This is a genomic window from Nitratidesulfovibrio sp. HK-II (assembly GCF_003402415.2).
Lineage (GTDB): Bacteria > Desulfobacterota > Desulfovibrionia > Desulfovibrionales > Desulfovibrionaceae > Cupidesulfovibrio.
In genome coordinates, this window is record NZ_AP036014.1 from 2674926 (window position 1) to 2732596 (window position 57671).

A 57671-nucleotide genomic window follows, 5' to 3' on the forward strand; every position below is an offset into this window, starting at 1 on the left:
CCCGGCAACGAGGCGGCGGCCATCCCCGCCACCCCGGTCAGCGAGGCGCGCAGAAATCCGCGCCGCCCCTCGTCCTGCAACTGACGCATGAACACCTCCGCGTGTAATGTGTAGTGGCGCCCACCCTATACGCCGCGCGGAATGCTCACAAAGACAAATTATCAATGGATTTAGTGCAATACCATAGACAAACCGGATAGCGGCGCCTCTTGCCCACCCTCGCCTACACCCCGTACCGCGCCATTGCGCCAATAGAAAACCGGCTCCCCTCGCGGGAAGCCGGTTCGTTATTGCGGATGCATTGCAACGCGCAGTCAGGCAGACACGACACTTGTCTTTCGGCTACCGTTGTCACTGCGAGGATTTTTGTTCCCTGCCAAGGAAGAAGAGTTTTTTATGGAAGGAACGTACTCTTCTCGTACTTGACTGGAATAAGAAACTCTTCTGACGCAGGCAGGGGGCAAAAGGACCGCAGTGGCAACGGCAGCCGCCCCCTAATCGCCCATGGACTCCTTCGGGAGTATCCACACCATCAGCATCTGCTGTTCCGCCTTGGTCAGGTCGATCTGCGACATGCGGCACAGGTCGTAGGCATTGCGCAGAAAGGCCTTGCCCACCTCGCGCAGGTTCACGCCGTCCTGCTCGTTGAGGGGGTAGCCCCCGCGCGCTATGCCCACCAGCACGAAGTTCACGTGGCCCCGCGCGATGGGCAGGCCCGCCTCCACGCACCGGTCGCGCACGTTGCGCGAGGTGGTGGTCATGAAGAACCCGTTGGCGTTGACCTCTTCCACGATGATGCCCAGCAGTTGCCGGAAATGGTCGGGCCGCAGCAGGGGCATGTCGGTCAGGCGGTGCACCTTCAGGGCGAAGTCGTACAGGTCGGGGTAGCGCGAGCGGAAGTCGTCGTGGGCGTCGCGTTCCTCGGGCTGCTCGTGGCGTTCGGGATCGTACACGAAGCCGGGCGGCACGGGCGAGAATTCCAGCCCCTTCAGGTCCAGCGCATCCAGCAGATCGCGCAGGCGGCCGTAGCCGAACCAGTCCGCGCCGGGGTCCACCTCTCGCTGCAGCATCTGGGCCAGCGAGGCGAAGCCCACGGGGGCCGGGGCATCGGCCACGATGCGGCGCACCACCTCGGCCACGCGGGCCAGCCGTTCACCGTTGCCGCGCGGGACGAACGGGGCGGGTGCGGGCGCGGCCTCCACCGGGCGTTCATCTTCCAGGGCCTGCTGCACGAACCAGTCTTCACGGATGCGCCACGAGGCGGCGGCGGTGTACGCGGGCGAGGTGTAGCCCACGGAAAGCACCAGCGGGCGGCGGGCATGTTCCTGCAAGCGGATGAGCAGCGGCGTGAAGTCCGCGTCGCCGGAAAGAATGATGAACTCATCGAAGCGGGTGGAGTGGTTCAGCGCGTCCATGCAGTCCATGACCAGGTGGATGTCGGCGCTGGTCTTGCCCTGGTTGGTCAGCGGCGGGCAATCCACCACCTGGAAGGCGGCACGGATGAAAAACGGGCGGAACTCGTGAAAACACTGCGGATTCATGTAGCAGATGCGCTTCAAGATGCGGCGGCGCACGCCGTCTCCGTACAGCATGCGCAGGGCATGCCCTTCGATCCACTTCACCCATCGCTGGGGGTTGGTGGCAAAGGTGCGGGCCACATCTTCGTCCTGTTCACGCAGGCGTGAATAGATGTTGTCGAAATCCACATACAGCGCGGCATATACTTCATCGAAGCCGGTAAATCGGCCCATGTGCATCTCCTGTGGGGGAAAACGTACGGTCAATTCGCTGGGGATATTACACCCATGCGCTGAATGCGGCAACGGAAACGTCGGCGGCGCGGAGTATGCGCTTACCACGCCGCGAGGGCGCACGGTACACGGCCTGACATTTCTTCACACGCGCCCGGCCCGCGCCGCACAGAACGGCGTGGAACAATCCGTGTGCGCACGCGGCCATGACGGGCGGCAACGCGCACGCCGCCCCTCGGGCGCATGCGCACGGGAGCGGCGTACTTCTCGGGAAAGGCCGGACAGCCGTGGGGAACGGAGGCGGCCCCCCTTCCCCACGCACCGGCGCGCCGGTCATGCCTGGGGGTTCTTGCGGGGCCTGCCGCGCTTGCGCGGCGCGTCCGCAGAGGCGGCGGCACTGGCGACCGAGGCTGCGCCGTCCGTCTTGCCGGGCTTGCAGGGCTTGCCGGGCTTGTCTGCCGCACCGGTCTTGGACTTTCGCCCCGGCCTGGCGGAGGCCGCCGTGGCCCCCGTGTTGCCCGCGCCATCCACATGATCCGGGTCGGGGCTGTCGACGTCCGCGCCCCCCGTATCCGCCGTGTCTCCCGCATCACCCGCATCCCGCATGTCCACGCCGGGAATCTGGATGGGCGCGGGCGCGGCGGCCACCGGCACGCGGGGCATGGGCACGCCGGGGTGGCGGGTGGCGTGTTCCTGCACCAGAAAGGTGCCGGTGACCGAATGGGGGTCGTCCATGATCTCTTCCGGCGTGCCCGCCGAAACGATGCGCCCGCCGTTCTCGCCGCCGCCGGGCCCCAGGTCCACCACGTGGTCCGAGGCCAGGATGACGTCGGTGTTGTGCTCGATCACCGTCACCGTGGCCCCCCGGTCCACCAGCTGGTTCAGCACGGTGATCAGCTTGCCCACCTCGTGCATGTGCAGGCCGGTGGTGGGTTCGTCCAGGATGTACATGGTGCCGGGCAGGCTGCGCTTGCCCAGTTCGCGCGATATCTTGATGCGTTGCGCCTCGCCGCCGGACAGCGTGGTGGCGGGCTGGCCAAGGCGCAGGTATTCCAGCCCCACGTCCTCCAGCACGCCAAGGCGGCGTTCCAGCACCGGGTAGTTCTCGAAGAACTGGCGCGCCTGCCGCACGGTAAGGTCCAGCACTTCCGCGATGTTCAGGCCCTTGTAGCGCACTTCCAGCGTCTCGTGGTTGTAGCGGCGGCCCTTGCACACGTCGCAGGTCACGTAGACGTCGGGCAGAAAGTGCATCTCCACGCGGATCTGCCCGTCGCCGCCGCAGGCCTCGCACCGGCCGCCGCGCACGTTGAAGCTGAACCGGCCCGGCTTGTAGCCGCGCTTGCGGGCGTCGGGCGTCATGGCGAAGATGCCGCGTATCTCATCGAATATCTTGGTGTAGGTGGCCGGGTTGGAGCGCGGGGTGCGGCCGATGGGCGTCTGGTCGATGGACACGATGCGCTCGATGGTCTCCGCGCCCTCGATGCCCTCGATGGTGCCCGGCTGGTCCACCCGGATGCCCTGCGCCAGCGCCAGGTGCTTGTACAGGGTGTCCATGACCAGCGAACTCTTGCCCGAGCCGGAAACCCCGGTCACGCAGGTCAGCACGCCCAGCGGCACCCGGCAGTCGATGCCCTGCAGGTTGTTGGTGGTCACCCCGTGCAGGGTCATCCACCCGCGCGGGGCGCGCCGCGCCACGGGCCGGGCAATGGACATGTCGCCCCGCAGGTACTGCGCGGTAAGGCTTTGCGACGCGGACAACAGTTCGTCCACCGGGCCGTTGAACACCACCTCGCCACCCAGCGCCCCGGAGCCGGGTCCAAGCTCGATGACGGTGTCCGCCTCGCGGATGGTGGCCTCGTCGTGTTCCACCACCAGCACGGTGTTGCCGCGCCGTTGCAGGCTGCGCAGGGTCTTGATGAGCCGCTCGTTGTCGCGCGGGTGCAGGCCGATGGAGGGTTCGTCCAGCACGTAGGTGACCCCCACCAGCCCCGACCCCAACTGCGAGGCCAAACGGATGCGCTGCGCCTCGCCGCCGGACAGGGTGGCCATGTTGCGGCCAAGGGCGATGTAGTCCAGCCCCACGTTGACCATGAATTCCAGCCGGTGGTGCAGTTCCTTCATCAGCGGCTCGGCCACCAGCGCGTGACGCCCCTCGAAGCGGCGTTCGCGCAGCCAGTCCAGCGCGCGGGCCACGGACATGGAGCAGAATTCGTGGATGTTCAGGCTGTCCACCCGCACGGCCAGCGATTCCGGGCGCAGGCGCGCGCCGGAGCACACCGGGCAGGCCATGCTCTGGCGGTAGCGCGACAACAGTTCGCGCCAGGCGTCGCCGTACTGCATGCCCTGTTCGAGGATGGACACCACGCCGGGCCAGCGGTCGTCCGTGACGGTGCCGTTGGCGGCTGCCGGAGCCACGGGCAGCGCCGGGCCATGGTCGTGTCCCCCGTTCTCCCCGTTTCCGTTGCCGCCTACCACCACGGACCCGCCCAGCCAGTTGCGGCGCAGGTTGCTGCCCGCGCCGCGCCCCGCCGGGCGGCCGTCCTCGGTCTCGCCATGGAACAGCGCATCAAGGGCATCCGCCGAATAGGCGGCCAGCGGCGTGGACAGGGTGAAGCCCCAGCGCTTGCCAAGGGCGGTCAGGGCGTCCCTGTGGCGCTCGAACAGCTTGGTGTTCTTCCACGGCAGCAGCGCGCCGGTGTTCAGCGACAGGCCCCGGTTAGGCGCAACCAGCGCGGGCTCGAAATATTCCACGCTGCCAAGGCCCAGACAACGCGGGCAGGCCCCCTGCGGGCTGTTGAACGAGAACAGCTGGGGGCTGGGCGCGGGCAGGCTGATGCGGCAGGCCGGGCAGACCGATTCCGTGGAGTGCACGATGTCGCGCCCGGCGTTGGTGCTGCCCTTCCCTGCACCGCTGTCCTTCCCTTCTCCTTCCGCAGGCAGATGCACCACCAGACGTCCGTCGCCGTAGCGCAGGGCCAGTTCCACCGAATCGGCCAACCGCCCCCGGATGCCGTCCTTGATCACCAGCCGGTCCACCACCAGGTCGATGGTGTGCTTGCGGTTCTTGTCCAGCGCGGGCACCTCGTCGATGCCCATGATGGCCCCGTTCACCCGCACGCGCACGAAGCCTTCGGCCTTCAGCTTCTTGAAGCGGTCCTGGTGGGTGCCCTTCTGGTGTTCCACCAGCGGGGCCAGCACGATGCACCGGGTGCCTTCGCCCAGCGCCAGGATGTCGGCGATGATCTCGTCCGCCGCGCGCGCCTCGATGGGCAGGCCGCACTGCGGGCAGTACATGCGCCCCAGCCGCGCCCAGAACACGCGCAGAAAGTCGTACACCTCGGTCACGGTGCCCACGGTGGAGCGCGGGTTGCGCGTGGCCGTCTGCTGTTCCAGCGAGATGGCCGGGGACAGCCCCTCGATCTTCTCCACCTCCGGCTTGTCCATCTGGGGCAGGAACTGGCGGGCGTAGGCCGACAGCGATTCCACGTAGCGGCGCTGGCCCTCCGCGTAGACGATGTCGAAGGCCAGGGTGGACTTGCCCGAGCCGGAGGGGCCGCAGACCACCACCAGTTCGTCGCGGGGGATGTCGAGGGTGACGTTCTTGAGGTTGTGCTGGCGCGCTCCCTCGATGTGAATGCAGGGCTTGCTCATGCGGTGGGTCTCGTATGGGGCGGGCGGACGGGGCCGCCGAAGTGTCGTGCGGGTACGCGCGGGTTGGGGTGGTGTGCGTGGGCGCGGCGGAAAATGCGCGTGCACGGGGCGCGGCGCGCGCGGCACGGGCGTGCGCGAACCGACACGGCCAGCGTGTGCTGGCGCGATGCTTCCGGGTTCATCGTCGCGACCTTACGCGACCTTACGTGACAGGACGCGACATTCCGCAACAGGGGGTAAGATACGACATCCGGCGCGCGGGGCAAGTACCCGGAGCAAGATGGTCCGGCCGCCATGCCGTGACGGGTGGCCGCCACGCCGCCACGCGCCCGCGCCAAACGGCGTCCGGCGCGCCCTGCGCCCGGCGTTGCCGGGGCACGAACGCGCCGGAAAAATGCGTGGCGCTTGCCACAAAACCGCGCGGGGATGGCGCATGTCGGCCGGGCCGGGCACAAACCCGCCCCCGCCCCGCCGCCGCGCTACCCGAAGAACGAGGCCAGCAGCACCGCCGTGAGCAGCGCGGGCAGCATGTTGGCCAGCGGGATGCGCTTCAGCTCCAGCAGGTTGATGCCGATGCCGATGACCATCAGCCCGCCGGTGGCGGTCAGTTCATTCATCACCGCCGGTCCCAGCAGCGGCTGGAGCACCCCGGCGAACATGGTCAGCCCGCCCTGATAGGCGAACAGCGGCAGCGCGGAGAACAGCACCCCCACCCCGTAGGCCGAGGCCAGGGCAATGGCTGCGAAGCAGTCGAGAATCGACTTGGTGAGCACGATGGTGCGGTCGCCGCGCAGCCCTTCGTCGAACGGCCCCAGAATGGCCATGGACCCGATGCAGAACAGCAGCGTGGCGGTGACGAAACCGTCGGTGAAGCGCGGGTTGCCGGAGCGCAGCTTTGCCTTCAGGGCCTCGCCCGCGCGGGCGAAGGCGTCTTCAAGCCGCAGCAGTTCGCCGATGATGGCCCCGCTGAGAATGCTGAAGATCATGATCAGCGGGTTGGCCGTCTTGAAGGCCATCTGCATGCCGATGACCATGGTGCACAGCCCAAGCCCCTGAAACACGATGGCCCGCACCCGGTCGGGCAGGCGCGCGCCCAGCAGCATGCCCAGCGCGCCGCCGCCGATGACGGCGGCCATGTTGATGAAGGAACCGACGGGAAGATTCACGATATGCTCCGTTTGTTGGAGCACCGTAATACCGGAAACGACGGGGACTTGGAAGCGGCTTTACCTGCCATGTCGCAGTGGCCGCCCCACCCCGCGCGGGCGCGCGCCACAATGTTTCAGGAGAATGGGCGTTGCGCTTCTCGCCGTTCGCGGCGCGGCGGCAACTGTCCATTCCCGCAAAGCGTGACCCCGCTCACGAAAATTCCCCACCGTTCTGGCACCCTGCAAATGGACACTGCCCCGTGGCCCGCGTATCATGAGTGCGCCATGGCGGCCCGGCCACGGCGAGCGAAAGAAGGAAGGAGTTCACCATGTATCGCATTCTGCGCGTTGCCGCCCTGCTGGTCACGCTGACGGCGACACTGGCGCTGGCGGCGACCACCTGCGCGGCGACGGCCCACGCGGCCGGGGGGCAGATTACCGCGCTGGACATGTTCCGCATGCTGCCCGCCACCATCTTCGAGAACACGGCCGAAGGGCTGACCGAAGAGGAAAAGCAGCAACTGGCCGACGAGGGCGAAACCGATTTCTGGGCGGTCATCGAAAGCACCCCGGAACACTTCGTGGTGGGAGCGCTGCCGCTCTTGGACACGCGGGTTTCCGTGCGGGTGTTCCGCGCCGACAACGGCGACACCCTGGCCGCCATGGGCGTGCAGAACGGCGAGGCCTGCGCGCTGGAACTGTGGCGCCGCAAGGCCGACGGCCGCCTAGCCCCCGTCGCCGCGCCGGACGAGCCGGGCATCGCCGAATTCTTCGCCGCCGGGTACAAGCTGCCCACGGGCATGAGCCCGTCGGTCATGCTCTGCCTTGGCCAGGACGACATGGAAGCACGCGCCCTGCTGTGGACAGCCACCGGTCTTGCGCAGGTGAAGTTTGACCACAGGGTGCTGTACCGCTGGAACGGCAGCGCCTTTTCCAAGGTGGTGCAGCCCGTCGACGGAAAGTAGGGCCAGTAGGGCCAGTAGGGAAGCAGCGCGGGGCGGGAAGTAGCGGACGGGGGGGATGAAATTTCGGCCTGCGCGATTGGCCATCCGGCCCGTTCCGAGAGCCGCCAACTGGCTCCCTTATGGCCCGCAGTGCAACCCAGCCCTTGACCGGACCATGCCCGCTGTGCCATAGCCCTTTCCCTACACCTGCCGGGATGGTGGAATTGGTAGACGCAGCGGACTCAAAATCCGCCGGTGGCAACACCTTGCGAGTTCGAGTCTCGCTCCCGGTACCAGAATGAAAAGGGCTTCGGCATATGCCGGAGCCTTTTTTCTTGCATTTTCTAGCCATATCGATTCAACGTTAAAAAAAAACAACAACCCCCAAAACACCTATGAATAAAGAACTCATAAAAATAGCTCTGGATGACAGACAGTGGCTTTATGACCCAACCAAACAGCTCGGAAGTTCAGGAGGATTTGGAAAAGTATTTGAGGGATATTCAGCAGAAGGCGACGTTGTTGCTGTAAAAAAACTCCACATCGATGCGAAATTCGCCGCATACCGCGAGGCACGCATCGCAAATGAACTAAAAGGCAACTCATACCAAAACGTACTAAACGCAATGGACTCTGGGCTAGATCAAGAAACCGAACATTACTTCATTATAATGCCAAAAGCTGAGTTCAGCTTGGCCGACCACATTTTCAAAAATAAAATAGAACAAAAAGAGGCTTTTAATATTCTCATAGCTATTTGCAACGGACTTCAAGAAGTTGCAAACATTTCGCATAGAGATTTAAAACCTGAGAACATACTATTCCACGATCACACATGGAAAATATCAGACTTCGGGATAGCAAAATTCGTGGAAGAAGCAACATCAAAAAAAACATTACGTGATGCTCTTACCCCACCATACGCTTCACCAGAACAGTGGAATTTTGAACATCCAACACAAAAAACAGATATTTATGCTATAGGTTGCATAGCTTTCACCCTACTCACAGGCTCTCCCCCTTTTTCAGGGCCATCAACAGAGGACTACTACCAACAACATATTAATACCGTGCCCCCCGACATCATCCAATGCCACCCTAGAGCAAAATCTGTCATCTACTCGTGTCTCCGCAAAGCCCCCGAAGTAAGACCAAGCATCAAAATATGCATTAACGCCTTTAAGTCTGCCACACTAGGCGACACTGAGCATACTCACTTCAACGCGCTCTCACAAGTTAGTGCTCAAATCGCGTCCATTGAAGCACAAAAAGAAGCACAACGCCAAGAAGAACAACGAAGAATTTCACACATCAACAACCTACACATAGAATCAAGGCAAATCATTACGGAAATAATCGCACAACTCTTTTCAACAATCCAAGAACATGCCCCAAATTCCACACACAACATACACGCACACGAGCTATATCTCGGACAAGCAAAAATTCAATTCGAGATTGCCCGCACCGCTCTACCCCAGCCAATACCCAGCCATTCGGAATACAAAATTATAAATGTATCAAAATTATATATACACCAAGGCATGAGCAAGTACCAGTTTGGATCTAATATTATCTATGCATCAGCACACAACGATGAGTATAGAGCCCATGAAATAAACTTCTTCTCTTTTATGCAAAGAAAAACATCTTATGAACCATTCCCCTTAGATGAACACCAAATAAATGACATACATCTTGCACTATCAAAAACAACAACGCACATATACTCCCCTGCCTTTGGACCCACCCCAATAGACTTTGATCATACAGATGATTTCATAGAAAGATGGATATATCTTTTAACGAAAGCAGCCAACGGCACATTATCCGCACCAACACAGTTACCCATCGCTACAAACTTCTACAAGTAGCTAACATTGCTCACCTCATCACCAGCAACCACGTCCCCGTCAGCGCGGTGAACGGGGCCACGGTGACCAAGCCGATGCTGCCCACCAGGGTATTCATGACCTCCGCCGCCACAAAGGGCAGGTTCAGGGCGTTTTCCAGAGGAATGCCCTGCGCCATGAACAGCATCAGCGTGGCGATGTACCCGCCGGAATAGGCCAGCAACAGCGTGGTGGTCATGGTGCCCACCACGGCCCGGCCCACCCGCAGACCGGATGCCAGCGCTGCCCGGCGCGAGATGCCGGGGTTCTGGGCCACCAGTTCGGCCATGCTGGCGGCCACGTCCATGGCAAGGTCCATCAGCGCCCCGGACGAGGCCATGAAGATGCTGGCCAGAAAGATGCGCGTCATGTGCAGGTGCGGGTAGCCGGAATAGAGCACCGTTTCCGCATAGGGGCGCACCGCGCCGTGCAACTGGAACGGCCCGGCGAAGGCCAGCGCCAGACCGCAGGTGGCGGCAATGCCCAGCAGGGTGCCCAGCCACGCGGCCAGCCCGCGCCGATTCATGCCGCCCACCAGCAGGATGGTGGCGGCGGTGATGGCCGTGGTCACGCCCAGCCCCAGCAGGATGGGATCCACGTCGCGCAGCAGCGCGGGCACCAGCACCTTCCAGATCATCAGCGCGGAAAACACGAAGGACAGCAGCGCCTTCACCCCGGTGGGCCCGGCAAACGCCACCAGCAGCAGGGCGAACACCCCGAAAGCCAGAGCCTGCGTGTGCAGACGGTAGTGGTCCTGGGCCACGGCGTCGGCCACCTTGCCGTCGCGCAGGGTAAGCACCAGCAGGGCCGTGTCGCCGGGGGCAAACACCTTGTCCAACTCCATCTTGCCCACCAGTTCGTTGCCCGCCTGCCACGTCTGCCCGGCGTAGGGACCGTCCAGCGCGCGCAGGGTCACGTACTGGGTGCCCATGCGGACAATGCCGTACTGATGCACCCGGTCATTGTCCACGGACACCACCGTGGCCCGGCAGCGCACCGCATTGTCCGGCAGGCGGTTCTCGAAGCCGGTGGGCAGCAGGTAGAGCGCAAGGCAGGCCAGGGCCAGCACCACGCACAGCAGGGTATCGCGCCGGGTGGAGCGCAGGGGGATGTGCAGGTACGGCGGGGCGGCTGACTGCGATCCGGCAGACGCCGAACCTGCCCCCGCCGGGACGGCAGTCGCCGGGGCCACCACAGTTGCCAAAGCCTGTCCCGAGTCCGGCGCGCCCGGCGCTTCGGCCCCTCTTGCATCGCCCGCTCCCACAGTGCCGTTCGCCGTTCCTTCAAGTCCGGTGGTCATGTGCTCTCCTGCGTGGTGGTGCACCGCGCCCTTCGCAGTGCTCCGGGATGGCGCATCGCGCCCCGCCGCCTATCGGTCTGCCGCCCATGCGGGAACGGGCCGGACCACGGGATTGCCCCGCCGCCCGGCCCGCAGTGTGGTCGTCCTTGCCGGTCTGCCCAACCGGCCCGGTCCGGCCCGGTCCGGCCTAGTTGGCGGCCACGGCCTGCCCGGGCTGCCCGGCAGGCAGACTGGCGGCCTGCCCGGCAACCGGGCCGGTCACGGCACTGCCCGCATCCGCCCTGTCGGCGGGCTTGCCGCCAGCCTTCGCGGCACCCTTCAGGCCCATGGTTTCGGCCATGCGGGTGAAGATGTCGGTGTTGTCGTAGAACCCGCCAAAGCGCTCCGCGCCCACCCCACCGGCGGATGTCAGCACCGGCACGCCGGTGTGCGAGTAGGTCGTCCACGAAATGCCCGATTTCTGGTTCAGCAGGTGGGTAATGGTGACGGTGAACGGCTCGTACTCGCCGTAGAGCAGGTAGTCCTGCTCCGAAAGGTCCTTGCGGTCGCCGCCCTTCATGCTGCGGTCGAAGGCGGCGCGCAGTTCCGCCACCTCGAAGTCCTTCAGCACCATGCCCGCCGCGTCGCCCTCCTTGGGCAGGGCGGCACGCTCGGCGTCGGACAGCACGGCCAGGCCGAAGTTTTCGCGCACCATGGGCAGCACGTCCTCGAACCTGGCCTGCGGATTGGCCTTGCGGAAGGCGGCGAACTTCTCGTCGAAGGCCACGTACGAAATCTTCTGGTGCTTCAGGCGGGTGTGGTACGAATCATACTTGGTGCCCGCAAACCCGATGGACATGCCGCCGGTCTCGTGGTCGCCGGTGACGATAACCAGAGTGTCGGCCGGGTGCTTGCGCTGAAACTGCATGGCCTCCGCCACGGCCGCGTCGAAGGCCAGCACGTCGGTGATGGAGCTGACGGCGTCGTTGGCGTGGCAGGCCCAGTCCACCTTGCCGCCTTCCACCATCATGAAGAAGCCCTTGGGGTTGTCCAGCAGCTCCAGCCCCTTGCGGGTCATCTCGGCAAGGCTCACGTCGCCGGGCGCGGCATCCATGGCGTAGGGCATGGCCTGCTCGTCCTGCAGGCGCGGGTTCACGAACACCACGCGCTCCTTGCCGGGCTTCAGGGCGCGGTATTCCGCGGCGTCGTTGACGTAGCGAAAGCCGCCAGCGCGGATGGCGTCCACCACGTTGCGCTTTTCGCCTTCCATCTTCGACTTCTTGCCCGCCGGGTCCAGAAAGCCGCCGCCCGCGAAGTAGTCCATGCGGCTGGCGGCCAGTTCCAGCCCGATCTCGTAGTAGTTCTTGCGGCTGGGCTGATGGGCATAGAACGCGCCGGGGGTGGCGTGGTCCAGCGAGACGGTGGAGACGATGCCCACCTTCATGCCCTTGTCGCGCGCCATTTCGGCAATGGAGGTGACGGGCACGTTCTTGCCGTCCACGCCAAGGCCCCGGTTGGAGGTCTTCACCCCACAGGCCATGGCCGTCCCGGCGGCGGCGGAGTCGGTGATCAGTGAATCGATGGAATAGGTGGTTGTGGCCCCCTGCACGGGCAGCTGGCTCATGTTCAGCTTGACGATGCCGGGGGTGGCGTCGCCCTTCTGCGCGGCCAGATACAGTTCGGCAGCATTGCGCTGGGCCATGCCCATGCCGTCGCCGATGAGCAGGATGACGTATTTGGCCTGCGCCGCCTGCTTCGCATGGGCGACGCCCACGGTGCAGCACAGCAGAATGGCGAACAGGGCGATGGCCGCCCGTGCCGCGTGATGCCAACGGGAACAGTTCATGAGCCGGACCTCCTGCATGGTGGGACAAGGTGGGGCCGCCGGGCGGGCCGGGCGCATTCCCCCTCCGGGGAGTGGGGGCGCGGGCGGCGGATTGCCGGGCGGTGCGAGTGTCCACCATGTCGCCCATGCCCGTGACGCATGCGTGACGATCTGGCGGCGCTTGCGTCTCGTGCAGTGCGCACTTTCGCAAGGCGCTGCAACGCAAAGGGCCGCACGCGATCATCGCATGCGGCCCGATAGTACGGAAGGGACGAAAGGGGCGAAAGGGGCTGCGTGGTTCCGGCTGCCCGCAGCGGGGGCACCGGCAGACCGCCGCCCCCCGGCAAGCCGGACCGGGGCGGGCCGAAGTCCTACCGGTTTTCCGCTTCCTTGCGGATGGCGGCAATGAGCGCGGCGGCGTTGGTCACGTCGGTGACCTGCCAGTTGCCCGCCTCGCGCCTGGTCAGGGCCAGGTCCACGGGGTAGGAGCGCTCGCTGCCGTGGTCGAACAGCACCACCGAGGCGGCGGCCTTGTCGCCGTCGCGGGTCACGGACTTCACGCCGCGCAGTTCCTTGCGGCCCACGGAGGCGTCGGAGAACAGGGGCGAGAACAGGCCACCGTCGGAGGCCTGGCGTTCCTTCTTCACCGGCTTGCCGGAAAAGTTGCCGGACGACACGCCCCACACCACGAACTTGCGGGTTTCTTCGGCCACCAGCATCTTCACGGTCTGGGCGGTCTGCGACTGCGCGCCCGACTGCACCGCGCTGGACAGCATGGCCAGCAGGGGCAGGGTTTCGCCGCTGCCGGAAAGGGCCTTGGGCGGGCGCGACACCAGGTCGGCCATGAAGGCGTCCACGCCGCGCTGGGTGATGCGGCCCACGTCCACGTACTTTTCCAGCAGGGCGGCATCATGGGTGTCTATGGCGGTCTGCACCTGACGCAGGGCGGCTTCCGGGGTTTCCTCGCCAGCGGCAAGGGCGGGGGCGGCCAGCAGCAGGGCCACGGCCAATGCAAGGCAGAGAGAAATCAGGCTGCGGAAATATTTGAGCATGTGAATTTCCTGTTCAGGGGTTGAAACCGCACGGGCGGCACATGCGGCTTCTACTCCAGCGGCGGGCCGGGGTCCAGCCCCTACCCCGCGCAGACGGCGGGCACCCTGCCCTTCACGGCCAGCGGCTGCCCGCTGACGGCCAGGATCACGTCGGTGCAGGCCGACGCCAGCAGTTGGTTGGCCTCGCCGGACAGATCGCGAAAGCGGCGGCCCAGCGGCGTTTCCGGCACCACGCCCCAGCCCACTTCGTTGGTCACCACGGCCACGGGCACGGCGGCCGTGCGCAGCAGCGCGGCCAAATCTTCCACCCCGCGCAGGATGGCCACGTCGTCATGGTCGGCCAGCATGCGGTTGGTCAGCCACAGGGTGACGCAGTCCAGCAGCACGCCATGGGGACGGGGTTGCGCGGCGGGTTCGCCCGCGCCCGGCCCCATGCACCCGCGCAAGGCCGCGCACACGTCCAGCGGTTCTTCCACCGTGCGCCAGCCAGCGCCGCGCGCGGCCTGATGCCGCCGCACCCGCTCGGCCATCTCCGCGTCGCGGGCGGCCCCGGTGGCGATGTACACCCGCGTCGCCCCCAGCGATTCCACCCAGCGCTGGGCCAGCCCGCTCTTGCCGCTGCGGCAGCCGCCGGTGAACAGGATGGTGCGGACGGCTGCGGCGGCCTGCTGGCCGGGGGAGGAGAATGCGTCGGCGGGCGATGCTTCGGACATGGCGGATTCCACGGTTGGCGGTGACAGGGACTGTGCCGGACGGCGGGACAGGACGAAAGGGGCGAACGGGGCGAAGGGGCACGCGGGCGGGCGGCACGGGCAGCCCATGCAGCCCCCTCACGCAGCCACCCCCATGTAGCATGGGCCGCCCCGGCCTAGCCAGCGCGCCCCGCTTGCCCGGCGGGCGGGGGGTGGCATATGGTCGCCCGGCGCGCAGTGTGGAGCCACGGCCCACGGCCCGCGCCGCACGTTCCCATCCGCGTTCCCCCACCCCAACCCACATCACCAATGCCCGGATACCGCACCCATATCATCGGCGGCGCCGTGCTGGCCGCCGGAGCCCTGTTCGCCGCGCAGACCCTGCGCGTGCATGCGCCCGGCCTGCCCACCCAGGCCGCCCAACTGGCCGTGGCCACCGCCTTTGCCCTGGCCCCGGACGTGGACACCCACTCGCGCGGGCGCTCCTGGTTCTATGGCCTGCTGGTGCTGGCCGACGCGGCGCTCATCGCCACCCGGCACTATCAGTGGGCTGCCCTGCTGGGGCTGCTGGCCATGCTGCCCGCCATCGACGGCCACCGGGGGTGGACCCACACCTGGTGGGCCATGCTGCTTGTGCCGCTGCCGCTGCTGCTGGCCCCGGTGCTGCTGTACGGCTGGGCCTGGCAATCCGCCGCGCCGTGGTACCTTGCCGCCGTGCTTGGGTATTTTTCGCATCTCCTGCTGGACCGCCAGTTCTGACGGTTCTGCCAACCCTGCCAGCGCTGCTAGTTCTGCCAGTTCTGACGGTTTTGACGGTTCTGACAGTCCGGGAACAATACGGGGACGAAAGGCAACGGGCACGCCGGATCGTCCGTGGAAGCCGATGCGTCCCGCCCGCCCCGTTCCCCACGGTTCCGCCCAATCCGCCCGGTCCCGCCCCGATTCCGCCCTTTCCCCACCACATGACCCACCCAACGAAAACGCCGCGAAGGGTTGCCCCCCCGCGGCGTCGTTCATCTCGTCATGCTCCCTGAAGCGTTACTGGCGCGCGGCCTGCGCCGCCCTGTCGAAACGGGCGGCCATGTCCGTCAGCACCGTGGCGGCCATGCGCACGGCGTCCATCTTCTCCGGCTTGCCGTTGGCCCGGCGGTACACCCACCCGGCAGCGTAGACCAGTGTGTCGTCGTCCAGCCTGCGGGCGTCGGGGTTGCGGCGGATGGCCTCGGCCAGGGTTTCGCGGGCGCGCTCGCGGGCCATGATGGCCTGCTGGTACGCCTTGCCGGTCATCTCCATGATGCGCCGGGCCTGCTCCGCCAGATGCGCGGAATTGCCCTCGCGCGCGGTGTCGTAGCCGAACACGGCATCCTGATACTTGGCGTTGGCCTCCAGCGCGGTGTGCTGGGCCGTAAGCCACGCGTTCACCCGCACCACCGCGTCGGGCATGCCCGCGATCTCGCGCAGGGCGCCGCCCAGGCCGCGCAGGCGGGTGGCGTACAGGCTGTACATTTCCGCCACCTCGGCGGTGGTCAGCGCGCGTTCCTTGCCCTTGTCGGTAATTTTGGCGGCCGACGCCTCGGTGGCCATGGCCAGCATGAACCGGTCGGCGTACAGGCGTTGCAGCGCTTCGAGCATGGCCGGGGTGAAGGCGTACTCCAGCACGCCGGAACGCCCGGCGTTCAGGTCGTCGCCGGACCACGACAGGCCGGTCATGCTCACGCCGTAGCGCATGTTGGCCGACTTCAGGCTGGGGGCAACCCAGCCGGAGGCGCGCGCCTCCATGTGCGTCCCCTTGGGGTAGTAGCTTTCCACCAGCCACTTGGCCACGTCTTCCACGAAGGCGAAACGCACCACCGCGTCGTCCTGGGCGAAGGCCCCGTCCGGGCTGGTGGCGTTGAGGCCCGGCGCAGCGGCCGTGGCATTGGCCTGGGCGGTGGCGGCCGCATCGCCGTCCATGGGCACCATGGAGGGCAGCGTGCCGTTGGTGGCGTTGGGACCGAGGATGGCGGCGTCGGTGCCGGTCATGTTGGCCTGCCGATCGGGCACGGCGTCGCGCAGGACCAGGTCCCGCAGTTCCCACAGGGCCACGCCCGCGATGACGACGGCCAGCAGGAACACCCAGACCAGCTTGCTGCGCTGCCGCCTGGGCGGTTTCGGCATGTCCAGCAGGCTGCCTTCCCGCCGGGCGGGGCCGCTCTCGAAGCGGTCGGAATTCCCGTGACTGGCGGAGTTGGAAGGTTCGCGGCTGGGAGTCTGGTCCGGGGTCTGGTCGGGGGTCTGGTCGGGCGTTTCAGGGGCCATCCGGGCATCCTCCTGCGGGCGCGGGCCGTGCGGCGCGGGCTCCGTTGGTCGGGCGTGTTCGTTCAAGGTGTGTCTGGCCAGAGGGGGCCGGGCAGGCCGGGACGGCGCGCCACATGGACTGTGCAACCGGGCGCACCTGCCAGCAGCCGGCGGGCATGTCTCGGCCCTGTGTACCATCCCGAGAGGCCACTGTGAAGCCGCCGCGAGGTTAAGGAAACATTACGCGCCACTGCACGTGCCGTCCCCAGCCATCCGCGTGTGGCGTGCGGGCGTGCCGTGCGGGCTTGCCTTCCCCCCCGCCATCGTTCACAACACCGGTACGACACATTGGGAGGACGCCATGCCGCTGGCCGGATACGGCTTCGTGCTGCTTGCCGCCGGGTTGTGGGCGCTCATCGGCCCGCTGGCCCGCTACTGCCTTGCCGAAGGGGTTACCCCGCTGGAAATCGCCTTCTGGCGCGCCACCTTCGGCGCGCTGTTCTTCGGTCTGCACGCGGCCCGGCACGGGCTGTGGCGCGCCCCGGCGCGCGACGCGGCAACCTTCGCCGCCTTCGGGCTGGTGGGCGTGGCGCTGTTTTTCGGGTCGTACCAGCTGGCCGTGCGCGAAGGCGGGGCGGCGTTGGCCTCCATCCTGCTGTACACCGCCCCGGCGTGGGTGGCGCTGCTTTCGCGGCTGTGCTTCGCTGAACCGCTGACCCGCGCCAAGCTGGCGGCCCTGGGCCTGGCCATGGCCGGGGCCTTCCTGATCTGCCGGTCGGGCGGGGGGTTGCAGGGCGGTGCCAGCGCGGCGGGCATCGGCTACGGCCTGCTGGCGGGCTTCACCTATTCGCTGCACTACGTGTTCAGCCGCCACTTTCTGCACCGCCATTCTCCGGTCACCCTGTACCTGTTCTGCCTGCCCGTGGGGGCGCTGGCCCTGCTGCCCTTCGTCAGCTTTGTGCCCAAGGGGCCGCTGGCGTGGGCGCTGCTGGTGCTGGGCATGGGGCTGGTGACCACCTACGGCGCGTACATGGCCTACTGCGAGGGCATGCGCCGCCTTTCCCCAACCCGGGTGGCCGTGGTGGCCAACTTCGAGCCGGTGCTGGCGGCCCTGCTGGCCTACTGGCTATGGGACGAACTGTTCCCGCCCTCGGGCTGGCTGGGGGCCGGGCTGGTCATCGCGGCGGTGTTCTGCGTGGTGCTGGACGGTGCGCGGGCGGGCGACGCGGGCGTGTCCCGCGCGGCCGTTGGCGCGGATGGAGCAGACGGGGCGAAAATGGAAGAGGCCGGTTGAGCCACCGGCCTCACGCGCGGGCATTGGCCCGCAAGGAAACTCGCAGAGCGAAAACGGGGGGGGCGCCGGTCCGCTGGAGGGTTTTTCCAAATTAGGATTTTCATTCGTGGGCAAGGAAAACAAGCCTGCCATGAGGGAGTGCGGCAGCCGTTAGGCGAGTTTGCGAGTCTTACGGATGGCGACCGCAGAGCGTACTCTTGCTGTATTCGAGCAAAATGGCAGGCGAAGTTTGACCGCTCTGCGCACGATGTCCGTAGGGCTCGCAAGCTCGCCCAACGGCCACGCTTCGCGCCCTTCGGGTCGGACGCCAACGGGCGAAAGGCCAATTTGGAAACACCCTCTACAGTACCTTGGCGAGAATGCGCAAATACAGGTCGCCCTGCCACGGGCCGATGCGCTTGCCCAGTCCCTTGAGCCGGATGGGCCGGCCCACCACGTAGTCCTGCGGCAGGGTCACCTCCACGGTGCGTACCTCGCCGGACAGGCCCTGGGTCACCTGCAAGCGCAGCCGCGCCCCCGGCACGATGCTGAGCGCGGGCAGGTACACCGTCTGCTCGTCGTCGATCTGGCGGCGCAGCCAGCCCTTCACCGCCCCGCCGATGCCGTGGGTGAGATCCACCGTCAGGGCCTTGCCGCCCCATTCCAGGCTGAGCTTGCGCTTCTTGGGCGGGCGCGCCGCCAGCCCGCCGCCGTCGCGGCGGATCTGGCTGTAGATGTCTTCGAACACCCGCCGGGCGAAGGGGTCGCGCAGGATGTCCTGCAACACCTCGTCCTGCCCGGCCTGGTAGGTGGCCTCGGCCTTGCGCCGGTTGCGGTCGGCTCCGCTGGCCGCCCGCGCGGAGGATGCGCGGCCCGCTGCCCCCGCTGATGCCCCCGCCGACGTTCCCGCCGATGCGGATGACGCCGACGCTCCGGCTCCCCCGGTTCCCATGTCACCGAAGCGCTGGCGGGCCTGCTCGTAGGCGCGGGCGGCCTCGCGTTCGGCCGTTTCACGTTCGGCCGCGCCGCTGCCGTTGCCGCCAGAACCGGCCGTGTCCAGCGTGCGCGAAAGCAGCACGTAGGCCTCGTTCAGGCGCTGGAAACGGCGGGCCGCCTCGGGCCTGCCGGGGTTCAGGTCCGGATGCAGTTCGAACGCCAGCTTGCGGTACGCCTTCTTGACCTCGTCAAGCGACGCGCCGTTGCCGACCTGCAGTATCCGGTAGCATTCCCTCAGCGTCACGCGACCTCCGCGCCTGCATTTGCCCTGCCCGCAGCCCTTTCGGCTGTTTTGGCGAAAAACCTTACCGTTGCCGCGTCCCCTGGGCCGCTTGGCCGGTCGGCCGGTCGACCGGTTGGCCGGCTACTTGCCGCCGTCCTTGTGCCTGTCCAGCACCAGGGCGTTGGCCTCGCACGTGCAATCGCAGGCCAGCAGGCCCCGTTCGGCAAGATAGGCCCGCCCGGCGGCGGCGAATTCCGCGTGGCGCACGTCGGACCGGATGCCGGGGCAGTATTCCTTGGCCATGGCCAGGCTGTCGGCGTCCACCAGGTTGCCGCGAAAGAACGGCCAGGCCCGGCAGATGTCCGGTTTGCCCTCGTGCACGGTGCAGCCGCGTCCCACGGCGAAGAACACGCAGTTGCCGTCCTGCCCGGTGCGCACCTTCAGCTTGCCGTTGCGGCGTTCGCCGTAGGCGGCCTCGAAGGCTTCCGGCGTCATGCCCAGAAAGGCGCAGATGCGCGCAAGATCAGTGGGGCTGACCACGATGCCGCCCTCGCCCTGGCAACACTGGCCGCACATGCGGCAGTCGAAGGCCGCGTCCCACGGGGCGGAAGATGCAGAATCGTTGACGCTCACAGCAGCCCCCCGGCCATCAGCCGCCGATGCTCCACCATCAGGCACAGGTCCTCCACCACGGCCACGCCGCGCTCGAACAGCATTCGCCCCGCCTCGGGGCTGGTGATGCCAGACTGCATCCAGAACAGACGCGGCAGGCGCGGCAGGGCCAGCACTTCCACAGCATGGGCCGGGCAGTGTTCCGGCGCGCGGAACACGTTGACTATGTCCACGTCCACCGGCACGTCGCCGATGGCGGGATAGGCCTGCATGCCCCACACGGTGCGGCGCACCGGGTGCACCGGGCGCACGTCGTATCCGGCCTCAATAAGATAGCGGCCCACCATGTCCACGGGCTGGCCGGGCTTGTCCTTGGCGCCGATGACGGCGATGGTGCGCGATTCGCGCAGTATGGTGCGAAGCGTTGCGTCGAGCAGCATCCTGTACCTCTGGAACCATGATATGCGCCGAACCCGCGATGCGCGCCCCGCAAGGGGATGCGCGCGTCCCTGGCCCTTTCTGCGGTCGCGTTGCCGTTGCCGACCGCGAGCAACAATCCGGAAACATCTCCTCTACCCGGCCTTGCCGCCAAGCGCAATCGCCGCGCCCGGACGCTGCATCCGCCGGGTCGGACATGCGTGGCCGAAGCGGCAGGACCGGGTTCGCGGTCCGACTGGGGCACGGTTGCGCCTCGCCGCCCCTTGGCCTACCCTGTGCCCCATCGCCGGAACCGCAGCCGCAAAGGAGTCGCCGCGCCCATGTCCCACGCCCACGCTTCGCACGCCCTAGCGCCCCGCCCGTTCACCGCCGCCGAACGCCTGCCCGCCGAAGAAGCCCGGCTGCGCCAGTCCCGCCTGCGCGACATCCTCGCCGCGCTGGCCCCAGAGGCAGGCGGGCTGATGGCCTTTTCGCGCGTGGCCATCTACTACCTTACCGGCACGGCGGGCAACGGCGTAGTGTGGCTGCCGCGCGAAGGTGAACCCGTGCTGCTGGTGCGCAAGGGCGAGGAACGCGCCCGGCTGGAAAGCCCGCTGGACAACATCGTGTCCTTCCGCTCCTACGGCGACCTGCCCGGCCTGTGCGCCAACGCGGGCAGCCCCCTGGCCCCGGTGGTGGCGGCGGAAATGTCCGGCCTGCCGTGGTCGCTGGCCACCATGATGCAGCAGCGCCTGGCGGACGTGGCCTTCATGCCCGGCGACGCGGTACTTACCCGCGCCCGCGCCCGCAAGACCCCATGGGAACTGGTCAAGCTGCGCCTGGCCGGGGCCCGCCACCACGAATGCCTGCATGACGTGCTGCCCGGCCTGATGCGCCCTGGCATGACCGAGCGCGAGATTTCGCACCTGGCGTGGCAGGTGTTCTTCAGCCGGGGGCATGGCGGCCTGATGCGCATGGGCGCGCCGGGCGAGGAATGCTTTCTGGGGCACATCGCCGCCGGGGACAACGGCAACTACCCCAGCCATTTCAACGGCCCGCTGGGGCTCAAGGGCGAGCACCCGGCCATCCCGTTCATGGGGTACGCGGGCTCGGTGTGGCGGCATGGCACGCCGCTGGCGCTGGACATCGGCTTCTGCCTGGAAGGCTACCACACCGACAAGACGCAACTGTACTGGGCGGGCAACGCCGCCTCCATCCCCGACCCGGTGCGCCGCGCCCACGACCTGTGCATCGAGGTGCAGGCCCGCGCGGCGGAACGGCTGCGCCCCGGCGAGATACCTTCGGACATCTGGCGATCCACGCTGGATATCGTGGAACGCGCGGGCCTTTCCGAAGGGTTCATGGGGCTGGGTTCCAACAAGGTGCAGTTCCTGGGGCACGGCATCGGCCTGACCATCGACGAGTACCCGGTCATCGCGCACCGCTTCGACGAACCGCTGGAGGAAGGCATGACCCTGGCGCTGGAACCCAAGATGGGCATTCCCGGCCTGGGCATGGTGGGAGTGGAAAACACCTTCGAGGTCACCCCCACGGGCGGCCGCCCGCTCACCGGCACAGCGTTCGACATGGTGTGCGTGTAGCGTCCGCCCCGATTCCGCATGCCACAACAGGCTGGCAGAATTACGAAAGGCCGCTTTCGCACCGACGAAGGCGGCCTTTTTGCCGTGCGTGCTTGACCGACATAGACGACTGGTCTATTAGTTGCCCCATGAAACGCGACGCACGCCGTGCCATCCTCGACGCCGGGGCCGAACTGGTTCACCGCAAGGGGTTCAACAACACCGGCATCAAGGAGATCCTCGACCTTGCCGGCGTTCCCAAGGGCTCGTTCTATTTCTATTTCCCCAGCAAGGAAGAGTTCGGGCTTGCGCTCATCGACCATTACCGCGAGGTGCGCACCCCGGCCCTGGCCCAGGTGCTGCGCGACGCCTCCGTGCCGCCGCTGGACCGGTTGCGCACCTTCTTCGAGTTGGCCCGTCGCCGCTACGAGGAATGGGACTACGAGCGCGGCTGCCCCTTCGGCAACCTGGCGCAGGAAATGTGCGACCTTTCCCCCGCCATGTGCGAAAAGTTGCGCGGGGTGCTCGACGGACTGTCCAGGGCCATGGGCGACATCCTGAACGAGGCCGCCGCGCGCGGTGAACTGGCGCCCGGCGTGGAACCCTACGAGGCCGCCGCCTTCATCATGGACGCCTGGGAAGGGGCCATCCTGCGCATGAAGGCGGAAAAGAACGCCCAGCCTCTGCTGCGCCTGGAAAAGATGCTCTTCGCCCGCATCCTGGCCGCACAACCGCCAGAAGCGGCGGAAACGGCGGGCGCGCCCACCGCAACGGGCGCCTAGCGTCCTCTCCCGCTCCCGCACCCCGTGAATCCGCTCGATCAAGCACAGGAACATCCGGCCATCTCAATAGGCGACCGGTCTACTACAAGCCAACCGTCAGACAAGGAGCCCCCATGTACCTCGTGAACACCGTGGAGCGCGACAAGGCCGAAGGCATCGTGGCCGACACCTACGCCCTGGTTCCCGCGCAGATCGACATTCCCGTGCCCATGCGCCTCTTGAGCGCAACCCCCGGCCTGATGGAGCGCCAGGCCAACATGATCCGCTATTTCCGCCACCACGATCGGCTGACGCCGCCGCTGCTGGCGGCCATCCGCTACGTGGCCTCGGAGAAGTTCGCCTACGCCCCATGCGCCGTATTCAACCACGACCTGCTGCGCGCCCAGGGCATGAGCGAGGGGGACATCGCCAACCTGTCCTGCAAGCCAGTGGAAACCCCGCTGGACGAAAGCGAAGCAGCCGTGCTGGCCTTCGTGACCAAGGCCGTGAACGCACCGGGCGCGGTCACCCGCGCGGACATCGACGCGCTGGTGGAACTGGGCTGGCGCGAATCGGACATCGTGGACGCCGTACAGTCGGCCGCCAACATGCTGGGCATGTCGCTGATGTACCGCACCTTCGTGCGCGATTAGTCCCGCTGGCCAACGTCGGCGGCACAACGGGGGTACACCCGCAGCCCGCCCACTCCCGTGCCACCGCGCCTTCACCTTCGTGGCACGACGACAAAAGCGCCGTCCGGGCATTGCCCGGACGGCGCATCGCATTCATGCAGCGGGCCGCCCGCCGCTAGTCCTTCCATTCCTGTCTGGGTTTGCCGAATGCCTCCAGCAGGGCCTGCTCCATCTGCCCGGAGGTGAACAGGTCGCGCAGCACCACCGGAGAGGCGGACAATATCCCCTTGGGGAACAGCGCCACCACGGGAATGCTGCTGCTGCCCAGCGAGCGCAGCAGGGCCTGGGCCTCGGGCGATTCCGCCGTCATGTCCACCCGCACCAGCCGCGCGCCGTAGCGCTGCGCCCACTCGGACACCGCGGCATCGGACAGGGTGGTCTGCTCCAGCAGCTTGCAGTTGGGGCACCAGTCGGCGGTGAAGTCCACGATGAGCATCTCGCGCCCCAGCATGTCACGGAACCCGGCGGGCTCGAAGGGTTCCCACCGGGCGGACGGAGCCGACGGCGCGAAGGCCAGCCACACCGTCGCCGCCACCAGCGCCGACGCGGCGAAGCGCACCGCTGTCCGGCGGCGCGGCGAAGCGTCCAGCCCGCCCCAGCGCCCCCACATCCACGCGGCAAAGGCCACTGCCAGCAGGGAGACCAGCGCGGGCATCATCCATGCATCGGGCAGGATGGTCAGCAGGTACAGCGCGGTGCCCATCAGGAAGAAGCCTACAAGTTGCTCCAGCGTGCCGGTCCACGCGCCTGGCCTGGGGAAATGGCGCACCAGGCCGGGCCGGGCCGCCAGCACCAGGTACGGCAGGGCCATGCCCAGCCCCACCGAGGTGAAAACGAAGGCCATGATCTCCGGCGGCTGCTGAAAGGCCCAGCCCAGCACGCCGCCCAGCAGCGGGCCGCTGCACGGGGTGGCCAGCAGCGTGGCCACCAGTCCGGTGAAGAACGGCTGCGCCCGGCCCGATCCGGTAGTCCCGGTGGCCGCCACGGCCTTCAGGTCCAGCACGGGCAGGGTGAACAGCCCGAACATGCTGAGGCCCAGGCCAAAGACCACCACCAGCAGCCCCATGACCACGCCGGGCCGCTGGAACAGCTGGCCCCAGGCCAGGCCAGCCCCGCCCAGGATGAACGCCAGCAGCAGGAACCACGCCATGATCCCGGCCGCGAACAACAGGTTGTGTTCGCGAAAATGCGCCTTGCGCTCATCGTCGCCGCCAATCCCCGCCACGGCCACGAAGCCGCTCAGTTTCAGGCTGATCACCGGCAGCACGCAGGGCATCAGGTTCAGCAGCAGGCCCGCCAACAGCCCCAGCAGCAGCGCCTTGCCTAGGCCGGACACCTCGAGTTCCGGCACCAGGTAGCGCGGCGCGAAATTCCAGTGGATGGCTTCGGGTTGCGCAGACATGGCGGCGCCCGCCCCGTCGGTGGCGTTGGCGGAGGCCTGCGCGTCGGGCATGCCCGGCAGGGGCACCGAGCGCCCCCCCTTGCCGAAGGGAATGGTCACCCTGTCGCCCTGCTCCTGCGGGGCCGCCTTGTTGGGCGCGGACCCGACCGTGGCGGGCGGAGCGGTTGTGGCGGACGCGCCGGTACTGGCTGACGCGGAGCTTCCCTTTTCTCCGGCGCGGGGCGAAGCGGCCTGCGCGCTCGCCTCCTGCCTGGCCGGTGCTCCCTGCACGGCGGGACGCGCCGCGCGAAGGTCCTCCGCCCACGGTTGTTCGTCGGCGCGGGGCAATCCGCCCAGCCCTGCGGAATCCACGCGAAACTCGACGCCGCCGCGATACGGCAGGCAATTGCGGTCGGAGCAGAGCAGCAGCGAAACCGCCGCCACCAGGTCGCGGTCCAGATACCCCTGCGGCAGGCGCACGAATACCGGCGCGCGCCCCTCGTACACCCGCACCCGCTGGCCGGGCGTCAACGGGTCCATGATTTCGCGGCCCGCCGGGTACAGCACGCCCGCCGCCACTGCCGGGGTCGGCGGAGCCGTCGCGGCGGGCGCGGCGGCGCGCACGGTGACCACTGTGGGCAGGCCCACGCCGCCCTTGCCGCCGCTGCCGTCCGTGTCGTTGGCATAGGCGTGGTATCCGGCGGGCAGGTCCAGCCATACGACAACCAGCGCGCCGTCCTCGCCGCCGCGTACCTCGCGGAAGGTTTCGGTGGTGATCTCCGGGCGGGGGCCGAGCCCCGGAGAGGCCCCCAGGGGGGCGGAAGGCCCGCCCGAATCGGCTGCCCTGGCGGGAATGCCGAGCATCGTGGCCCACAGCAGCCCGACCAGCAGCACGGCAAGTAACCGCGCCCCACAAATCTTCATCTGCAAATATTTTTTATTATTGTATTTTTTCATAATCTTGGAAAAAAATCAAAGTGCCGGAAAAATCCGCTTGACTTCGGAGCGGGTTCTCTTTAGTTTCCCCTTCGCGTTGAGGCGCTGGGCCATTAGCTCAATTGGTAGAGCAGCTGACTCTTAATCAGTTGGTTCGGGGTTCGAGTCCCTGATGGCCCACCAGAGCAAACGAAACCCCGCAGTGGAAACCCGCTGCGGGGTTTTTGCGTTGCATGGGTGCAAAAGCGACAGTACCGCGACATGAATTCTCCGCATGTTTCCGTGCATGGCGGCCACTGCTGCATGACACGGCATGAAATCACCGACGCTCCGCAACGCATCGCCCCCATCCGGGGCGGCTTGTGCATGCCCGTGCACATTCACGGACGCATCCCCTGCCGCGCACCAGCCCCGACGGCACAAGCCGGGCATGGCCCGTCTGCCCCCTCACGGCCCGAAACGCCCAAAGGGGGGCCGCATGGTAGTGTAGCCGCTTTCCACGTGCCGCGAAAGCCCGAACACACGGCCCTTTTATAATCTCCGGGGCAGCCCGGCCGACGGTACCAGCGCGAAATCCGCACGCCCGCCAAGAAACGGGGCCGGACGGCCCGTGGCGCGGCTGCCGTCGCCCTATCCCCGCCCCACGGCGGCAAGATGGCCCAGCATGGCGTCGCACACCGTTTCGGGCGTCAGGCGCACCAGGCAGGCCAACTGCTCCGGATTGGCGCACTCGTTGCGGTTGCAGGGCTGGCAGTCCAGCCCCAGCGCCATGTGGAAATGTTCCGGCGCGGGAAAGGACCACGCCTTGCTGGTGGCCCCGCGCACCACGAAGGTGGGCGTGCCCACGGCCGTGGCGATGTGGCACGGCGCGGAACAGTTGCCCACGTGCAGCACGGCCTCCGCGATGCAGGCGGCCATTTCGCGCAGCGACAGCATGCGCCCGGGCATCAGCACCTTTTCCGGGCAGTCGCAGGCGGCCGTCACCGCGCGCACGTCGTCCTCCTCGCCGGGGCCGAACAGGGGCATGAACCGCAGCGAAGGATCCCGCGCGGCGGCCAGCGAAAGCAGCCTGCCGTAATGTTCGGCAGGCCAGCGCCGGGTGACGCGGCGGTGCGTGGGGTCCACGGTGATCAATCGCTGCCCCGGCGCAAGCCCCAGCGAGGCCAACAGTTCGCGCGCGGCGGCGCGTTCCGCGTCGGACAGGTACAGCCGGGGGCGCTCGCCGTTCCAGCGCACCCCCAGCGGCTCCAGAACGCTGGCCTTGGCCATGGCGGCGTAGCCCGAGCGCGGCTTCACCCAGTGGGTGAACAGCCAGCGGTTGTACCATTCCGGCGTGTACGACAGGCGCACCCGGGCGCGCGACAGGGCCACCACCCACCGGCATCGCGGCAGTTGCTGAAAATCCACCACCACGTCAAAGCCGGTGCGCGCCACCTTCCAGTAAAAGGCCACCTCGCGGGCAAGCGAGGCCAGGTCCTTTTTGTCGATGGCCCACACTGTGTGCACGGCGGGGTTGCCCTCCAGCATGGGAGTGCATTTGCGCTCGGTGAGCACGTGCAACTCGGCATGGGGCAAGGCGCGGTGCAGCAGTTCCAGCGAAGGGGTGGCCAGCAGCACGTCGCCGATCTGCCGCAACTGGCAGACCAGGATGCGCCGCACGCTGGCGGGGTCGATGATGGGGGGGCCGGAATGACCGGCGGCGGGAACCGCGGGCGAAGGGATGGGGGATGTGCTGTTCACGGGTGCTCCGGTCTGGAATGGTGCCGTGCTACCGTCTTGCGCACGGTGCGTCAACCGGAGGGAAACGCGGGAATGCGGCCCGTCGCGGAAAGGACGGACAAGAACCATGCGCCGCCCACCCGCACCATCCATGGGCGGCCCCGAAGCGCTACGCCCCCACCACGCACGGCACGGACCACGACACTGGCCACGGAAAAAGCCCCCGGAGACCTGGCGGCTCCGGGGGCCTTGAACCGCTGGCGGCGGCGCGCCGCGCCAATCGGGAACTGGCAAGCCCTCTTGCGCAGCCGGTACCATGACCGTTGTGTTCCCGACGTGGCGCGGGCCGGTGCGGGTGCCATCCGCGCCGTGCCTCGCCTGAAAATGCGGTGAGATGCGTCCGCGCCGTGTTGTTGCCCTGCGGCGCGAACAGACTGATCAAACAATCAGCAATTCCCGTATTGCCGAAGCCGCACGGAAAGTCAAGCGCCCGTGCGGCCTGCCGGGATAACCCGGCAACTACTTCATGCCCACCGCTTCGGCGATGCGCAGGCAGGTGTCGGCGCGGTTCAGCGTATACAGATGGATGCCCGGCGCGCCGCCGTCCAGCAAGGTACGGATCTGCCGCTGCGCGAAAGCGATGCCCGCCTCCTTCACGGCCTCTGCCCCGCCCTTTTCGTTGGCGGCCTCCAGTTCCAGGTACAGGTTGCCGGGAATGTTGGCCCCGCACAGCGAAAGGATGCGCCGCACCGACTCCAGGCTCTGGATGGGCAGAATGCCCGGCAGCACCGGCTTGTCCACGCCAAGGCCGCGCAGCCGCTCCACGAAATCGAAATACTCGCGCACGTCGAAGAACAGCTGGGTGACGATGAAGTCCGCCCCGGCGTTGACCTTGTCGGCCGTGTGACGCAGGTCGCTGGCGAAGCTGGGCGACTCGGGATGGGCCGCAGGGTACCCGGCCACACCCACGCCCATGTCGGGCTGTTCGCTGCGGGTAAAGCGCACCAGGTCGGCGGCGTAGCGGAATTCCGCCGTGTCCCAGTCGAAGTCCTGCCCCTTGGGGGCGTCGCCGCGCAGGGCCAGCACGTTGTCCACGTTCACTTCGCGCAGGCGGCGCAGGTAGTCGGCGATGCGCTCGCGCGTGGCGCCCACGCAGGTCAGGTGGGCCATGGGCTCAAGCCCCATGACGTTCTTGAGGTGCGAGGTGATTTCCAGCGTGTTGTCCTGGGTGGAGCCGCCCGCCCCATAGGTGACCGAGGCGAACAGCGGGTTCAGGGCCTTCAGCCGTTCCACGGTGGCGAAGAAGCCGGGCCAGTTCTCCCGCTCCTTGGGGGGAAAGAACTCCAGCGAATAGAAGGGGCTGGTGCTGGCGGCGATGCGGTCTCTGATCTTCACGGCGTGTCCTTTGCCGCCATGCGCTGGCGTGCTGCGTGTGCTGTCGTGTGGGTCTGGATGACGGCGGGCTGGCCTGCGGTCCACCGGGCCTGTCGGCGCGACTGGTGCGCCCCTTGGACCATACCGGAAGCAACCGACCAGCATGTGGCGGCCCCGCCCGTGCATCCTGCGGACCGTTCTATATCAAGCTATCTTGATATGTCAATATTGAAATGTTCTTTCCCGAAAGCAAAACCGGCCAACGCTGCCCGTTGCGCCACGCACGGGTTTCCCCTAAACTGCCTCCCTGCGCCAGGGGGGTGCGCACCCGCCCGGCACGGGCGAGGCCATGGCCTCGTACCTTCGTCCCCCTGTCCGCCGCCCGCCGCGCCAGCCCGACAGCGCTGCCCCGCCGGATCATCGCCGTGAACTTGGCCGTCACCCCACCGCCATACCCGCCCCATATCCGCCATGACCGTCACCGCCCTTCCTTCCACCGCGTCCGCGCGCCTCGCCCCGATTGGCCTCGTCCGGCCGGGAGCCTGCACGCGCGCCCTGCGGGGGGGAGTGATCTTGCTGGCCTTGCTGTGGGCATGGGGGGGCGTGCTGTTTCCGGCGGACCTGGCCCACGCCGAGGACGCCCCCGGCTGGACCGAACTGGACACCGGGCTGCAACTGGGGGTGTTCAGCGCGCCCGACGCGCCCGATGGCCCAGAACGCATCGTGGCGGTGCGCATCGACCCCGCCTACTACGAATTCAGCCTGCACACCACGTCCGAAGAGGGCGAACCGGCCCTTTCGCTGGCCGAATGGGGCCGCCGCCACGACCTGAACGCGGTGATCAACGCCAGCATGTACCTGCCCGACGCGCGCACCAGCACCGGCTACCTGCGCAACGGCGAGCACCTGAACAACCCGCGCATCGGCGGCAACCTGGGGGCGTTCTTTGTGTTCGGGCCGCAATCGTCCGACCTGCCCCAAGTCGATCTGTTGGACCGCACCGCCGACCCGTGGGAAGCTCTGCTGCCGCAGTACCGCTCGGTGGTGCAGAACTACCGGCTCATCGGGGCCAACCGGCGCATCCTGTGGCCGCAGGGCGGACCGCTGTACTCGGTGGCCGCCGTGGGGCAGGACACAAGCGGGGCCATCCTGTTCCTGCACTGCCGCGAACCGCTCACGGCGTGGCGCTTCGCCACCATCCTGTTGGCGCTGCCCATAGACATCCGCGACGTGATGTACGTGGAGGGCGGCCCGCAGGCCGGGCTGTACCTGCGCACGCCCCTGCGCACCGACGTCTGGATGGGCCGCCACCCGGCCGACTTCTGGAGCGGCGGCAACGCGGCCGCCCCCCTGCCCAACGTGCTGGGTGCGCGCCGCAAGGCCACGCCCCCGCAGCCCGGCCTGTTCCCCGACGGCCGCGAACGGCCCGCGCCGCAGTTCTAGCCCGCCCGGCTGGGACTTCACCCATTCATCAGACACTCCCCGAAAAAGCGCAGCACGTCGTCCCACGCGCTTGCCTCGGTGCGCGGGCAGTACCATGACCCCGCGACGTCGAAGTCGGTTCCGTACGCCGCGTTGCAGAAGCCGTGGCCCGCGCCCGCGTGCAGCACCACCCGGCAGTCCACGCCCGCGTCGGCCATCTCGCGCACGAAGGGTTCCACCTCGCGCAGGGGAACGACGTGATCATGCCCGGCCAGATGCACCACCAGCGGGCAATGCGCCGCGCCGGGCGCTGCCTGTTGCGACGAGGAAAGGTAGCCATACATGCTGGCCGCGCCGCGCAGGGGCGCACCGGAACGGACCAGTTCCAGCACGGCACCGCCGCCCAGGGAAAAACCCATGGCCAGCAGGCGCCCTGCATCCACGCCGTCCACCCCCGCCAACGCATCCAGCCCGGCCCGCGCGCGCAAGAGCAGCAGCGCCCGATCATCGCGCAGCGGGCGCAGGCAGGCGCGGGCCTGCTCGAAATCGGTCGGCCGCAACGCGGTGCCGTACAGGTCGGCGCACAGCACGGCGTACCCGGCCCGCACCAGCCGCGCGGCGCTGCGGAACAGGTAGCCGCCAAGACCGGTGTATTCGTGCAGCAAGAGCACGCCGGGCACGCCGCCGGACGGCCCTTCCCCGCTGGCCGCGTCGAACCCCTCCGGCAGGAACAACCGCCCTTCGCAGTCCACCGTGCCGCCCGGACGGGCGGCCCCCACCGCACTGACGGGCGCAACGTACGCCACCGTCCTGCCCGCCCGCGCCAGTTCGGCATCGTCGGCAAACAATCCGACGGCTTCGTCCCACATGCCCTTCCCGGCATCCTTGCTCATCCGGCCTCCCCATGGCGGCACCCGCTATACGCAGCGACGTCCGGCGGGTGAGCCGGACGTCGCGCTACACAAACATCTTCCACGATACACGCCTGAACACTTATGCCTTTCTTCCCTATACCCCGCGACGGTCTTCCGTCGCGGAGGCTGGTGCGGAAACGATGTACGTAATTACGAGTTTTGTCCGCCGGGCAAGGCGGGTTGGTGTTTTTGAGCGCAGCGTACTTCGGTACGTGAGCATCAAAAACGACAAGCCAACGCCGCCCGGCGGCAAAAGGCGGATTTCGTCCACAACGTTGCCGCATGCGGAAGGGCAGCGGTGCGCATCACACAGCTAGGGCTCAATGCGGGAGCCCAGCACCCCCAGGAACTTGCGCATCCACTCGGGATGCGCGGGCCACGCGGGCGCGGTGACCACGTTGCCGTCCACGCAGGCATTGGTGAACGTCTCATTCACCTCGCACCACGTGCCGCCCGCGCCTTCGATGTCCGGCTTCACGGCGGGGTAGGCGGTGCAGGTCAGCCCCTTGACCACCCCCGCCGTCACCAGCACCTGCTGGCCATGGCACACCGAGGCGATGGGCTTCTTCGCCGCCGCCATCTCGCGCACGATCTCGATGACGCGCGGATTCAGGCGGATGTATTCGGGCGCGCGGCCGCCGGGAATCACCAGCGCGTCGTAGTCCGCCGTGTTCACCGCGTCGAAGTCGGCGTTCAGGGTGAAGTTGTGGCCCGGCTTTTCGGAATAGGTCTGATCGCCCTCGAAGTCGTGCACCGCCGTGCGCACCTGCTGCCCCGCCTTCTTGCCGGGGCACACCGTGTGCACGTCGTGCCCCACCATCACCAGCATCTGGAACGGCACCATGACTTCATAGTCTTCCACGAAGTCTCCCACCAGGAACAGAATCTTCTTCACAGCCATGTCATGCTCCTTTGCTGCCGGCGGGTGGGGCGGGCCCTGCGGCCGCCGCCCGGCGCTGCCGGTCGGGGGTTGAGGGATGGGGATGTACGCGCCGTTGCGGCGCAACGCTTGCGTCCCGGCGCGAAATGATTATTGAGGTCCGGACGCCCAAGGGGACGCTGCAAGACCGATCCCCCCGCCGACGCGGCTCGTCCCGCCCCGTCAGACCGCCCAATAGGCAAGACATGGACAGGGACCGGAACGGCCACGCGCGGGAGTGTTTGCGCATTCTATCAATAGCGCGTTCGGCGGCGGCTTACAACCGGAACCACACCCCAAGACCGGCCTGAAACCGGCCGACACGCAAAGGTCACACGCCATGCCCATGTACGAATTCGCCTGCCAGGGATGCGGCGCCACGTTCGAGGAACTGTGCGCGCGCGACGCGGAAACCTGCGCCTGCCCCGCCTGCGGCGGCCAGGGTTCGCGGCTGATGTCCGCCGCCACGCCCAAGCTGCGCACGGGCAGCCCGCTTACCAGCACGCCGCGCAACTCGGGCGCCGGGGCCTCGACCGGGTGCGGCTGCGCCACTACCCCGTCCGGCTGCGCCTGCGCCGCCGGTGCATCCCCCAAGCCGGGCGGTTGCGGCAGCGGTGGTGGCGGGGGGTGCGGCTGCGCCAACTAGGGACCCGGCGCACATCGTCCTCTTTTCATGACGAAACGGCGGGCCATCCCAAGGGGTGGCCCGCCGTTTCAACGCAATATTCACACGCGCGTTCTACGCTTCCGTTTCCGGCTCGCCGGGGCGCACCCCGGCCATCATCAGGCCGATGGCCTCCACCTTGGCGGTATCGTCCTTGTCGAACACGTCGATGAACCGGCCCCGGTACATCACGGCGATGCGATCGGCCAGTTCCAGCGCCTCGTTCAGGTCGCCGGTGACCAGCAGCACCCCGGCGGAGGAGCGCGCCTCCAGCAGCCTGCCCCACACTTCTTCCGTGGCGGAAATGTCCAGCCCCTGGGTGGGGTTTTCGGCCACGATGACTTCCGGCTTGCGGAAGAACTCGCGCCCGATGACCAGCTTCTGCAGGTTGCCGCCCGAAAGCGCCCGCGCGGACGCGGTGATGTCGCCGGGCTGCACGTTGTATTCCCACACCACCCGCTTCACCGCGTTGGTGGCCTCGGCGCGGTCCAGGAACATGCCCTTGGCGAACAGGTTGCGCGTGGTCAGCAGGAAATTGTCCACAAGGTCCAGCTGGCGGCAGGTGGCAAGGCCCTGGCGGTCTTCCGGAATGTAGGCCAGTCCGCGCCTGCCGGGAGGCCCGGCGAAAAATTCGCGCCACGGGCGGCCAAGGATGCGCACCTCGCCGGATGCGGGCCGGGCCAGGCCGCATATGGCTTCCACAAGCTCCTTCTGCCCGTTGCCCGCCACCCCGGCGATGGCCACGATCTCGCCGCGCCGCACGGTAAGCGACACGTCGGAAAGGCCCGGGCCGGAAAGATGCTCGACGGACAGCACGGTGTCCACCGGGGTCAGCCGCTTGGCGTCCACCTGCAGCACCACGTCGCGCCCCACCATGCGGTTGGCCAGCACGGTCTGGTTGGGCACGTCGGCCTCGCTGAACTGGTCCACCACCTCGCCCCGGCGCAGGATGGCGATCTCGTCGGCCACGGTCAGCACTTCCTGCAGCTTGTGGCTGATGAACACCAGTGCCTTGCCCTGGTCGGCCATGCGCCACATGGCCTCGAACAACTGGTCGGTCTCGCGCGGGGTGAGCACCGCCGTGGGTTCGTCCAGAATCAGCACGCGGCTGTCGCGGTACAGCAGCTTCAGGATTTCCACCCGCTGCCGCTCGCCCATGGACAGGCCGCCCACGCGGGCCGCCGGGTCCACCACCAGGCCGTAGCGCTCGGCCAGGGCGGCCACCTCGTCGCGCATGCGCGCGGGACGCAATACAAGATCGGGCGACTGGCCCAGCAGCACGTTCTCGGACACGGTCATGGAATCCACCAGCATGAAGTGCTGGTAGACCATGCCGATGCCCGCACGCAGGGCGTCGCGCGGCGAGGCGAACAGGGTGGGCTCGCCGTCCACCAGGATGGAGCCCGAATCCTGGCGCAGCTTGCCCGCCAGGATGGACATGAGCGTGGACTTGCCCGCGCCGTTCTCGCCAAGCAAAGCCTTGATGCAGCCGGGGCGGATGTCCAGGGTGATGTCGTGGTTGGCGCGCACCTTGCCGAAAGACTTGCAGATGCCTTCCAGCCGCACCACGGGCGGCAGGTGGGCGTGTGCCTCGCGGGCGCGGCAGGCAGTTTCCGGAGCCACGGCGGTGGGGGTATGCGGCGTATCGCTCATGGCATCATTCCTCGGGCTCGATGTTCACGCCCAAGGCGGCGGGCGCGGCGCGTCCGCCGCCGCGCGCCGACGAGGCCAGCAGCACCAGCACGGTCAGCGCGTAGGGCAGCATGAGCATCAGCGACGAGGGCAGGTTGGCCCCCATGGCCTGCAAGCGCAGTTGCAGGGCCATCACCCCGCCGAACAGGTACGCGCCGAACACGGCTCGGCCCGGCCGCCAGAAGGCGAAGATGACCAGCGCCACGGCAATCCAGCCGCGCCCGGAGGTCATGTTGTTGGTCCACAGATGGGTGTAGGCCAGCGAAAGGTAGGCCCCGCCGATGCCGGCCAGAAAGCCGCCCGTGAAGATGCCGCACCAGCGGATGCGCACCGGCGAAAGACCGGCGGCGGAAGCGGCGGCCGGGTGTTCGCCCGCGGCGCGCAGGGCCAGCCCCGGACGGGTGCGGGCCATGAACAGCCAGAACAGGGGCGGCAACAGGTACGAAAGGTAGACCAGCGCGTCATGCCGAAAAAAGATGGTCCCCAGCACGGGAATGTCGGCCAGCACCGGCACGGCGAAGGCCTGGAAGCCGGTGGTGGTGATGCCCACGTACGGCGTGCCCAGAAAGTCCGCCAGGCCCAGGCCCAGGATGGTCAGCGCAAGGCCCGACACCACCTGGTTGCCCTGAAAGATCAGGCAGACAATCCCGTGCAGCAGGGACAGCCCGCCCCCGCACAGCCCGGCGGCCAGCACGCCCGCCCACGGGTTGCCGGTAAGGTGGGTGGCCAGAAAGGCGGTGAACGCGCCCACGATCATCATGCCTTCCACGCCCAGGTTCAGCACGCCGGAGCGTTCGGTGAACATCTCGCCCAGGGTGGCGTACAGGATGGGCGTGCCCGACTGCACCGTGGCGGCCAGGATGGAAAGCAGCAGCGCGGTATCCATGTCCATGCTAGCTCCTCCCCTTCAGCGTGAAGCGGTAACGGTCGAAGAACTGCCCGGCCAGCACCGAGAGCAGGATCATGCCTTCCAGAATGCCCCCGAAGGCGGCGGGCACCTGAAGATCAAGCTGCAAATGCTCCACGCCCACGCGCAGCCCCGCCAGCAGAAAGGCGAAAAGCGCGATGGAGGTGATGCGCAGGCGCGACAGCCAGGCCACCACGATGGCGGTGTAGCCGTAGCCCACCATGATGCTGGGTTGCAGGCGGTTCACCGTGGCCGAGGTTTCGATGCACCCGGCAAGGCCCGCCAACGCGCCGCACAGTGACATGACCAGCAGCACCAGCAGGTTGTAGGGCATGCGGGCGTAGCGCGCGGCGCGGGGGTTTTCGCCCCCGGCCAGCAGTTCGAAGCCGAGGCGGGTGCGCTTCAGGAACACGGCCAGCAGTACGGCCACGCCCGCGCACACCGCAAGTCCCCAGTGCACCCGGCCCAGGGTGGCCGGGGAGATGGGCCCGATGATGGCGGCCTTGGGAAAGATGGCGGTCATGGGAAAGCCGAAGCTGGTCGGGTCCTTCCACACGCCGTAGACCAGGAACTGCAGGAACAGGATGCCGATGTAGTTGAACATCAGCGTGGAGATGATCTCGTTCATGCCAAAGCGCAGGCGCAGCACGGCGGGCACGGCCGCCCACAGCCCGCCCGCGACGGCCGCGCACAGGAACATCACCGGCATCATGGCCCATAGGGGCAGGCCCGGAAAGGTCAGCACCGCCCAGGTCGCGCCCACCGCGCCGAGGGCGAACTGTCCTTCGGCCCCGATGTTCCACACCTGCATGCGGAACGACACGGCCACCCCCAGCGAACAGAGAAAGATGGGGATGGATTTGAGCAGCGAGTCCTCGAGCGCGAAGGGTCCGCCGAAGCCGCCCGACCACAGGACCGCCAGCGCCTTCAGCGGCGGCTTGCCGTGCACGGCGAGCAACGCACAGCTGACCCCCAGCGAAACGACGAGGGCCGCGGCGAAAATGAAAAAGGAGCCCCACTGAAGGGGCTCCTGCCGTTTCACGACTCTGGGAAGGAACATGGACAGGGGGCTCCGGGTACGCGCCGACTACTGGGTGGAACCGACCACGCCTTCCACGAACCAGGTCATGCCCAGCATGTCCTGATCGGAAAGCACCTGGCCTTCGGGCACGCGCACGGCGCCGTTCTGGTCCTTCACGGGACCGGAGAACACCTTGTAGGTGCCCGCCACGATCTCGGTCTTGCGCGCGTCCACCTTGGAACGCACGTCCTGCGGCACCATTTCGCCGTAGGGGGCAATGCCCACGATGCCGGTTTCCATGCCGGGCCAGAAAGCGCCGGACTTCCATTCACCCTTGCGGACCTTTTCCACCACGTTCTTGTAGAACGGGGTCCAGTTCCACACGGCGGACGTCAGCAGCGACTTGGGGGCGAAATGGCTCATGTCCGAGTTGTAGCCCACGGAGTACACGCCGCGCTCCTGGGCGGCCTCCTGCGGGCCGGGGGAATCCTGGTGCTGGGCGATGACGTCGGCGCCCACGTCCAGCAGGCTCTTGGCGGCTTCCTTCTCGGTGGCGGGGTCGTACCAGGTCTTGGTCCACACCACGCGCACTTCGGCCTTGGGGTTCACCGCGCGCACGCCCAGGGTGTAGGCGTTGATGCCGCGAATCACCTCGGGAATGGGGAAGGCCGCCACGTAGCCGAGGATGTTCGACTTGGTCATGGCGCCGGCCACCATGCCGGTCAGGTAGCGGGCCTGGTACATGCGCCCGAAGTAGTTGCTCATGTTGGGCGCGGTCTTGTAGCCCGAGCAGTGCATGAAGGTGATGCCCGGGAACTGTTCCGCCACCTTCAGCGTGGGATCCATGTACCCGAAGCTGGTGGTGAAGATGATGTCGTAGCCCTTGCGCGCCATGTTCTGGATGACGCGCTCGGCGTCGGCCCCTTCGGGCACCGATTCCACGAACGAGGTGGTCACGCCGTCCATGTCCTCGATGGCCTTGCGGGCCTGGTCATGAGCCCACGACCAGCCCACGTCGCCCACGGGCGAAACGTAGACGAAACCGACCTGCATTTCCTTTGCGGGGGCGGCAGGGGCGGGAGCGGCGGCGGCGGGCTTCTGCTCGGCCTTGGGGGCCTCGGCAGGCTTCTTGTCTTCGCCGCAGCCGGTCAGGGCGGCCATGAGCAGCATGGCGGCAACCAGCAACATCGCGGATACGGATTTGCGCATCGGGAGCCTCCTCGGGGCTGGGTGGATGGAACGGTATACGGCTACGGACGGGCTGCCCGCCCGCCTTCTGGGGGCGTTACGGCCTGGATCTGCACGGACGGAAAAACCGCCTGCGCGCCAATGCGGGAAAAGAGATTTCTAGCCCGCTTCCCGCTGGTTGACAAGGGGCTGCACGTACTGCACCTCCGAGTCCCACGGAAAAAGAATCCACGTATCCTGGCTGACTTCCGTTATGTACGTGTCCACCAGGGGGCGCCCTTCGGGCTTGGCGTACACGGTGGCGAAGTGGGCCTTGGGCAGCATTTCGCGCACCGCCTTGGCCGTGCGCCCGGTGTCCACAAGGTCGTCCACCATCAGCCAGCCGTCGCCGTCGCCCTCCACGCCCTTCAGCAGTTCCAGGCGGCTGGCCTGATCCTGCCACTTGTAGCTGGTGATGCACACCGTGTCGATAAGGTGCACACCAAGCTCACGGGCGATGATGGCGGCGGGCACGAGGCCGCCGCGGGTGATGGCGATGATGCCGGTCCAGGGCCCTTTCTCCAGCAGCCGCCACGACAGTGCCTTGGCGTCGCGGTGAAGCTGTTCCCAGGTGACCGGAAAGACCTTGCGGTAGGAGTCTGCGGTGCGCACGACGGGTTCCTGCTGGTTGGGGAGCCGGTGCCGACGCGGCCAGCCATGCGGCGCGCCGTCGGGCTCCCGTTGCGGGTGACGCCTCCCTTGCCCTGCCCCGCCCGTGCTGTCAAGCGCTTACCCTCCCGCGCGGTCAGCGTGCCCCTGCCGCGCAGCCAGCAGCCTGGCCGTCTGACGGTCGCAGCCATGAAACGTCCGCAAGAGGCCCTGACCGCGCCAGGTCCCTGCCGCTGCTTCAAAACGAAAAGGCCGCCCTTCCACGGGGGAGGGGCGGCCTTGCATCTTTTCAATGAGGTACGACGGCTAGTCTTCGATGATCTTGGTGTTGCGCAGCTCGATCTTGGCCGCCGAAGACAGTTCGCCCACGAACACGCGGAAAAGTTCCTCGCGCTTGGCGGACAGCACGGTGGCGCGCACCGTTTCGGCGGCGGCGGTCCATTCGGCGTCGGTGGGACGCTGCACGTCCTTCACCCGGAACAGCACCGCACCCGCCGAGGTATCCACCGGCGCGGCCTGCCACACGCCGGGGGCGGCGGCGAAAGCCGCATCCACCAGGGCACGGCTCTGGCCGAAGGGCGCGATGACGCCGTTACGGCCGAACGGCTCGGCGGTCTTCACCCTGGCGGCGAGGTCGGCGGGCACGCCTTCGGCCAGCTTGGCCCCGGCTTCCTGCGCGGTCTTGGCGGCCAGTTTGGCGCCCTCCACGCGGCGCACCAGAGCGGCCACTTCTTCCTTCACCTTTTCCAGCGGGGTCACGCTTTCCGGCTGCGACTCCTGCACGGCGGCGATCATGTAACCGCCCTCGATTTCCAGCGGGGTGTCGATGACCGTGCCCGCCGGGGTGGAGAACACGGTGCTGATGGACTGCCCCTTCAAGCCTGCCACGGCGGCCGCGTCGGCGCGCGAGAACAGGCCGGTGGGCTTGCGCTCCAGCTTCAGCGCCTTGGCGATGTCCTCGATGGACTTGCCCGCTCCCGCCATTTCCAGGGCGGTATCCAGGGCCTCGTGCATCTTCTCGGCGGCCTTTTCCTCACCCAGGCGCTGGCGGATCTCGCCGCGCACCTCGTCCAGGGTACGGGTGCGTTGCGCCTCGCGCGCCTCCAGCTTGATGACGTGCCAGCCAAAGGCGGTGCGCACGGGCTCGCTGATCTCGCCCGGCTTCAGGGCGAACACGGCTTCCTCGAAGGGGGGCACCATCTGCCCGCGGGTGAACCAGCCAAGCTCACCGCCCTGCGCGCCGCTGCCCTTGTCGTCGGACAGTTTGGCCAGCGAGGCGAAATCCTTTCCCTTCTTCAACTGGGCGATGACGTCCACGGCCTTGGCGCGGGCGGCGTCGTCCTGCTCCTTGCTCACGCCTTCCTGGGCCATGAACAGGATGTGCCGGGCGCGCACGCGCTCGGGCGTCACGAAATAGGTGTCGGCGTTGTCCGCGTAGAAGGCGGCCACGGCCGATTCGGGAATATCCACGGAGGCGGCCAGGCTGGCCGGGGTCAGGGTGACCGCGTCCAGGCTGATGCGCTGCGGGTTGCGCCAGGCATCCAGGTTTTCGTTGTAGCGTTCGGCAATCTGCTCGTCGGTGGGGGTCACCTTGAGCACGTAATCTTCGAGGGGGAACAGCACGTATTCGATGGAGCGGCGCTCGCGGCCGTAGTCGAACAGGGCGCGGGCCTCATCGTCGGTGACCGAGGCGGACGAGGTCACCCGGTCGCGCAGCTTCTGCAACAGCATGTCGCGGCGGATGCCGTCCTCGAAGCGGCCGGGCGTGGTCTGCTGGCCCTTGAGCACCGCGCGGTACGTTTCGGCGTCGAACTTGCCGTCGCCGTTGCGGAAGGCCGAGATGGACTCGATGGAGCGGCGCAGTTCGGCCGGAGACACCGAAAGCCCGATGCGCGCGGCCTCGTCGGACAGCAGGCGTTCGGTGATCATGGCCTGCAGCACCTGGCGCTTGAGGCCCATCTGCTTCATGTCCTCGGCGGTGATGCCGGGGTAGCGGCCACGCAGGGCCTCCACCTGGCGCTCGTACTCGCGCCCGAATTCCTGCAGCGTGATGGGCTTCTTGTTCACCGTGGCGAGGGCCCCCGACGAACTGTTGTTCATGGAGCCCACGCCCCAGAAGACGAACACGAGGATGATGACGCCGAAGGCAATCTTCACGCCCCACGACTGCGCGTGGGCACGGATCAATTCAAGCATTGAGCAAACTCCATTGAGGTGTGCGCCAATGCCCCCCGGTGCGCGCGGCGGCGGAGCCGCCTTTGGCGTCGGGGGGCCGGGGGTGCCGGAGGCTTCTTGCCAAGTCCCGGCAAGGACACCCTACTGTTTTCTGGAAAGGCGGACGTGATTCAGCAATCCGCCTGCCCGGATAATATCCAATTCCTTCTGCGTCAAATCGTTCCGGACGCGGATGGCGCCCACGCCCTCCACCTGCACGTCCACCTCGCCCCCGGCGGTGATGGCCGCGGCGGGGATGGTCACCGCGCCGCCCACGGCCAACCTGTCGTAATCACCCCGGTCGCACAGGATCAGCGGCAGGATGCCGAAGTTGACCAGGTTGGCGCGGTGGATACGCGCCAGCGACCGCACGATGACCGCGCGGATGCCCAGGTGGCGGGGGGCCAAGGCCGCGTGCTCGCGGCTGGAGCCCTGCCCGTAGTTGTCCCCGGCCACGATGACGCCCACGCCCGCCGCCTTGGCGCGGGCCACGAAGTCCGCGTCCACCCGGCCGAACACGTGCTGCGCGATGGCGGGCACGTTGGAGCGCAGCGAGGTGATTTCCGCCCCGGCGGGCATGATGTGGTCGGTGGTGATGTCGTCGCCCAGCTTGATGACCACCTGCGCCTTCACCGTGTCGTCCATGGCGGTGAACTGCTCCAGGGCCACGATGTTGGGGCCGCGCAGCACTTCCACGCCGCTGCCGTCCTGCGGGGGGAAGGCGAACAGGTGCCGGATGGAGGGGGCCTTGGCCGGCAGTTCCGGCTGGGCCGGGGGCGTGCCCCAGGTGGCCGGGTCGGTGAACCGCCCGTGCAGCGCGGCCATGGCGGCGGTAAGCGGCGAAACCAGATACACCTTGGCGTCCTTGGTGCCGCTGCGGCCCTCGAAGTTGCGGTTGAAGGTGCGCACGCTGACCCCGCCCGACACGGGCGAGCCGCCCATGCCGATGCACGGCCCGCACGAGCATTCAAGAATGCGTACGCCCGCGTCCAGCAGCGGCTCCACCAGGCCCTCGGCGGCCAGCATCTTCAGCACCTGCTTGGAACCGGGCGAAACCATGGTGTCGGTGCCCGCGTGCACCAGCTTGCCGCGCAGCACCTCGGCCACCATGCGCATGTCCGCGTAGGACGAGTTGGTGCACGAACCGATGGCCACCTGGTCCACCGCAAGGCCCGCCAGTTCGGCCACGGGCACCACCCGGTCGGGCATGTGCGGCTGGGCCACCAGCGGCGCCAGCGCGGAAAGGTCGATGACGATCTCGTCGTCGTAGGCGGCGTCGGCGTCCGCGCAGAGTTCCTTCCAGTCGGCCTCGCGGTCCATGGAGGCCAGGAAGGCGCGGGTGCGCTCGTCGCTGGGGAAGATGGAAGCCGTGGCCCCCAGTTCCGCGCCCATGTTGGTGATCACCGCGCGCTCGGGCACGCTCAGGGTGGCCACGCCCGGCCCGGCGAACTCGAACACCTTGCCCACCCCGCCCTTGACCGTGAGCAGGCCCAGCAGGTGCAGGATGACGTCCTTGGCGGAGGCCCAGCCGGTCAGGCGGCCTTCCAGGCGTACCTTGACCACACGGGGCATGGAGATGAAGTACGGCTCGCCCGCCATGGCCAGCGCCACGGACAGGCCGCCCGCGCCCATGGCCAGGCTGCCGATGCCGCCCGCCGTGGGGGTGTGGCTGTCCGACCCCACCAGCGTGGCGCCGGGCAGCGCGAAATTCTCCAGGTGCAGCTGGTGACAGATGCCGGTGCCGGGGGGCGAGAAGATGACGCCGTGCTTCGCCGCCACGGTGCGCAGAAAGCGGTGGTCGTCCGGGTTGCGGAAGCCCATCTGCAGGGTGTTGTGGTCCACGTAGCTCACCGAAAGGTCGGTGCGCACCCGGTCAACGCCCATGGCCTCGAATTGCAGGTAGGCCATGGTGCCGGTGGCGTCCTGGGTAAGGGTCTGGTCGATGCGCAGGCCGATCTCGGCCCCGGGAGCAAGCTCGCCGCTGACCAGATGCGCCGCGATGATCTTCTGCGTCAGGTTCAAGGACATGATACCCCTCGTGAGTTCGGCGTTGCCGGTATGGCGTGCGCGCCCGCGCCGCCCGTATGCTGTTCGTCCGGCGGACCGAAGGACCTTGGGACATGTAGGCCGCGAGATTGCGGGACGCCCCCCCGCTGGGGAAGCCGTGACCCGCGAAATATCGGGAAAAGCGGGCACGGGCGGTTTCCGAAACGGACGCCACATGCCGCGACCGCCCGCGAACCCGCTGGGGGTTCCGGGCGGTTTGTCCGGTGTAGTGCACATCACCGCGGCCCGCAAGGGGCGTCAGGCAACTTCTATGCCCATTCCGCGGTATTCGTTGAGCTTGTTGCGCAGGGTACGCACCGAGATGCCCAGCAGCTCCGCCGCCTGGGTGCGGTTGCCGGAGGTGACCTCCAGCCCCTTCAGGATCATGATGCGTTCCATCTCGTGCAACGGAATGACCCCACCGGGGAAGGAGCCGCCGCCTTCGTGACCGCTGCCGGGCGTGGCCCCGCCCACAAACCCCGCGCCAGCGTCCGGGCCCTCGGCCCCGGCGAAGGCGGCGTCCCCGCCATCGCCCGCCGCGCCGACGCCGTCGGCACCGTTTGAACCGAAGGGCAAATCGCCCTCGTCGAACAGCGGCCAGGTGTCCGGGTCGAGCAGGAAATGACGGGTGGTGATGGGCCGCCCCCCGGCCAGCAGCACGGCGCGTTCCATAAGGTTCTGCAACTCGCGCACGTTGCCGGGCCAGTCGTAGCGTTGCAGCCATTCCTCGGCCTCTGGCGCGAACTCGGCGGGGGCAAGGCCGTACTCGCGCACGTAGGTGGCCGCGAAGTGGCGGGCCAGCACCAGCACGTCGCCGCCGCGCTCGCGCAGGGCGGGCAGGCGCAGGGGAATGACGTTGAGGCGGAAGAACAGGTCCTGCCGGAACTTGCCCTGCTTCGCCCAGTCGTCCAGGTCGCGGTTGGTGGTGGCCAGCACGCGCACGTCCACCTTCACCGTCTCCGTGCCGCCCACGCGGTCGATCTCGCCTTCCTGCAGCACGCGCAGCAGCTTGGCCTGCAGGCCAAGGTCCATCTCGGAAATTTCGTCCAGCAGGATGGTGCCGCCGCTGGCCAGTTCGAACTTGCCCAGCTTGCGGGCGATGGCCCCGGTGAAGGAGCCCTTCTCGTGGCCGAACAGCTCGCTTTCCAGCAGGTGCTCCGGCAGGGCCGCGCAGTTCACGGCCACGAAGGGGCCGTCGGCCCGGTCGCTCCAGCCGTGCAGGAACCGCGCGAACATCTCCTTGCCGGTGCCCGATTCGCCGGAAATGAGCACCGTGGCGCGAGAGGGGGCCACCTGCCGGGCCAGGGCCAGCACGCGCCGCACGGCGGGGTGGTCGCCCACGATGCGCGGCACGCCGGGGCGCGGCTCCGGCGTGCGGCCGCCCAGAGTGGACGAGGGGGCCGCCGGGGCGGGGGCGCGGCGCGGCGCGGGCAGCGCGGCAACCACCTTCTCGAACAGCAGGGGTTCCAGCCAGTAGTCGCGCGCGCCCAGCGACAGGCAGCGCTCGGCTTCTTCGGGCGATCCCTTTTCAGTGAACACGATGACGGGGGGAAAGGCGGGGTCGTCCGCGCCCACGGCAAGCAGGTCGTCCACCTTGTATCCGGGCAGGCTGGGCCGTGAAAAGATGACGGCCGGGCCGGACTTGCGGATGAAGGCGGAGGCACCCTTGAGGTTCTCGGCGATGCCGACCTCGAACCCCGCATCGCGCAGCTTGGGGAAGATTCGGGTCACGGCGGTGGCCGGAGCGAGGAATAGTATGCGCCGGGCGGACATGTTGTACCTTGTACCCGCAACCTTAAGCTTTATCAACCGATGGAGTGCGGGCCCGCCCCCATGCGGACGGAGTGTGCCGAATGCAGCCGGATGCGGCAGGATACAGGCGAATACGGCCATACGTGGCCATACGTGGGCGGACGCGCCCCGGCGCACCCGCTCTCCAGGTCAGCAACCCTTGACCACGCGGCGGGCTGCGGGTAGGACCGTTCAGCATTCGCGCCCCGGCCTCGCCGCCGTGGCCGCGCGACGGCCGGGCTTGCGCGCACCTGCCCGGAACCATCAGCCGGAACCATCAGATGAAGATCGCCTACCTCGTCGGCGGGCTGCCCTTTGGCGGCGTGGAAACGTGGCTGCATGACCTTGCCGGGGAATACCGCAACAACGGCCTTGTCGACGCCCGCATCTACAACCTGTCCGGTACGGGCGAGATGCATGCGCGCTACGTAAAGGACGGGCTGGACGTGCGGTGCGTGGGTTCGGGCATCCGCGCCATCGCCTCGCACCGGCTGGATACCACGCTGCGCCTGCGGGCCATGCTGCGCGAATTCGCGCCCGACATCATCCACACCATGCACATCAGCGCCAATCACCACGGCCGCATCGCGGCCCTGGGGCTCGGCATTCCCGTGGTCACCCACCTGCATAACGTCAAGCGTGAAAAGCGGCTGCACCGCAGGCTTTCCGACAAGCTGCTCTCCTACGCCACCGCCGCCTACATCACGGTATCGCACGCAGTGGCCGAAGTGCTCGCCGCAGACCACAACGTGGCCCGGCGGCCGGTGCGGGTGTTCCACAACGCCATAGACCCGAAGCGGTGCGATCTGCCGCCCATGGACCTGCGGGCGGCCTACGGCATTTCCGGCCCCGTCATCCTCTCGGTGGGCCGGTACGTGCGGCAGAAGAACCTGGATCTGCTCATCCGGGCCGTGCGCATTATGCACGATCAGGGAATGCCCGCCTCGCTGGTGCTGGTGGGCGAAGGGGTGGAGCGGAGCCGCCTGGAGGCCTTGAGGGACGACCTGAACCTGGGCGGACATGTGGTGCTCACGGGCTTTCGTTCCGACGTGGCGGCCTTTTTCAGAGCGGCCGACGTGTTTGCCATGCCCTCGGATTTCGAAGGCTTTCCCATCGCCCAGATGGAAGCCCTGTATTGCGGCATGCCCTGCGTGGTCTCTCGCCATGTTCCCTCACTGGAGGTGGCCGCCGACGCTTCGCTGGTGTGCGAAACCGACCCGTCCGACATCGCTGCCAAGCTGTTGGCCATCCTGCGCGACGATGCGTTGCGTGCCCGGCTTTCCGAGGCCGCCCGGCGCATCGCGGAGCCGTTGACCATGCCGCGCTACGCCGAACGCCTGCATTCCTTCTATACGGAGTTGCTGGCGGGCAACCTTCGCTGATACATAACGACAGTCCACCGTACTCTCCCCCTCCCTGGGGGCATACTTCAGGCCAGTGAGCATTCATGGCATCCCTTCGCGACAGCATCTTCTCCGCCCCGGCAACCTTTCGCCGCGCTTCCGACCCGCAGCGGGCGAAATGGGCGCGTACCGCGCTGTTCTGGCTGTTCTGGCTGTCCATCGCCACGTTTCCGTTGGGGCAGGCCTTTCGTGAGACCGGGCCCATCCTCTGCCTGACAGCCCTGCTGCCCTACCATTACTGGGGCTACAAGCAGTCCACCCTGCGGCGCTTTCCGCTCAAGTGGCTGTTCATGGTCTTCTACGGGCTCATCTGCGTGAAGACGGCCATCTCGCTGGACCCGCGCCAGAGTTTCGTCTACGTGCTGCCCAACGTCTGGAAGGGTTTCGCCCTGCCCTTCATCGCCATGGAGTGCGCGCGCGATGCGCGCGACCTGCGGAGGCTGGTCTGGGCCTTCGCCATCGTATGTTGCTACGAGGGGCTGGACGGCGTGTACCAGCACGCCACGGGGTATGACCTCATCAACCGCACCGCCATCATGGCCGGGCGGCTCACCGGATCGTTGTCCACCTACCGCGTGGGCAACTACATCGCGCTCACCCTGGTCCCCGCCGTGGGTGTGTGGTGGGTGCTGCGCCGGTCATTTCCGGCCCTGGCCGCATGGAAGCGCGCCGCCATCACGGCGGCTCTGCTGGCCCCGGGCCTGTACCTGCTGGTCTTCGCCCAGGCGCGCAGCGGCTACCTGGGCTTCGCGGCGGCCTTGGTGGTGCTGTGGGTACTGCTGTTTCGACCTCGCTGGTACTGGCTGGCCTCGCCCGCCGTCCTGCTTGCCCTTGTCCTGCATTTCGGCCCGCACCGCATCAGCGTGGAGCAGGCCATGCGCGACGGACGCATCGAACTGTGGGACATGGCTTGGCAGGTCATTCAGGCCCGGCCCCTGACCGGCTGGGGCATGGGCATGTTCGGCCCGGCCTTCAAGGCATTGGATCTGCATCCGGTGGTCAACTCCACCAACATCCAGCACCCGCATTCCATGTACATCCAGTTCGCCGTGGACACCGGGTTCGTGGGGCTCGGCATCGCGCTGCTATTCCTGTACGGCATGCTGTTCTGGGCGGGCAGACACCACCTGCGCCACCTGCCCGCCAGAACCGGCGACGCCAACGGAGAGATGTGGACCCTTGGCGCGTTCTTCGTGGCGGGGTGGGTCTGCTACCTGGTCGAGGCCCTGTCGGCCCACGACTTCCTGCGCACGTGGTGGATGGCCGTATCCATGGGCCACCTTGGCGTCATGATCGGGGCCACGGTCAACGCCCTTGACAATGCGGCGCGCCCGGCTCCCGCTCCCGGCGGTCTCACCTGATGCGCATCGCCTTCGTCAACGCCACCCGCAAATGGGGCGGGGTGAAGACGTGGACCCTCGACTTCGCCGAACGGCTGGCCGCCTTCGGCCATGACGTGCGCGTATACGGCCGCCAGCCGGAATTCGTGGCGGAGGCCCGGCGCCGCGTGGGGCACGGCGCGCCGGTGAATTTCGGGTGCGACCTCAACCCCGCAGCCGTGGCACATTTCCTGCGCGCCTTCCGCCAGCAGCGCACCGACATCGTCATCCTGAACATCGGCAAGGACCTCGCCACGGCCGGGGTGGCGGCGCGACTGCTGGGCATTCCCGTGGTCCAGCGCATCGGGCTGCCCAACGACATCCCCGCGCGGCTCAAGACGCGCCTGCTGCATGCGTGGGTGCGGCCGGTTTTCCTGTGCCCCTGCCGCTACATCGCGGACGGCTTCGTGCACAGCCTGCCCTACGTAAACCCCGCCGACGTGCACGTGGTGCTGAACGGCAAGACGCCCTCGACGGCTCCCCTTGCCGCGCATGCGCCCCGTAGGCTCATCGCCACGCAGCAGCTGAACCCGGACAAGAACCACGAAACACTGCTGCGGGCGCTGGCCGCCATCAATGCGCCCTTCGAACTGCACATGGTGGGCACGGGTTCCGAGGAAGTCCGCCTGCGCGGATTGGCCGCATCGCTGGGCCTGGCCGATCGGACGCTGTGGCACGGCTTTTCCACCGATGTGCCCGGCCTGCTGGCCCAGGCGGACATCTTTCTGCTGGCGTCACGCAGCGAAGGGCTGCCCAACACGCTGCTGGAGGCGCTGGCGCAAGGCCTGCTGCCAGTGGCCCGCGACGTGGGCGGCGTGCGCGAGGTGTTCACGCCGGAGCTGGAACGCTGGTTGCTGCCCTACGATTCGGGCCCCGACGCCTTCACGGATGTTCTGCGCGCCGCGCTGACGCTGTCCGACGACGACCTTCTGGCAGCCAGGCTGGCCGCCCGCGAGGCATGCCGCACACGCTGCGCCCTTGACGCCAAGGCCCGCGAACTGGAAGGCTGGCTCGCCGGGCAGATTGCCGCCCATGCGGCACACCGGGCGTAGCGCATCACGCTTCCCCGTCTGTCTCGCAGGCACCCGGCGCGCACACGCCACCGTCCCAGAACCGCAAGCCCGGCCCACACCGGCCACTCCAGCCAAGGGCAGGCCAACACGCCACCACGCCATGCACATCATCCTGCTCACCTCCTCCTCCACCAAAAGCGGCGGTTCCCGCCAGGCCCTGTACCTTGCCGAAGGGCTGGTCGAACGCGGACACCGGGTCACCTTCTTCACCCCGGCGGGGGCCACGCTGCGCAATCTTTCGCCGGGCATCCGCTGGGCCGACCTGCCGGACCGCACGTCCCGTTGGGATGCGGCGCTTGCCGCCGCCTTTCCGGAAAACGGTCCGTGCGTGGTGCAGGCCTTCCACAACAAGGCGGTGAAGCGCCTCGCCTGGCTCGGCCTGAAATGGCGCTTGCGCGGCCGCAAGGTCGTATGCGTCGGCTATCGCGGCGTTGTGTTCCGTCCCGGCAACCCCCTGCCCTACTGGTCGCCCGGCATCGACGCCTTCGTGGCCAATTCCGAGGCCTGCGCCAGTGTGTTGCGCGGCATGGGCGTGGGCGCTGGCCGGGTGGACGTCATCCGCAACGGCATCCCCGCGGCGCGCATGGAGTGCCGCACCGCGCCGGGTGAACTGCGCGCAGCGCTGAATCTGCCCGCAAGCGGCCCGGTGATCGGAACCGTGGCTGGCGACAAGCAGGTCAAGGGGGTGGCCCCGCTGCTGCGGGCCTTTGCCGCGGCCCGAACCATGGACAGGACCTCCGGCGACACCTCCCTCACGGATGCGACGCTGCTGGTGGTGGGCGTCACTCCGGAACGATGGGCCGCGCAGTGCACGGAACTGGGCATAGCCGACCGTGTGCGCATGGTGCCGCCCACCCACCTGGTGGCCGACCACTTGCGCCTGATGGATCTGTTCGTGCTGCCCTCGCTCTCGGAATCCATGCCCAACACCCTGCTGGAGGCCATCTGCGCGGGCCTGCCCGTGGTGGCGTCGAACGTGGGCGGCGTGCCGGAACTGGTCAACGGCAACGGGCTGCTCGTCCCCGCCGACAGCGTGGACGCGCTGGCCGACGCCCTGCGCTCGGCCATGGCCGATCCGGCGCGCCGGGCGACATGGGCCGGGGCCAGCAGGGCCATGGCCCCGGAATTCTCGTCGGCCGCGCGGGTGGACCGCTTCGGAACGCTCTACCGCAGGCTGCTGCGCCAACGCGGACTTGCCGATGACTGACCGGAAAGGACACGCCGCGCCGCCATCTGTCGCGTTACCCGACCAGAGCGCGCACGGCGGCGAGGTGTACCGCGTGGCACGGGAACTCGGCGTCGCGCCGGAAGACATCCTGGACTGCGGCAGCAACGGGTTCGCCCATGCCGTGGACCTGACACGGGCGTTGGTGGAGGCGCAACCCCATCCCTTCGAGCACTACCCCGATCCGGACTCCACGGCCCTGCGCCAACGGCTTGCGGCGCACGAGGGTGTTTCGCCGGGGCAATTGCTCGTGGGCAACGGTTCGTCCGAACTCATCTGGCTGGCGTTGCGCGTGCTGCGCCCCACGCGCGTTACGCTGCTCGGCCCCACCTTTTCCGAATACGTCCGCGCCTGCGAGACCCACGCCATTCCATGGAGAGTGCTGCACGGCGACCCGGCCCGGGCGCTGGATGCGCCCCCCCCCGGATCGGCCCCCGCACCGGGCGAGGGCGGGCGGGAACTCGCCGTGCTCTGTTCGCCCGGCAACCCGTGCGCCCTTTCCGCGCCGGACCTGCCAGCACTGGTGGGCGCGCTGGCACGGCAGGGCTACGGCACGGTGCTGGCGGACCTGACCTACCGCGATTTCCTGTGGGAAACACCACCGCACGCCGGACATTACTGGACAGCTCTGACGCGGGAATGCCCGGCTAGCGCAGCGTCGGCCGCAACCGTGGTGCTGGGGCTGCACAGCTTCACCAAGTTCTTCCACTGCACGGGGATACGCCTTGGCTACCTTGCCGGGCCGGCCCCCCTGCTGCGCGCGCTGCACGCGGCCCGCCCACCGTGGATGGTCGGTCCGCACGCCGAAATCATGGGACAGCGCTTCATCGACGCCTTGCCCGCCTACCGAAAGCGCCTGCCTCTCCTGCGCGCGGACCGCGCCGCGCTGCTGCGGACCGCCAGGGCCACGGGACTGTTCGATCCGCACGCGATGCTCGAAGGCCCCAGTTTTCTCACCTGCCGCATCCATCCCGACCTTCTGGCGCGCGGCGTCACGGCCGGTGCGCTCCGCGCGGAGTTGCTGCGTCACCGGGTGCTGACGCGGGCCTGCGACAACATTCCCGGCATGCCGCCTGGCTACCTGCGCATGCAGGTGCGCCCCGCCCCGGATCACACCCGCCAAGCAACGGCTCTGGGCGATGCGGCCCGCGCGCTGCGCGCCTGAACCCGCATCGTCAGTCACTGCGAAGGCAAAAAAACGGGGCGGAGCGTCCCCACGAACACCCCACCCCGGCATGAAATGCAGCGCCGACCCGCCGCAGGCTTCAAGGGCATGCGGACAGAAGCCCCCTACCCCCGCGCCCCCGCCCCGAGCACCGCGTACATCTCGTCCACCCCTTCCAGCAGGGCGTCGCAGGCGGCGTCCAGGTCGTGCGCCGAAATATTGCACGCGGCCACCGCGTCGAGGTCCAGCGGCTGCACGCAGTCGTCGCCGGTTCCGCCGAAGCCGAAGCCTTTCACCGCCTCGTCGGCCAGGTGCACCAGAAGCGCCTCGTCGCTGGCCGGGGACTCTGACGGGGCATGATGATGGCATACCGCGCCCAGCAGCACGGCAGGCAGGTTCCAGCGCCGCAGCATGGCAGCCCCCAGTTCGCCATGGGTCATGCCCAGTTCCGCCCGCTCCGCCTCGGTCAGCGTCTGCCCGAGGTCGCGGCAGCGGTCCAGCACCCGTTCCGCCCCGGCGGGCCAAACGGCGCAGATGGCCAGCCAGCCCATGTCATGGAGCAGTCCGGCCACGAAGTAGCGCTCCGGGTCGTCGCGCCCCAGCCGCGCGGCCAGCGCTTGGGCCATGAGCGCCGTGGCCACAGAATGCAGCCAGAAATCGTGCAGGTTGACCACATGGGGCGGCCGCTCACGAAACAGCCCCAGCACGAAGGTGCCGAGGGCCAGCGAGGTCACCCGGCGGGTGCCCGCCGCCGCCACCGCGCGGGTCACAGTTTCCACGGGGGCGCGAAAGGCGAACAACGGGCCGTTCACCAGCCGCAGCAGCGAGGCGGCCAGCCGGGGGTCCTTGGAGATGATGGCCGCCAGTTCCTCGTACGAGGGTTCCTCGCGCTCCATGGCGTGCTGCAGTTCCAGGAACACCTGCGGCAGCGCGGGCAGGCGGGCTCGTTCGGCCAGTCCGTCGATGTCGCCGGGCACCAGCCCCGCATTGGCCTCGTGCGTCACTTCCGGCGGCAACGGCATGCGCGGGGCGGGAGGCTCGCAGGAAGCGCCGTCGCGCAGCGCCTGTGCCAGCGAATCCACGGCCCTGCGCCGCAGCAACGACAACAGCGGGTGCGTCGCGCCCGAAAGCCGGAACCGCCGCGCCACCGCCTCCTCGGCCAAATCCTGCGCATCGCGGCCGCAACCGCCCTGCATTCCCAGCCCCATTGCCTGCGGCACAACCACCCCCAAAAGGATATCGGACACGGGATCATCCACTGACGCCTTTCCCATACGCCAATTGCCATCGGACGCAAAGCCCCGCCCCCGGTGGCCTGGTCACGGTGGTCTCCTTGCGGCGCTACCCCCCTTGCGCAACGCGCCTCGGCCATGGCACGATACATAACGGCGCAACTATGCCATCAAACCCCACAGCCGCTACGGCTGGGCATGCCGTGCAGCCGTGGCTGACCGCTGGTATTCGCCGCATCCGCAACACGTCCATGGCGTTGCGTCCGGCGCCCTGTTCCGGTGCATCGGCCTGCCTGCACGGCTCCCGCGTCCCCCGGAGGTACGTGATGAAACTGGCCGCGTTGATTCCTGGCCTGCTCGCTGGCCTGCTGACATTCGCCTTCCCCGCCATGGCGCAGGACGTGACGATATCCAAGGGGGCCAACGGCGAAATCGTCATCACCGGCGGCAAGAGGACCCCGCCGAAGCTGGAAACCCCCGCCGAAGCAGAAGCGCGCCGTACCGCCCAGGAACGGGCGTTCGAGACAGGGACCGCCAACGTTCTTCGTCAGCAGGAAATGCAGGAGCGCAATTCCGGCAACCAGCCCCTGTTCGAAAAGGTTCCCCCGCCGGCCGCCGACATGCCGCGATACGACACGGCGCAGACGGACATCGAAGTACAGGGGGAACGAGCCATCTACTACGAGCGCAAGGTGTACAAATCACGCGGCGCCTACATGCGCGCCCGCGACAAGGCCATGCAGGAACGTCTGGAAAGGACGCAGCAGAAACCGCAGGAATGATCCCCCGCCCCACGCCCCAGTCCCACACCGCCCGCCTGCCGGGTTTGCGCAAGACAAGGCCCGTGTCAGGCCGTGCGCAAACCATCCGCCGACAGTTCGCATGGCCTGAAAATGCCAAAACCCCGGTAGGGGAAACCGGGGTTTTGTCGAATGAAGCGACTGAATCATAAGCCCGCACGCGAGGGAACGCACGGACTCGGCACCGAAAAGAACGGCAGCACCGAACTTTCGTGGCAGACAATAGCACAACCCGTGCCAGACAGGTGACACGGCTCCCGTCGGCGAATGGCAAGGGATCCCCGGTCATGGGCACGCACAGCGCGCTTACGAAATTTCGTTGTTGACGAAATTTCGTAACGATATATCGTAAGCACGTCCGTGTCCGTCAATTGCCTTATCCACGAGCCGCCCATGAAAACCCCGCCCCCCCTTGAAGCGCCACCCGGCACGCACGGCGCGCCCGCCACGGAAACCCCGCACGGCTCCGCTCCGGAACCCACGCTGCCCCACTCCGTGTTGCAGCAGTTCGACATCAGCCCGTTCCTGGACATGATGCTCAACGTGGCCCAGGAACGCACGGTGGAAGGCCTGCTGGAACTGACCCACCGCGTCAACCGGGGCACCCACGTCATGTGCGGGTGCATCTGGTTCGTGGATGCGCCTTCCACCACCGGAGGGGGCGAGGGAGAGGGCGATCACGTGCTGCGCCTGATGACCGTGGCCGGGCACACCGTGACCCCCGTGCGCGAATGGCGGCACGCCGAGGGCACGTACGCCCTCGTGCCGCTCACGGAGCAGTTGGTGGGCATGGTGGCCGCGCGCGGCGAACCGGCGTGGGGAGCCTCGCCCGAGGAATGGACCCGCCCCGCCTGGGCCGTGGATGAATCCATCCATGCCTACGCCGCCTACCCGTTGCAGTTCAAGGGCAACATGATCGGGGTCATGGCCGTGTTCTACGACAGGCCCATGCGCGGCGTGCTGGCCGACCTGATGCTGCTGCACCGCAAGATGCACAAGATCTTCGCGGACTCGCTGTCCGCCGCCGTGGTCAACGCCCGCTCCTTCGAGGAAATCCAGCACCTGCGCCGGGCCCTGGAACTGGAAAACGAACACCTGCGCGGCGAGGTGCGCCGGGCCCGCGCCCCGCACGCCATCGTGGGCGACAGCCCGCCCCTGCGCCGCGCGCTGGAGCAGGTGGACATGGTGGCCCCCACCGACGCCACCGTGCTGTTGCTGGGCGAATCGGGCACCGGCAAGGAACTGGTGGCCCAGGCCATCCACGACCGCAGCCAGCGCGCGGCCGCGACGCTGGTACGGGTGAACTGCTCCGCCATACCGCGCGAACTCTTTGAAAGCGAGTTCTTCGGCCATGTGAAGGGCGCGTTCACCGGGGCCCTGCGCGACCGCGTGGGGCGCTTTCAACTGGCCGACGGCGGCACCCTGTTCCTGGACGAGGTCGGCGAGATTCCCCTGGAATTGCAAGGCAAGCTGCTGCGGGTGCTGCAGGAGGGCGTGTTCGAGCGGGTGGGCGAGGAACGCAGCCGCAGCGTGGACGTGCGCATCATCGCCGCCACCAACCGCGACCTGCGGGCCGACGTGGAGCACGGGCGCTTCCGGCAGGACCTGTTCTTCCGGCTCAGCGTGTTTCCCGTGGCCCTGCCGCCCCTGCGCGCCCGGCGCGAGGACATTCCCCTGCTGGCCCGGCATTTCGTGCGCGCCTCGTGCCGCCGCCTGAACCTGCCGGAACCGCGCGTCTCCCATCGCCAGATGGCCGAGATGCAGGCCTATCCCTGGCCGGGCAACGTGCGCGAATTGCAGAACGTCATCGAACGCGGGGTGATCATGGCCGAGGGGGGCAGGCTGGTGCTGGACCTGCCGCCCGAGGGCACCGTCACGGGCACCATGGCCGCGCCCGGCGGCGGGTGGGATGGCGGCACGCCCTCCCGTGCCCCGACGGCTGCCGTGCCGCACGGTCCCGACGCCGCCGTGGACGAGGGGGAAACCGGCGGCCAGGCCATCATCCCGGAGGCGCAGTGGCGCGAACTGCAGCGCGCCAACATCGAACGGGCGCTGGCGGCGGCGGGCGGACGGGTGCACGGCCCCGGCGGCGCGGCGGAACTGCTGGGGCTGCCGCCCACCACCCTGCAATCGCGCATGAAGACGCTGGGGCTGCGCACGCGTTGAAGCACCCGGCCATCTTGCGCCTGCATGCCGCGCCCACCGTGCGTCCCGCAGGCTCCATCCGGGACCAATGGTGATTTTTCCGCGCACCCGCTTGTCACGCCCGCCGCGCTGGGCGAAGATGCGGCACGGTTCCCCGTTTCCCCCGGCCGACGGATACCGGCGGGGGTGCCGACCACCGGCAACGACGGGACGCCCGCACAGCCCAGGAGCACCGCATGAGCGACGATACCAGCACCCTCAAGGGCCGCAAGGCCCGCATCCTGCGCACCGTGCGCGAGGACGACAACACCACCTCCGTGTACATCGACACGGGCGACGACGAACGCTTCCAGAATTTCCGGCCGGGCCAGTTCGCCACGTTGCGGGTGATGGAGGAGGACGGCTGGAGCGCGGCCCACCCCTTCACCATCGCGGCCGCGCCGGGCGAGACCGTGCGCCTGACCATCCGGGGCAAGGGGCGCTTCACGTCGGAACTGGTGCCGAGCCTGCGCGACGGCGATGAAGTTCATTGCGCCGGGCCCTACGGGGTATTCTGCCGCGACATCGAGCGGCAGGAGCAGATCGTGATGATCGCGGGCGGGGTGGGCATCACGCCGTTCCTCAGCGTGCTGCGCAGCTTCGACCTAGCCGGGGCGACCAACCGGGTGGTGCTGTTCTGGTCCAACAAGACCTACGGCGATGCCTTTGCCGCCGAAGAACTGGAAGGCATGACCCGGCGGCTGGACCTGACCGTGGTGCACGTGCTCACGCGCGAGACGAGCCCCCACCACTACGCCGACCCGGAACTGCCCGGCGTGCACTTCGAAAAGGGGCATCTTTCGCGCGAGATGCTGGGCCGCCACGTGCAGTCGGCCACCTCGTCGTTCTACCTGTGCGGCCCCGGCCCCATGCAGCAACACGTGCTGGCCGAACTGCGCGCCTTCGGCGTGGATACCGGCGGCGTGGAGACCGAGCAGTTCGTCTTTACGTAAGCCGGAAGGTCAGCGCTGGCACACGACCGGCCCGCCGCCACCCGCTACGGGGCCGCGAGCCCTTCACCAAGACTGCATGCCCGCCTACTGACGGGGTGCGCTGCCGGTCAATTCCCTGTACCGGGCGACCGCCTCGCTGACCAGACCGCTGCTGGCCGCCAGCACCTCGATGCCCGCCTCGGCCAGCGCCAGGCGCGCCTTGGGGCCGCATTCGCCGCACAGCACCACCGTGGCCCGCGCGGCGAACAACAGTTGCGCCGCCTGACGGCCAGCGTCCTCACGGTCGTCGCGGTGCGCGTTGCGCACGGAGACGACGCCTTCCGTTTCGGTATCGGTCACCACGAACCATTCCGCCCGGCCGAACACGGGCTCCACGTTGCTGTCGGGCCTGGGCCCGTCCGCCGCCACCGCAATGCGCATGGCTTCTCCTTGCGTCGTTTGGGTCATTGCCGCGCCATCCCGGTGCGCGGCCGCCACGGCTTGCGTCGCGCGGCCCCCTTCGCACCGGACAGCTTGCGGTCAGTCTGCGATGCCCCTTGCCAGCGGGCCTCTGCCTGCCACGTCCATATCTACCACCCCCTGACGGTGCGCACAGCGCGGCGCAGTTCCGCCGCCGCCCGTTCCGGGTCGTCCGCCGCGCACAGCGCCGAAACCACGGCCAGCCCGTCGGCTCCCGCCGTCAGCACCGACGCGGCGTTGGCCGCGCCGATGCCGCCGATGGCCACCAGGGTGCGCCCCGTGGCCGCCCGCAGGCGGGCCAGGCCGTCCAGCCCCCACGGCGGCGCGGTGTCCGTCTTGGTGGGGGTGGCGAACACCGGGCTCACCCCCAGATAGTCCACGTCCAGTGTTTCCGCCTCGCGCGCCTGGTCCATGGTCTCCACGGACAGGCCCACTAGGGCCGTGTGCCCCAACAGCGCCCGCACCTCGGCGGGATGCATGTCGCCCTGCCCCACGTGCACGCCGTCGGCGCGGCAGGCCTGGGCCACGTCCACCCGGTCGTTGATCAACAGGGGCACACCGCGCGGGGCCAGCAGCGCCTTCAGCGCGCGGGCCAGTTCCACGAATTCATGCGTGTCCGCGTGCTTTTCGCGCAGCTGCACCACGGTCACGCCGCCCGCCACGGCCGCAGCCACCACGTCGGCCAGGGCACGGCCCCGGCATAATGCGCGGTCGGTGACCAGGTACACCCCGTAGTCCACCTCGCGGCGCACGGCGGCCTCCGCATTCATGGACGGGCCACCCGCACGCGAGAACGGATGTCCGCCTCCGTCACGCTGTACAGGGCGTCGATGAAATGCATGGCGAAACTGCCCGGACCGGCGGCGCGCTCCGCCGCCATGCTTCCGGCGGCGGACATGGCGGCCATGCCGCTCACCGCGCCTTCCAGCAGGCTGGCGGCCACGGCGGCATGGGCGGCCACCAGCACCGTGGCGGTGCAGCCCATGCCGGTAACGCGGGGCATCAGTTCGTGCCCGCCGGTGACCAGCACCACCTCGTCGCCATCGGTAACCAGGTCCACCGGGCCGCTGACCACGGTGACGCAGTGGTGGCGGCGCGACAGGGCACGCGCGGAATCCGCCGCGGCGTGCGCGTCGCGGGTGGAATCCACCCCGCGCGTGGCCCCCGCCGCACCGGCCAGGGCCATGATTTCCGACCCGTTGCCGCGCACGATGGACGGTCGCACCCGCTCCATGAGTTGCGCCGCCGTGGTCGTGCGCAGCGCGGACGCGCCTGCTCCCACCGGGTCGAGCACCACGGGGATGCCCCGGTCGCGCGCGGCCGCCCCGGCCAGGAACATGCTGTCGATCCACGGCGCGCTCAGGGTGCCGATGTTCAGCACCAGCGCGGAGACGATGTTCACCAGTTCCGCCATCTCTTCGCGCGCGTGGGCCATGATGGGCGAGGCCCCTGCGGCCAGCAGCGCGTTGGCGGTGACATTCATGACCACGAAGTTGGTGATGCTGTGCACCAGGGGCGCTTCGCGCCGCACGGCGCTCACATTGCGCCAAATCTGCTCGGTGTGGGGCATGGGCTCTCCTTCCTGATGCGGTTCCCGCCGCACCCCCTTGTCCGGCGGGCACGGCGGACATGAATGGCAGGCCGCCACCGGCCGTGGCCAAGGCGGCCCGCCACCGCTAGCTCCGGCAGTTCCCCAGATATTCGCGCAGGCACTGCCCAAGGCGGGCGATGCCCTCGTCGATGAGTTCCGGGCTGGAATTGGAGAAGTTCAGGCGGAAGGTGTCGTCGGTCTCATCCACGTAGAACGGCCGCCCCGGCACGAAGGCCACCTTGCGCTCGATGGCCTTGTGGAACAGCGCCTCGGCCGAAATGCCTGTGGGCAGGGTGCACCACAGGA

General features: G+C 68.0%; 47 protein-coding genes and 2 tRNA genes (2 of these 49 cut by a window edge). 19 read left to right on the top strand and 30 right to left on the bottom strand.

The genetic code is table 11. The features are described 5' to 3' along the window. From RVX_RS11165 to RVX_RS11180, 4 genes are all read right to left on the bottom strand, one after another. Window positions 1-89, bottom strand: the beginning of a protein-coding gene (locus tag RVX_RS11165; RefSeq protein WP_116305918.1) for a substrate-binding domain-containing protein. Its footprint begins 772 nt before the window's first position; only the first 89 of its 861 coding nucleotides appear in the window; it begins with the start codon at window positions 87-89; its stop codon lies off the left edge, out of view. A gap of 405 nt (window positions 90-494) precedes the next feature. Next, window positions 495-1751: an NYN domain-containing protein gene (locus RVX_RS11170; protein ID WP_116305919.1), complete on the bottom strand. Its 1257-nt coding sequence runs from the start codon at window positions 1749-1751 to the stop codon at window positions 495-497. Between the two features lie 333 nt (window positions 1752-2084). Next, window positions 2085-5402 (bottom strand): excinuclease ABC subunit UvrA, encoded by a 3318-nt coding sequence (gene uvrA / locus RVX_RS11175; protein WP_116305920.1) that lies wholly within the window; start codon window positions 5400-5402, stop codon window positions 2085-2087. 479 nt (window positions 5403-5881) lie between these two features. Then, the gene (locus RVX_RS11180) at window positions 5882-6568 is read right to left on the bottom strand and encodes a DUF554 domain-containing protein (protein ID WP_116305921.1); all 687 of its coding nucleotides are present in this window, start codon (window positions 6566-6568) and stop codon (window positions 5882-5884) included. A 311-nt stretch (window positions 6569-6879) separates the two neighbouring features. Here RVX_RS11180 and RVX_RS11185 point away from each other — a divergent pair, with 311 nt between their 5' ends. The 3 genes from RVX_RS11185 (at window position 6880) to RVX_RS11195 (ending at window position 9368) form a co-directional block, all read left to right on the top strand. Then, window positions 6880-7515 carry a hypothetical protein gene (locus tag RVX_RS11185; RefSeq protein ID WP_116305922.1) on the top strand — a complete coding sequence of 212 codons (636 nt, stop codon included), beginning with the start codon at window positions 6880-6882 and terminating at the stop codon, window positions 7513-7515. Between the two features lie 188 nt (window positions 7516-7703). Beyond that, a tRNA-Leu gene (locus RVX_RS11190) sits at window positions 7704-7790 on the top strand. Between the two features lie 99 nt (window positions 7791-7889). Then, window positions 7890-9368 (top strand): serine/threonine-protein kinase, encoded by a 1479-nt coding sequence (locus RVX_RS11195; protein ID WP_116306551.1) that lies wholly within the window; start codon window positions 7890-7892, stop codon window positions 9366-9368. Window positions 9369-9378: 10 nt separating this feature from the next. On the opposite strand, the gene RVX_RS11200 is transcribed toward RVX_RS11195, so the two are convergent. The 4 genes from RVX_RS11200 to cobU form a co-directional block, all read right to left on the bottom strand. After that, on the bottom strand, window positions 9379-10503 hold the full coding sequence (locus RVX_RS11200) for a YibE/F family protein (protein ID WP_116306553.1): 1125 nt from the start codon (window positions 10501-10503) through the stop codon (window positions 9379-9381). Window positions 10504-10873: 370 nt separating this feature from the next. Continuing rightward, entirely contained in the window at window positions 10874-12511 is a 1638-nt protein-coding gene (locus RVX_RS11205; protein WP_116305923.1) for an alkaline phosphatase, read from the bottom strand. Window positions 12512-12861: 350 nt separating this feature from the next. Beyond that, the gene (locus RVX_RS11210) at window positions 12862-13542 is read right to left on the bottom strand and encodes a DUF2939 domain-containing protein (protein WP_116305924.1); all 681 of its coding nucleotides are present in this window, start codon (window positions 13540-13542) and stop codon (window positions 12862-12864) included. Between the two features lie 80 nt (window positions 13543-13622). Beyond that, on the bottom strand, window positions 13623-14255 hold the full coding sequence (gene cobU / locus RVX_RS11215; protein ID WP_230404567.1) for a bifunctional adenosylcobinamide kinase/adenosylcobinamide-phosphate guanylyltransferase: 633 nt from the start codon (window positions 14253-14255) through the stop codon (window positions 13623-13625). Between the two features lie 288 nt (window positions 14256-14543). On the opposite strand from cobU, the gene RVX_RS11220 reads away from it, so the two are divergent. Next, complete coding sequence (locus RVX_RS11220; protein ID WP_116305926.1) at window positions 14544-14993, top strand: metal-dependent hydrolase; 450 nt, start codon at window positions 14544-14546, stop codon at window positions 14991-14993. 279 nt (window positions 14994-15272) lie between these two features. Here RVX_RS11220 and RVX_RS11225 read toward each other — a convergent pair whose 3' ends face one another. Next, complete coding sequence (locus tag RVX_RS11225) at window positions 15273-16532, bottom strand: hypothetical protein (protein ID WP_116305927.1); 1260 nt, start codon at window positions 16530-16532, stop codon at window positions 15273-15275. A 340-nt stretch (window positions 16533-16872) separates the two neighbouring features. Between RVX_RS11225 and RVX_RS11230 the strand changes: the two genes are divergently transcribed. Beyond that, on the top strand, window positions 16873-17805 hold the full coding sequence (locus tag RVX_RS11230) for a DMT family transporter (protein WP_116305928.1): 933 nt from the start codon (window positions 16873-16875) through the stop codon (window positions 17803-17805). A 340-nt stretch (window positions 17806-18145) separates the two neighbouring features. Here the strand turns inward: RVX_RS11230 and RVX_RS11235 are convergent, their stop codons facing one another. The 3 genes from RVX_RS11235 to RVX_RS11245 form a co-directional block, all read right to left on the bottom strand. Further along, entirely contained in the window at window positions 18146-19024 is an 879-nt protein-coding gene (locus tag RVX_RS11235; RefSeq protein ID WP_116305929.1) for a J domain-containing protein, read from the bottom strand. A 120-nt stretch (window positions 19025-19144) separates the two neighbouring features. Continuing rightward, the gene (locus RVX_RS11240; protein ID WP_172596600.1) at window positions 19145-19579 is read right to left on the bottom strand and encodes a YkgJ family cysteine cluster protein; all 435 of its coding nucleotides are present in this window, start codon (window positions 19577-19579) and stop codon (window positions 19145-19147) included. A 53-nt stretch (window positions 19580-19632) separates the two neighbouring features. Further along, the gene (locus tag RVX_RS11245) at window positions 19633-20055 is read right to left on the bottom strand and encodes a CoA-binding protein (RefSeq protein WP_116305931.1); all 423 of its coding nucleotides are present in this window, start codon (window positions 20053-20055) and stop codon (window positions 19633-19635) included. Between the two features lie 318 nt (window positions 20056-20373). On the opposite strand from RVX_RS11245, the gene RVX_RS11250 reads away from it, so the two are divergent. The 3 genes from RVX_RS11250 to RVX_RS11260 all read left to right on the top strand — a co-directional run bounded on the left by RVX_RS11250 (window position 20374) and on the right by RVX_RS11260 (window position 23026). Next, window positions 20374-21633 (top strand): M24 family metallopeptidase, encoded by a 1260-nt coding sequence (locus RVX_RS11250; protein WP_116305932.1) that lies wholly within the window; start codon window positions 20374-20376, stop codon window positions 21631-21633. Window positions 21634-21761: 128 nt separating this feature from the next. Further along, on the top strand, window positions 21762-22394 hold the full coding sequence (locus RVX_RS11255) for a TetR/AcrR family transcriptional regulator (RefSeq protein WP_116305933.1): 633 nt from the start codon (window positions 21762-21764) through the stop codon (window positions 22392-22394). A 113-nt stretch (window positions 22395-22507) separates the two neighbouring features. Next, a complete protein-coding gene (locus tag RVX_RS11260; RefSeq protein WP_116305934.1) occupies window positions 22508-23026 on the top strand; it encodes a carboxymuconolactone decarboxylase family protein in 519 nt (172 codons plus the stop codon). Between the two features lie 154 nt (window positions 23027-23180). On the opposite strand, the gene RVX_RS11265 is transcribed toward RVX_RS11260, so the two are convergent. Further along, window positions 23181-25340, bottom strand: coding sequence for a protein-disulfide reductase DsbD family protein (locus RVX_RS11265; RefSeq protein ID WP_230404568.1), 2160 nt, complete (start codon window positions 25338-25340; stop codon window positions 23181-23183). Window positions 25341-25489: 149 nt separating this feature from the next. On the opposite strand from RVX_RS11265, the gene RVX_RS11270 reads away from it, so the two are divergent. Continuing rightward, a tRNA-Lys gene (locus RVX_RS11270) sits at window positions 25490-25565 on the top strand. Window positions 25566-26012: 447 nt separating this feature from the next. Here RVX_RS11270 and RVX_RS11275 read toward each other — a convergent pair. Then, window positions 26013-27041 carry a glycosyltransferase family 9 protein gene (locus RVX_RS11275; RefSeq protein ID WP_116306555.1) on the bottom strand — a complete coding sequence of 343 codons (1029 nt, stop codon included), beginning with the start codon at window positions 27039-27041 and terminating at the stop codon, window positions 26013-26015. Between the two features lie 579 nt (window positions 27042-27620). Further along, window positions 27621-28496 carry a methylenetetrahydrofolate reductase [NAD(P)H] gene (metF, locus tag RVX_RS11280; RefSeq protein WP_116305936.1) on the bottom strand — a complete coding sequence of 292 codons (876 nt, stop codon included), beginning with the start codon at window positions 28494-28496 and terminating at the stop codon, window positions 27621-27623. Between the two features lie 546 nt (window positions 28497-29042). Between metF and RVX_RS11285 the strand changes: the two genes are divergently transcribed. Further along, on the top strand, window positions 29043-29918 hold the full coding sequence (locus RVX_RS11285) for a phosphodiester glycosidase family protein (protein ID WP_230404569.1): 876 nt from the start codon (window positions 29043-29045) through the stop codon (window positions 29916-29918). 17 nt (window positions 29919-29935) lie between these two features. Here RVX_RS11285 and RVX_RS11290 read toward each other — a convergent pair whose 3' ends face one another. Continuing rightward, the gene (locus RVX_RS11290; RefSeq protein WP_230404570.1) at window positions 29936-30790 is read right to left on the bottom strand and encodes a dienelactone hydrolase family protein; all 855 of its coding nucleotides are present in this window, start codon (window positions 30788-30790) and stop codon (window positions 29936-29938) included. A 334-nt stretch (window positions 30791-31124) separates the two neighbouring features. Beyond that, complete coding sequence (locus RVX_RS11295; RefSeq protein ID WP_116305938.1) at window positions 31125-31712, bottom strand: DJ-1/PfpI family protein; 588 nt, start codon at window positions 31710-31712, stop codon at window positions 31125-31127. A gap of 358 nt (window positions 31713-32070) precedes the next feature. Here RVX_RS11295 and RVX_RS11300 point away from each other — a divergent pair, with 358 nt between their 5' ends. Then, window positions 32071-32376 (top strand): zinc ribbon domain-containing protein, encoded by a 306-nt coding sequence (locus tag RVX_RS11300; RefSeq protein ID WP_116305939.1) that lies wholly within the window; start codon window positions 32071-32073, stop codon window positions 32374-32376. 93 nt (window positions 32377-32469) lie between these two features. On the opposite strand, the gene RVX_RS11305 is transcribed toward RVX_RS11300, so the two are convergent. The 8 genes from RVX_RS11305 to RVX_RS11340 all read right to left on the bottom strand — a co-directional run bounded on the left by RVX_RS11305 (window position 32470) and on the right by RVX_RS11340 (window position 43883). After that, complete coding sequence (locus RVX_RS11305; RefSeq protein ID WP_230404571.1) at window positions 32470-34047, bottom strand: ABC transporter ATP-binding protein; 1578 nt, start codon at window positions 34045-34047, stop codon at window positions 32470-32472. A 4-nt stretch (window positions 34048-34051) separates the two neighbouring features. Next, on the bottom strand, window positions 34052-34972 hold the full coding sequence (locus tag RVX_RS11310; RefSeq protein WP_007527436.1) for an ABC transporter permease: 921 nt from the start codon (window positions 34970-34972) through the stop codon (window positions 34052-34054). Window positions 34973-34979: 7 nt separating this feature from the next. After that, complete coding sequence (locus RVX_RS11315; RefSeq protein ID WP_116305940.1) at window positions 34980-36053, bottom strand: ABC transporter permease; 1074 nt, start codon at window positions 36051-36053, stop codon at window positions 34980-34982. A gap of 27 nt (window positions 36054-36080) precedes the next feature. Beyond that, entirely contained in the window at window positions 36081-37223 is a 1143-nt protein-coding gene (locus tag RVX_RS11320) for a BMP family ABC transporter substrate-binding protein (protein ID WP_116305941.1), read from the bottom strand. A 138-nt stretch (window positions 37224-37361) separates the two neighbouring features. After that, window positions 37362-37853: a xanthine phosphoribosyltransferase gene (gene gpt / locus RVX_RS11325; RefSeq protein ID WP_007527429.1), complete on the bottom strand. Its 492-nt coding sequence runs from the start codon at window positions 37851-37853 to the stop codon at window positions 37362-37364. Window positions 37854-38156: 303 nt separating this feature from the next. Next, window positions 38157-40046, bottom strand: a complete 1890-nt coding sequence (locus RVX_RS11330) for a peptidylprolyl isomerase (RefSeq protein WP_116305942.1) — start codon at window positions 40044-40046, stop codon at window positions 38157-38159. Between the two features lie 120 nt (window positions 40047-40166). Further along, window positions 40167-42092 carry an aconitate hydratase gene (locus tag RVX_RS11335; RefSeq protein WP_116305943.1) on the bottom strand — a complete coding sequence of 642 codons (1926 nt, stop codon included), beginning with the start codon at window positions 42090-42092 and terminating at the stop codon, window positions 40167-40169. Window positions 42093-42368: 276 nt separating this feature from the next. Continuing rightward, complete coding sequence (locus RVX_RS11340; RefSeq protein WP_116305944.1) at window positions 42369-43883, bottom strand: sigma-54-dependent transcriptional regulator; 1515 nt, start codon at window positions 43881-43883, stop codon at window positions 42369-42371. A 299-nt stretch (window positions 43884-44182) separates the two neighbouring features. Between RVX_RS11340 and RVX_RS11345 the strand changes: the two genes are divergently transcribed. The 5 genes from RVX_RS11345 to RVX_RS11365 all read left to right on the top strand — a co-directional run bounded on the left by RVX_RS11345 (window position 44183) and on the right by RVX_RS11365 (window position 50146). Continuing rightward, window positions 44183-45283 (top strand): glycosyltransferase, encoded by a 1101-nt coding sequence (locus RVX_RS11345; protein WP_116305945.1) that lies wholly within the window; start codon window positions 44183-44185, stop codon window positions 45281-45283. A gap of 65 nt (window positions 45284-45348) precedes the next feature. Then, the gene (locus RVX_RS11350) at window positions 45349-46665 is read left to right on the top strand and encodes an O-antigen ligase family protein (RefSeq protein WP_116305946.1); all 1317 of its coding nucleotides are present in this window, start codon (window positions 45349-45351) and stop codon (window positions 46663-46665) included. Beyond that, on the top strand, window positions 46665-47735 hold the full coding sequence (locus RVX_RS11355; RefSeq protein WP_116305947.1) for a glycosyltransferase: 1071 nt from the start codon (window positions 46665-46667) through the stop codon (window positions 47733-47735). Before RVX_RS11350 ends, RVX_RS11355 begins: the two co-directional genes overlap by 1 nt. Window positions 47736-47856: 121 nt before the next feature. Further along, window positions 47857-48963 carry a glycosyltransferase family 4 protein gene (locus RVX_RS11360; protein ID WP_116305948.1) on the top strand — a complete coding sequence of 369 codons (1107 nt, stop codon included), beginning with the start codon at window positions 47857-47859 and terminating at the stop codon, window positions 48961-48963. Further along, window positions 48956-50146 (top strand): aminotransferase class I/II-fold pyridoxal phosphate-dependent enzyme, encoded by a 1191-nt coding sequence (locus tag RVX_RS11365; RefSeq protein ID WP_420192309.1) that lies wholly within the window; start codon window positions 48956-48958, stop codon window positions 50144-50146. The genes RVX_RS11360 and RVX_RS11365 overlap by 8 nt, the downstream gene beginning before the upstream one ends. A 125-nt stretch (window positions 50147-50271) precedes the next feature. Here RVX_RS11365 and RVX_RS11370 read toward each other — a convergent pair whose 3' ends face one another. After that, window positions 50272-51393: an HDOD domain-containing protein gene (locus tag RVX_RS11370; protein ID WP_230404577.1), complete on the bottom strand. Its 1122-nt coding sequence runs from the start codon at window positions 51391-51393 to the stop codon at window positions 50272-50274. A gap of 311 nt (window positions 51394-51704) precedes the next feature. On the opposite strand from RVX_RS11370, the gene RVX_RS11375 reads away from it, so the two are divergent. The 3 genes from RVX_RS11375 to RVX_RS11385 all read left to right on the top strand — a co-directional run bounded on the left by RVX_RS11375 (window position 51705) and on the right by RVX_RS11385 (window position 55315). Further along, window positions 51705-52160, top strand: a complete 456-nt coding sequence (locus RVX_RS11375) for a hypothetical protein (protein ID WP_116305949.1) — start codon at window positions 51705-51707, stop codon at window positions 52158-52160. 411 nt (window positions 52161-52571) lie between these two features. Then, entirely contained in the window at window positions 52572-54344 is a 1773-nt protein-coding gene (locus RVX_RS11380) for a sigma-54-dependent Fis family transcriptional regulator (RefSeq protein WP_230404579.1), read from the top strand. A 215-nt stretch (window positions 54345-54559) separates the two neighbouring features. Continuing rightward, window positions 54560-55315: an FAD/NAD-binding family oxidoreductase gene (locus RVX_RS11385; RefSeq protein ID WP_116305950.1), complete on the top strand. Its 756-nt coding sequence runs from the start codon at window positions 54560-54562 to the stop codon at window positions 55313-55315. 84 nt (window positions 55316-55399) lie between these two features. On the opposite strand, the gene RVX_RS11390 is transcribed toward RVX_RS11385, so the two are convergent. The 4 genes from RVX_RS11390 to RVX_RS11405 all read right to left on the bottom strand — a co-directional run. Next, window positions 55400-55735, bottom strand: coding sequence for a NifB/NifX family molybdenum-iron cluster-binding protein (locus tag RVX_RS11390; protein ID WP_116305951.1), 336 nt, complete (start codon window positions 55733-55735; stop codon window positions 55400-55402). Window positions 55736-55884: 149 nt separating this feature from the next. After that, window positions 55885-56544 (bottom strand): thiamine phosphate synthase, encoded by a 660-nt coding sequence (gene thiE / locus RVX_RS11395; RefSeq protein WP_116305952.1) that lies wholly within the window; start codon window positions 56542-56544, stop codon window positions 55885-55887. After that, window positions 56541-57344, bottom strand: a complete 804-nt coding sequence (thiM, locus tag RVX_RS11400) for a hydroxyethylthiazole kinase (protein ID WP_116305953.1) — start codon at window positions 57342-57344, stop codon at window positions 56541-56543. The genes thiE and thiM overlap by 4 nt, the downstream gene beginning before the upstream one ends. A 106-nt stretch (window positions 57345-57450) precedes the next feature. Next, window positions 57451-57671, bottom strand: the final stretch of a protein-coding gene (locus tag RVX_RS11405; protein ID WP_116305954.1) for a PLP-dependent aminotransferase family protein. 955 nt of this gene lie beyond the right edge of the window; 221 of the gene's 1176 nt are visible here — the last part of the coding sequence; its start codon lies off the right edge, out of view — the gene reads right to left on this strand; its stop codon occupies window positions 57451-57453.

What these genes read in the sequence shown, in the direction of transcription:
- RVX_RS11310 (WP_007527436.1), bottom strand. Translation starts at nt 34,972, where the DNA reads ATGGATACCGCGCTGCTGCTTTCCATCCTGGCCGCCACGGTGCAGTCG.
- RVX_RS11380 (WP_230404579.1), top strand. Translation starts at nt 52,572, where the DNA reads ATGAAAACCCCGCCCCCCCTTGAAGCGCCACCCGGCACGCACGGCGCG.
- RVX_RS11225 (WP_116305927.1), bottom strand. Translation starts at nt 16,532, where the DNA reads ATGGCCCCTGAAACGCCCGACCAGACCCCCGACCAGACCCCGGACCAG.
- RVX_RS11360 (WP_116305948.1), top strand. Translation starts at nt 47,857, where the DNA reads ATGCACATCATCCTGCTCACCTCCTCCTCCACCAAAAGCGGCGGTTCC.
- RVX_RS11355 (WP_116305947.1), top strand. Translation starts at nt 46,665, where the DNA reads ATGCGCATCGCCTTCGTCAACGCCACCCGCAAATGGGGCGGGGTGAAG.
- RVX_RS11205 (WP_116305923.1), bottom strand. Translation starts at nt 12,511, where the DNA reads ATGAACTGTTCCCGTTGGCATCACGCGGCACGGGCGGCCATCGCCCTG.
- RVX_RS11300 (WP_116305939.1), top strand. Translation starts at nt 32,071, where the DNA reads ATGCCCATGTACGAATTCGCCTGCCAGGGATGCGGCGCCACGTTCGAG.
- RVX_RS11245 (WP_116305931.1), bottom strand. Translation starts at nt 20,055, where the DNA reads ATGCTGCTCGACGCAACGCTTCGCACCATACTGCGCGAATCGCGCACC.
- cobU (WP_230404567.1), bottom strand. Translation starts at nt 14,255, where the DNA reads ATGTCCGAAGCATCGCCCGCCGACGCATTCTCCTCCCCCGGCCAGCAG.
- RVX_RS11365 (WP_420192309.1), top strand. Translation starts at nt 48,956, where the DNA reads ATGACTGACCGGAAAGGACACGCCGCGCCGCCATCTGTCGCGTTACCC.
- RVX_RS11240 (WP_172596600.1), bottom strand. Translation starts at nt 19,579, where the DNA reads ATGTGCGGCCAGTGTTGCCAGGGCGAGGGCGGCATCGTGGTCAGCCCC.
- RVX_RS11295 (WP_116305938.1), bottom strand. Translation starts at nt 31,712, where the DNA reads ATGGCTGTGAAGAAGATTCTGTTCCTGGTGGGAGACTTCGTGGAAGAC.
- RVX_RS11170 (WP_116305919.1), bottom strand. Translation starts at nt 1,751, where the DNA reads ATGGGCCGATTTACCGGCTTCGATGAAGTATATGCCGCGCTGTATGTG.
- RVX_RS11350 (WP_116305946.1), top strand. Translation starts at nt 45,349, where the DNA reads ATGGCATCCCTTCGCGACAGCATCTTCTCCGCCCCGGCAACCTTTCGC.
- RVX_RS11255 (WP_116305933.1), top strand. Translation starts at nt 21,762, where the DNA reads ATGAAACGCGACGCACGCCGTGCCATCCTCGACGCCGGGGCCGAACTG.
- RVX_RS11385 (WP_116305950.1), top strand. Translation starts at nt 54,560, where the DNA reads ATGAGCGACGATACCAGCACCCTCAAGGGCCGCAAGGCCCGCATCCTG.
- RVX_RS11315 (WP_116305940.1), bottom strand. Translation starts at nt 36,053, where the DNA reads ATGTTCCTTCCCAGAGTCGTGAAACGGCAGGAGCCCCTTCAGTGGGGC.
- RVX_RS11320 (WP_116305941.1), bottom strand. Translation starts at nt 37,223, where the DNA reads ATGCGCAAATCCGTATCCGCGATGTTGCTGGTTGCCGCCATGCTGCTC.
- thiE (WP_116305952.1), bottom strand. Translation starts at nt 56,544, where the DNA reads ATGAATGCGGAGGCCGCCGTGCGCCGCGAGGTGGACTACGGGGTGTAC.
- RVX_RS11330 (WP_116305942.1), bottom strand. Translation starts at nt 40,046, where the DNA reads ATGCTTGAATTGATCCGTGCCCACGCGCAGTCGTGGGGCGTGAAGATT.
- RVX_RS11185 (WP_116305922.1), top strand. Translation starts at nt 6,880, where the DNA reads ATGTATCGCATTCTGCGCGTTGCCGCCCTGCTGGTCACGCTGACGGCG.
- RVX_RS11305 (WP_230404571.1), bottom strand. Translation starts at nt 34,047, where the DNA reads ATGAGCGATACGCCGCATACCCCCACCGCCGTGGCTCCGGAAACTGCC.
- RVX_RS11230 (WP_116305928.1), top strand. Translation starts at nt 16,873, where the DNA reads ATGCCGCTGGCCGGATACGGCTTCGTGCTGCTTGCCGCCGGGTTGTGG.
- RVX_RS11210 (WP_116305924.1), bottom strand. Translation starts at nt 13,542, where the DNA reads ATGCTCAAATATTTCCGCAGCCTGATTTCTCTCTGCCTTGCATTGGCC.
- RVX_RS11335 (WP_116305943.1), bottom strand. Translation starts at nt 42,092, where the DNA reads ATGTCCTTGAACCTGACGCAGAAGATCATCGCGGCGCATCTGGTCAGC.
- RVX_RS11250 (WP_116305932.1), top strand. Translation starts at nt 20,374, where the DNA reads ATGTCCCACGCCCACGCTTCGCACGCCCTAGCGCCCCGCCCGTTCACC.
- thiM (WP_116305953.1), bottom strand. Translation starts at nt 57,344, where the DNA reads ATGCCCCACACCGAGCAGATTTGGCGCAATGTGAGCGCCGTGCGGCGC.
- RVX_RS11195 (WP_116306551.1), top strand. Translation starts at nt 7,890, where the DNA reads ATGAATAAAGAACTCATAAAAATAGCTCTGGATGACAGACAGTGGCTT.
- RVX_RS11260 (WP_116305934.1), top strand. Translation starts at nt 22,508, where the DNA reads ATGTACCTCGTGAACACCGTGGAGCGCGACAAGGCCGAAGGCATCGTG.
- uvrA (WP_116305920.1), bottom strand. Translation starts at nt 5,402, where the DNA reads ATGAGCAAGCCCTGCATTCACATCGAGGGAGCGCGCCAGCACAACCTC.
- RVX_RS11345 (WP_116305945.1), top strand. Translation starts at nt 44,183, where the DNA reads ATGAAGATCGCCTACCTCGTCGGCGGGCTGCCCTTTGGCGGCGTGGAA.
- RVX_RS11375 (WP_116305949.1), top strand. Translation starts at nt 51,705, where the DNA reads ATGAAACTGGCCGCGTTGATTCCTGGCCTGCTCGCTGGCCTGCTGACA.
- RVX_RS11290 (WP_230404570.1), bottom strand. Translation starts at nt 30,790, where the DNA reads ATGAGCAAGGATGCCGGGAAGGGCATGTGGGACGAAGCCGTCGGATTG.
- RVX_RS11390 (WP_116305951.1), bottom strand. Translation starts at nt 55,735, where the DNA reads ATGCGCATTGCGGTGGCGGCGGACGGGCCCAGGCCCGACAGCAACGTG.
- RVX_RS11220 (WP_116305926.1), top strand. Translation starts at nt 14,544, where the DNA reads ATGCCCGGATACCGCACCCATATCATCGGCGGCGCCGTGCTGGCCGCC.
- RVX_RS11340 (WP_116305944.1), bottom strand. Translation starts at nt 43,883, where the DNA reads ATGTCCGCCCGGCGCATACTATTCCTCGCTCCGGCCACCGCCGTGACC.